Annotated in this window: 32 protein-coding genes; 10 read left to right on the forward strand and 22 right to left on the reverse strand. The window is 69.9% G+C overall.

The window, feature by feature from the left end; translation table 11 throughout:
• Positions 1 to 213 precede the first annotated feature (213 nt).
• The 3 genes from AMK31_RS40820 to AMK31_RS37710 form a co-directional block, all read right to left on the reverse strand.
• Positions 214 to 573: a hypothetical protein gene (locus AMK31_RS40820; RefSeq protein WP_158074576.1), complete on the reverse strand. Its 360-nt coding sequence runs from the start codon at positions 571 to 573 to the stop codon at positions 214 to 216.
• A gap of 551 nt (positions 574 to 1,124) precedes the next feature.
• Entirely contained in the window at positions 1,125 to 2,018 is an 894-nt protein-coding gene (locus AMK31_RS42350; RefSeq protein WP_338013071.1) for a hypothetical protein, read from the reverse strand.
• A gap of 1,095 nt (positions 2,019 to 3,113) precedes the next feature.
• Complete coding sequence (locus AMK31_RS37710) at positions 3,114 to 5,825, reverse strand: ATP-binding protein (RefSeq protein ID WP_143204306.1); 2,712 nt, start codon at positions 5,823 to 5,825, stop codon at positions 3,114 to 3,116.
• 347 nt (positions 5,826 to 6,172) lie between these two features.
• Between AMK31_RS37710 and AMK31_RS37715 the strand changes: the two genes are divergently transcribed.
• Genes AMK31_RS37715 through AMK31_RS37725 form a run of 3 tightly spaced genes read left to right on the forward strand, consistent with a single transcriptional unit; the run spans position 6,173 to position 11,132 of the window.
• A complete protein-coding gene (locus AMK31_RS37715; RefSeq protein ID WP_241842863.1) occupies positions 6,173 to 7,501 on the forward strand; it encodes a hypothetical protein in 1,329 nt (442 codons plus the stop codon).
• The gene (locus AMK31_RS37720) at positions 7,498 to 10,050 is read left to right on the forward strand and encodes a ThiF family adenylyltransferase (protein WP_073945273.1); all 2,553 of its coding nucleotides are present in this window, start codon (positions 7,498 to 7,500) and stop codon (positions 10,048 to 10,050) included. Before AMK31_RS37715 ends, AMK31_RS37720 begins: the two co-directional genes overlap by 4 nt.
• Positions 10,047 to 11,132 carry a patatin-like phospholipase family protein gene (locus AMK31_RS37725; RefSeq protein ID WP_073945274.1) on the forward strand — a complete coding sequence of 362 codons (1,086 nt, stop codon included), beginning with the start codon at positions 10,047 to 10,049 and terminating at the stop codon, positions 11,130 to 11,132. Before AMK31_RS37720 ends, AMK31_RS37725 begins: the two co-directional genes overlap by 4 nt.
• Before the next feature lie 39 nt (positions 11,133 to 11,171).
• Here the strand turns inward: AMK31_RS37725 and AMK31_RS37730 are convergent, their stop codons facing one another.
• From AMK31_RS37730 to AMK31_RS37745, 4 genes are all read right to left on the reverse strand, one after another.
• Positions 11,172 to 12,266 carry a hypothetical protein gene (locus tag AMK31_RS37730; protein ID WP_143204307.1) on the reverse strand — a complete coding sequence of 365 codons (1,095 nt, stop codon included), beginning with the start codon at positions 12,264 to 12,266 and terminating at the stop codon, positions 11,172 to 11,174.
• Positions 12,263 to 14,485: a DDE-type integrase/transposase/recombinase gene (locus tag AMK31_RS37735; protein WP_107468845.1), complete on the reverse strand. Its 2,223-nt coding sequence runs from the start codon at positions 14,483 to 14,485 to the stop codon at positions 12,263 to 12,265. Before AMK31_RS37735 ends, AMK31_RS37730 begins: the two co-directional genes overlap by 4 nt.
• 215 nt (positions 14,486 to 14,700) lie before the next feature.
• Positions 14,701 to 15,441, reverse strand: a complete 741-nt coding sequence (locus AMK31_RS40270; protein WP_143204308.1) for a hypothetical protein — start codon at positions 15,439 to 15,441, stop codon at positions 14,701 to 14,703.
• A 158-nt stretch (positions 15,442 to 15,599) separates the two neighbouring features.
• On the reverse strand, positions 15,600 to 16,583 hold the full coding sequence (locus tag AMK31_RS37745) for a TniQ family protein (RefSeq protein ID WP_073945277.1): 984 nt from the start codon (positions 16,581 to 16,583) through the stop codon (positions 15,600 to 15,602).
• 358 nt (positions 16,584 to 16,941) lie between these two features.
• On the opposite strand from AMK31_RS37745, the gene AMK31_RS37750 reads away from it, so the two are divergent.
• Positions 16,942 to 20,556, forward strand: a complete 3,615-nt coding sequence (locus AMK31_RS37750; protein WP_073945278.1) for a DEAD/DEAH box helicase — start codon at positions 16,942 to 16,944, stop codon at positions 20,554 to 20,556.
• Between the two features lie 225 nt (positions 20,557 to 20,781).
• Here AMK31_RS37750 and AMK31_RS37755 read toward each other — a convergent pair whose 3' ends face one another.
• From AMK31_RS37755 to AMK31_RS37765, 3 genes are all read right to left on the reverse strand, one after another.
• Positions 20,782 to 22,239, reverse strand: coding sequence for a UvrD-helicase domain-containing protein (locus AMK31_RS37755; RefSeq protein WP_073945279.1), 1,458 nt, complete (start codon positions 22,237 to 22,239; stop codon positions 20,782 to 20,784).
• Positions 22,240 to 22,394: 155 nt separating this feature from the next.
• The gene (locus AMK31_RS37760; RefSeq protein WP_079187109.1) at positions 22,395 to 23,279 is read right to left on the reverse strand and encodes a DUF6083 domain-containing protein; all 885 of its coding nucleotides are present in this window, start codon (positions 23,277 to 23,279) and stop codon (positions 22,395 to 22,397) included.
• A gap of 159 nt (positions 23,280 to 23,438) precedes the next feature.
• Entirely contained in the window at positions 23,439 to 23,702 is a 264-nt protein-coding gene (locus AMK31_RS37765) for a helix-turn-helix transcriptional regulator (RefSeq protein ID WP_073945280.1), read from the reverse strand.
• 628 nt (positions 23,703 to 24,330) lie between these two features.
• Between AMK31_RS37765 and AMK31_RS41930 the strand changes: the two genes are divergently transcribed.
• The 3 genes from AMK31_RS41930 to AMK31_RS37780 all read left to right on the forward strand — a co-directional run bounded on the left by AMK31_RS41930 (position 24,331) and on the right by AMK31_RS37780 (position 26,269).
• Positions 24,331 to 24,921, forward strand: a complete 591-nt coding sequence (locus AMK31_RS41930) for a hypothetical protein (protein WP_241842864.1) — start codon at positions 24,331 to 24,333, stop codon at positions 24,919 to 24,921.
• Between the two features lie 401 nt (positions 24,922 to 25,322).
• Entirely contained in the window at positions 25,323 to 25,586 is a 264-nt protein-coding gene (locus tag AMK31_RS37775; RefSeq protein ID WP_241842865.1) for a hypothetical protein, read from the forward strand.
• Positions 25,583 to 26,269 carry a restriction endonuclease gene (locus AMK31_RS37780; RefSeq protein WP_073945282.1) on the forward strand — a complete coding sequence of 229 codons (687 nt, stop codon included), beginning with the start codon at positions 25,583 to 25,585 and terminating at the stop codon, positions 26,267 to 26,269. Before AMK31_RS37775 ends, AMK31_RS37780 begins: the two co-directional genes overlap by 4 nt.
• A 642-nt stretch (positions 26,270 to 26,911) precedes the next feature.
• Here the strand turns inward: AMK31_RS37780 and AMK31_RS37790 are convergent.
• From AMK31_RS37790 to AMK31_RS37795, 3 genes are all read right to left on the reverse strand, one after another.
• A complete protein-coding gene (locus tag AMK31_RS37790) occupies positions 26,912 to 28,192 on the reverse strand; it encodes a helix-turn-helix domain-containing protein (protein ID WP_073945284.1) in 1,281 nt (426 codons plus the stop codon).
• Positions 28,193 to 28,509: 317 nt separating this feature from the next.
• Positions 28,510 to 28,632, reverse strand: coding sequence for a hypothetical protein (locus AMK31_RS42240; RefSeq protein ID WP_274535998.1), 123 nt, complete (start codon positions 28,630 to 28,632; stop codon positions 28,510 to 28,512).
• A 794-nt stretch (positions 28,633 to 29,426) separates the two neighbouring features.
• Positions 29,427 to 30,089 (reverse strand): HNH endonuclease family protein, encoded by a 663-nt coding sequence (locus AMK31_RS37795; protein ID WP_073945285.1) that lies wholly within the window; start codon positions 30,087 to 30,089, stop codon positions 29,427 to 29,429.
• A gap of 185 nt (positions 30,090 to 30,274) precedes the next feature.
• Between AMK31_RS37795 and AMK31_RS37800 the strand changes: the two genes are divergently transcribed.
• Both AMK31_RS37800 and AMK31_RS42250 read left to right on the forward strand, forming a co-directional pair.
• Positions 30,275 to 30,490: a hypothetical protein gene (locus AMK31_RS37800; protein WP_073945286.1), complete on the forward strand. Its 216-nt coding sequence runs from the start codon at positions 30,275 to 30,277 to the stop codon at positions 30,488 to 30,490.
• A 204-nt stretch (positions 30,491 to 30,694) separates the two neighbouring features.
• Complete coding sequence (locus AMK31_RS42250) at positions 30,695 to 30,919, forward strand: DUF6417 family protein (RefSeq protein WP_073945287.1); 225 nt, start codon at positions 30,695 to 30,697, stop codon at positions 30,917 to 30,919.
• On the opposite strand, the gene AMK31_RS37810 is transcribed toward AMK31_RS42250, so the two are convergent.
• The 5 genes from AMK31_RS37810 to AMK31_RS37830 form a co-directional block, all read right to left on the reverse strand.
• On the reverse strand, positions 30,897 to 32,390 hold the full coding sequence (locus tag AMK31_RS37810; RefSeq protein WP_073945288.1) for a helix-turn-helix domain-containing protein: 1,494 nt from the start codon (positions 32,388 to 32,390) through the stop codon (positions 30,897 to 30,899). The two genes, AMK31_RS42250 and AMK31_RS37810, sit on opposite strands and share 23 nt — an antisense overlap.
• Before the next feature lie 197 nt (positions 32,391 to 32,587).
• A complete protein-coding gene (locus AMK31_RS40275) occupies positions 32,588 to 32,863 on the reverse strand; it encodes a hypothetical protein (protein ID WP_143204309.1) in 276 nt (91 codons plus the stop codon).
• 983 nt (positions 32,864 to 33,846) lie between these two features.
• Positions 33,847 to 35,700, reverse strand: a complete 1,854-nt coding sequence (locus tag AMK31_RS37820; RefSeq protein ID WP_241842867.1) for a hypothetical protein — start codon at positions 35,698 to 35,700, stop codon at positions 33,847 to 33,849.
• The gene (locus AMK31_RS37825; protein WP_073945290.1) at positions 35,684 to 36,145 is read right to left on the reverse strand and encodes an ABC-three component system middle component 2; all 462 of its coding nucleotides are present in this window, start codon (positions 36,143 to 36,145) and stop codon (positions 35,684 to 35,686) included. The genes AMK31_RS37820 and AMK31_RS37825 overlap by 17 nt, the downstream gene beginning before the upstream one ends.
• Positions 36,142 to 37,164, reverse strand: coding sequence for an ABC-three component system protein (locus AMK31_RS37830; RefSeq protein ID WP_241842868.1), 1,023 nt, complete (start codon positions 37,162 to 37,164; stop codon positions 36,142 to 36,144). Before AMK31_RS37830 ends, AMK31_RS37825 begins: the two co-directional genes overlap by 4 nt.
• 280 nt (positions 37,165 to 37,444) lie before the next feature.
• On the opposite strand from AMK31_RS37830, the gene AMK31_RS37835 reads away from it, so the two are divergent.
• Positions 37,445 to 37,681: a hypothetical protein gene (locus AMK31_RS37835; RefSeq protein ID WP_073945300.1), complete on the forward strand. Its 237-nt coding sequence runs from the start codon at positions 37,445 to 37,447 to the stop codon at positions 37,679 to 37,681.
• A gap of 17 nt (positions 37,682 to 37,698) precedes the next feature.
• Here AMK31_RS37835 and AMK31_RS37840 read toward each other — a convergent pair whose 3' ends face one another.
• The 4 genes from AMK31_RS37840 to AMK31_RS37855 all read right to left on the reverse strand — a co-directional run bounded on the left by AMK31_RS37840 (position 37,699) and on the right by AMK31_RS37855 (position 47,189).
• Positions 37,699 to 38,901 carry an IS110 family transposase gene (locus AMK31_RS37840; protein WP_073945292.1) on the reverse strand — a complete coding sequence of 401 codons (1,203 nt, stop codon included), beginning with the start codon at positions 38,899 to 38,901 and terminating at the stop codon, positions 37,699 to 37,701.
• Positions 38,902 to 39,362: 461 nt separating this feature from the next.
• A complete protein-coding gene (locus AMK31_RS37845) occupies positions 39,363 to 41,735 on the reverse strand; it encodes a hypothetical protein (protein ID WP_143204310.1) in 2,373 nt (790 codons plus the stop codon).
• A 326-nt stretch (positions 41,736 to 42,061) separates the two neighbouring features.
• Positions 42,062 to 43,909 carry a hypothetical protein gene (locus AMK31_RS37850; RefSeq protein ID WP_241842869.1) on the reverse strand — a complete coding sequence of 616 codons (1,848 nt, stop codon included), beginning with the start codon at positions 43,907 to 43,909 and terminating at the stop codon, positions 42,062 to 42,064.
• A 607-nt stretch (positions 43,910 to 44,516) separates the two neighbouring features.
• Entirely contained in the window at positions 44,517 to 47,189 is a 2,673-nt protein-coding gene (locus AMK31_RS37855; RefSeq protein ID WP_073945294.1) for a DEAD/DEAH box helicase, read from the reverse strand.
• Positions 47,190 to 48,321 lie beyond the last annotated feature (1,132 nt).

The raw sequence follows: 48,321 nt of genomic DNA on the forward strand, positions 1-48,321 counted from the left end.
TGTGCGTTCTCATTCTTGTTGCGGTAGGGGGAATGCTCTGACCTGTGAGGCTGCAGATCGTTGAGAGAGACTTCGGTGTGCTTTCTGCGTGTGGAACGGGACCTTGAACTGCGATACCGCAGGCTTGATGAGAATCCCGCAGATGTATTGAGAATTCTGGTAGTGGCAAGGGATGTCTGCGTGCCTTCGACCGGGGGCGGGCTGGCCCGGTGATCAGCCGGCCGTGCACCTCAAGGGGGCGTCTTGCGGCCACGCGGCTCGGGCTCGTACGCCTGCTGCCCGCAGGCCACCCTGATCTGCCTCGCCGACGATGTCGATCCTGGACGGGAAACCCTGCTCCGAGATCACCGGCCGTAATCTACTGCCGATCATTTCGTTGCTGTTGCTGGACCTCGACAACACCCGGTCGACCGCGATGTCGCCTTCCGCGACGCCGTCACCGCATTCCTCACCGAGCACCGCCTGCCCGAAACCGGTCTCACATGGGTGGTGACTGTCGACGCCAACGGCTATACCGCCCGACACGATGTCGCCGCGGCCATGACTGACCGATACAAGTTGCTCAATCCGCACACTTCGCAGGACACCACTGAAATCTCCGCCTGTGGCGCCGAAAGACGCGTGTGCGGCACGAACAAGCGCTGCTGTGCCTCAGGCTGGGAGACCGGCCACCGCACCGCCCCACCCCACTACGGGCCCCGTGCTGGCCCGAAGGCCCGCCCGCAGCTGCGACGCGGTCATGCGGGCGGCGCCGGCGTACCGCTGCGAGGTCGGCCGCCAGATCAAGGACCTCTTCTTGCACAGTCGTCGGCGGTGTGGCCGCCGGGCCTCTCAAGCCGGTCCCGCCGACCGGTCGCAGTGCCGTCCCCTTCTGGCCGAGAACGGCTGACGCGGAGCGGGGCGGGCGCGGTGGTCAACGCCCCCGCGCTCCCGCTGGGGTGCGGTGGGACGATCTCGCTGTGGCAGCGTCGGACACGTCCGCACCACACCCGTCCGCCGGCCTGCCGAAGAGGGACTGCATGGTCTCCCTGCAACTGTCGATCAGCACCCGGGCGCTTACCGCGCCCACCGGGGCCGCATGCGTTCCGGCACGGTGACGACCGCCACCGCAGCGGCCGAGTCCTTCACAGACGGCTTCTTCTCAGGCCTGCTTCCTCTGCTGCGCATGTTCGGGGCCTTCGGAAGATAAAATGCACGGCGCTGTTGGAGTCCCAGTACGGCATGCCACCCTCGACGCGGTCGGGAGGAGGGAGCAGCCCGAACTTGCGGTAGACCCTCACAATGTCTGATCGAAGCCCGAAGTGCAATGCGATGTCGTCGTAGGTCCACAAGGATCCCAGGACTGCTGGACGGGAACTTCGTGGACCGGTCCCGAGGAGGACGCGGCGTGTTGAAGCGACAGGGGTGACGCCTGCTTCCAGGGTCTGTTCGGCCGTGGGGGTGTGGATGCGGTGCCAGGCGTTGCGCCAGGGGCTGAGAGCGCGTTCGTCGATGCCGCAGCCGGTCAGGAACGCCTCGTACTGCTGCTGGTTGGTGGGCAGCCGCTGCCGGTTGACGATGCGAGAAGCATTGGCGAGCGGGAGGAGGGCTACGTCGTTTCCAGCGGTACCGGCACGTCGTTGGAGGGTCCGCAGCGGCGGGGCACCGGCACGCTCGTAGGCGGCGGCGAGTGCGGCGAGGAGGTCTGCCTCGTTGCGGACGTATGCAGGCGCGGGCGCGTTGAGCTGGCGCAGGAGACCGCGTTCCTCGATCCGGGCCCGGCGCCAGAGCTCCACCGCCTTCAGGACAGCCCTCGTGGCCGCCCGGGTGTCGCTCGAGGCTAGGGCGCGGACGTACGCGATCACGTTGCCTTCGGGCGGCACAGATCCCGTGACACGGGTGGTGCGCTGGAGAGTGGAGATCGACAAGCCGGTCCGCGAGGCGAGTTCAGTCAGAGTCGGACGACCACCGCCCCAGTACAGCTCCCGGAGAAAACCGGCGAGGGCGAGCCTCTCCCGCCGGGGCGCGCGGGGGGTCACGACCGCGGCTCCTGCGTCGCGCGGGCAATGGCTGCGGTGAGCGCGCCGACGAGGCGGCCATCTGCGAACCTGAGACAAGCGGCCCCGATCGCGCCACAGCCGCCGACGAGGGCCAGTACATCACCGACAGAATGACCGCTCGCGGCCAGAGCCCCGCCGATGACGGGAAAGGCGACGACGCCCAGGACGGGAGCCGAGCCGGGACGGGAGGAACGCTTGGGCGGGGAAGGGGGGAAAGCCTGGGGCATGACAGCACTCCTGGAACTGGGCCGGCCCGCCCCCACGCGAAGCGGGCGGCTGATGGCCATAGACACGGGTCGCAATCCGCCGGATGTCGCTAGCAGTTGACGCTGCTCGACGCGGCCCGGCGAGGGCCTCAGCATGCCACGGCGCCGCCACACACTGCCTCGGCAGAATGTCCGTAATGCCCCCCGTGAGGTCGGCGGTGTTCCAGCAACCGTCGTCACTCGGTGACACTCATTCGCGGGCCCCCGGGGGCAGCCACTCGTTCGCATACGGCCTGACCAGCATCAGAGGCCACCATCTGGATGCCACCAGGCCACACTCTGTGATGTCCGTGGTCACGAGCGTTCCAGCTCCGCTTGCCCAATTGAGAAGACCACGGCCATGATGCGACCCATCGGCGCCAGCTCCCCGGAGCGGGCAGCCGCTCCTGAGCTCACGGGTCGCAATCCGCTGCGTCAGGACATCTGCAGGGCCTGTTGACGCACGCCCTGCCGCATCAGCCCGGGCACACCTGTGTGTCCGGGCCGATGCGCGTCCGGACCACCGGCCGCCACACGCCGAGACCAGCGCCCTGTTGACCGACACGCCCGGACGCCCCCTTACCGAGGCCGCACCCGGGTGCGGCGGCGGATCAGGTGCATGCCGAGGACGAACAGCAGCTGTTGCCCGGCCTGTTCGAACTGTTGCTGCAGGCTGCCGCCCCGGCAGTCGTGGTCACCTCAAGGAACCCCCGCCGGCGTCGGCTGGCGCGCGGCCGTGTGTGAGGTCTCATCGGCGCTGCGGCAGCGCTCCGGCCTTGACCTGTGGCCCAGCAGATGTGATGTGCGGCGGAGTGGGGGGAGGGGGGTGTCACGATCCAGGCGTCGGCGGGTGGACGGCGAGTCTTTCCACCACGCGCCGTTGGTGCTGGATGTCGTATGCCTGGTCGGGGGTGACCTCGTAGTGGTCAAGGGCGTCGAGTTCGGCGCGGGCGGCGGCGATGTCTCCAAGGTAGGCCAGTACAACGGCGCGCTGGGAGCGCAGTCCGACCATGTCCTCCGGCAGGTTGTAGTCGTTGGCCACCGGGATGAGCTGACGGTCGAGGAGGTCCAGGGCTGCGCGGGTCTCGCCGACTTGCATCAGGGTCTCGACAGCGTCCTGGCCCAGGTCGACGGCAGAGCGCCAGGCGGCGGTGAACAGGTACAGCTTCATGGCGGGGAACGCCGCGAGACCGTAGCCGATACCGAGTTTGCGGCACGATTTCACGAACAGGGCGTAGCAGTCGGCGAGGCGCTTGTAGTCGTCGGGACTCTCGCTGGACTCGAATGCTTGGCGCAGGGCGGTCGTGTCGCCGAAGAGGTGGGCGTTCTCGAGGTGGAGGTGGCTGCGATAGTCGTCGGCGAGTTCGGCCGCGGCGCCCCCTGCGGCCTGGTACTTGCCGGCGAAGTAGAGGCCTTGCGCGTAGGAGTAGCGCAGGGCTCGCTCGTAGGATGAGGGGGCCGGGATCGAGGCCAGCGCGGTCTCGAAGGCGGCGTGTAGGGCGTCGACGTCCTCGGCCAGCCCATACAGGAGGAGTTGCCGGGTAGCCAGCAGGACTCGTTCCCGGGGGCCGATCGTGTCACCGGTCGCGACGAGGTCTTCCATGGCGTGCACATGCCGTGCGCAGGTGTCCCAGTCGGCCTCTACGTAGGCCCAGGTGGCCAGCGCATTGTGTGCTTCCAGACGGCTGATGGTGTCGCGGTCGGCGTCGTCCGCCAGATCCGCCATCACTGCACGGAGCTCGCGGGGGTATCCGCCCTCGTAGAAGCTTTCGAGATTGGTGAGTTCGAGAAGTACGTCGGTCTGTCCGGTTTCGGCGAGCAGGCGCATCCACCGGGCCAGGCGGGCAATGCCTCGGTGGCCTTCGAGTAGGCGGCTGAGGGTGTGCGCGATGTTCTGGGCGGTCTGCGCGGGGAGGTCTTCGGCTGCCTGGGCGGCCAGGGGACGCAAGGCGTCGTGGAGGGCAGTGTGCCCGTGGGTGAAGGACTGTGTCAGACCGCGGCCGGCGAGTTCACGCACGGCCCGGGCGGTGACGGTGGGACGTGTGATGCCTGCAGCCGTAGCGAGCTGCTGGAGTTCGCCGCCGCTCAAGGGGACCTCGGCGATCGCCAGGAGGGCGGCGACAGTCCGCGCGTGTTCCGAGAGCTGCTCGAAGGTCTGATCGAGGATGAGTTCCTGGGCGGTGGGGGTGAGGTGGGTCTGCGCCTGAACGGCGTCGCAGAACGCGGCCGTATCTCCTGAGTGGACGGTACGGGTCAACAGGGCGGAATTGAGCACGTACAGGGGCAGGCCGGCCGTCATGGCGAGAACGCGCTGCGCGGTGGGGTAGTCCAGGGCGCACTCTTCGGCGGCGAATGCCGTCGCGATGGTGTCCGTGGTCCACCCCGGCAGCGACTCGGCGGTGATTCCGAGCTGTACGGCGAGGGGAATCAGCTGCGGCAGGGGTTGGCCCAGCAGCGTGATCCTGGCCGTCGGCAGGGCGCGGACTAGCAGGTGTACGTCCTCGGACGGAAGGTGGTGCATGTTGTCGACGACCACCGCGATGACCCTGTCGTCGCGGGCGAGACGGCTGTGCACTGCCCTCAGTACGTCGATGCCGGCCCCGTTCGGTAGGCCGGCGGCGTCGGACCCGCTGAGGTGGCGGGCGGCGATCTCCCGGGCCAGCGCCCCGGGAACCGCCGCGGGTGGCAACTGGGCGGCATCGAAGTAGGTGACCGGGAACGGGCAGCGGGCGGCGGCGTGCGCCGCCCAGGTGGTCTTGCCGGACCCGGAGAACCCTGTGACCAGCCGCACACGCTGCTCGCCGGTCAGTTCCGGCTCGTCGCCGTGCGGCCGGTAGACCTCGGGCGCCTCGGGGAAGGCCTGCAGTTCCTCGACGAACTGTTCGTACAGGTCAGCCAGTTCACTGGCGTGGAAGAGCTGTCCGTGGGCTCCGGTGGACGCGTACTGCATGCGCGCGGCCAGCTTCCACACCAGCGTCTGCGGGTGCAGGGATCCGAACGGGACCTGCGCGGCCTGCTCGGTGCACCAGCGCAGGAGGCCATCGAGATCCGCAGCTGCTGGCGGCAGCCACATCTCGTCCGGATGCGGATGGCCGGGCCATAGCAAAGACACGTCTGCCGGCCAGTCCGGCTGCCGAGTCATCTGCAGCAGTTCGGGGCCCGGGACGGTGTTCGTGACCACGATCAGCTTGGGCGTGCCGGTGCGCCGACCTGCCGTGTGCTCGGCGCGCAGAGCCGCGAACCGTTCGACCGACCCCTTGACGGCGCCCCACGTCAGGGTGCCCTGCCGGGTCTTGACCTGCAGATACAGGTGCCGGCCGGGAAGGGTTACCTCCACGTCCTCGTCCTTCTCCACCAGGAGCGTGCGCCCACAGGCGTCCCGAAGCCGCAGCAAGCAGCCCACGGCGTACAGGTTCTGGTAGGTGAACCCTCGATGCAGGGAAGTGATGCGTCGCAACTGGTCCGTATCGAGCGGGGCGGATGGCTCTGAGGCGGTGTCCGAGCTGGTCCCGGTGTCCCGGGGCGACTTGCTGTCCTGCACGCCGTCAGGGTACCGGCCGGCCACACGTCGAGCACGGGCCCGCCGGGGCGACGGTCGGCCGAGGGAGAGCAGGCGCCGGGCCCCTCGGCGGCAGGCGCCCGGTGCCGGTCCGCTGCCCCGGCGCGCTGGTCGGGCGCCACCGCTCGGGCCGGACGGACCCTCGCGGCGGGCCGGTCCGATGCAGGGGCCCGGCTACCTGCACAAGGCGGCCGAGGGCGCTCCGTCGTGCCACGGCATCGCGCCCCCCGGCTGGTGAAACGCCGGGTGAGAGTGCGTTGTCAGTGGGGCGTGATAGATCTGGGAGTGGCTGAACTTATGGGGTTTTCCCGCTAGTTGATTTTCATCACGTGAAGAGGCAGGACATGGTCGAGACGGAACTTCCCGAGCAGGGGGTGGTGTTCTGGCCGGTCGGCACGGGCGACTCCACCACCATCGTCCTCGGCGGTGAGCTGGTCCTGCAGGTCGATCTGCGCGACATGAAGGCCGCCGACGAGGAGAACGCGGTGGTCGCCGCGGTCATCGACCGTCTGGCAGAGACCCTCCCGTGCCCCGACCGGTTCGGCGGCGAGACCCCCTACCTGGCCGTATTCGCCCTCACCCACGCCGACTCCGACCACTGCTGCGGCTTCGGCGACCTGCTGGACAGCGACATCCTGATCGGGGAGATATGGGCCACCCCGCGGCTGTGGCGGGAGATCTCCGAGGACCAGACCATGTGCAACGACGCCCGCCTCTTCCAGGACGAGGTCGAGCGCCGTGTCGCAGCCACCCTCGAGGCCCTCGAGAACGGCGAGGAGCCCGCAAGCGGCAACCGTGTGCGCATCATCGGCTACGACGACGACCGCGACCAGCACTCCTACAGCCAACTGCCCGACAAGTACTTCACCTTCCCCGGACAGACGATCACCACGATCGACGGCACTGACCTGTCGGAGACGTTCGAGGCGTTCGTACACGCCCCGTTCAAGGGAGACTGCGCCGGCGAGCGCAACGAGACCTCCCTCGCCCTACAGATCCGCATGCACACCGGCGACGGCACGACGGGCCGGCTGCTGCTCCTGGGTGACCTCGCCTACCCCACGATCAAGAAGATCTTCGACAACAGCGAGTACTTCGGCAACACCGACCGGGTGGAGTGGGACGTGCTGCTCTCCCCGCACCACTGCTCCAAGAAAGTCATGTACGCCAAGGGCGACGACGGTGAGGAGGAGCTGAAGCAGGACATCCTCGACCAGTTCGAAACCTACGCCAGTGCGGACGCGCGGGTGATCGCAAGCTCGCGGCCGTTCCGGGACCAGGACGAGAAGGGGCACAATCCGCCCCATCTGCTGGCCCGGGACGCCTACGAGAAGGTCACCGCACTGCCAGTGTTGTGCACGGGGGAGTACCCCACCAAGGACGAGCCGCGGCCGGTGGTGTTCGCTCTGGAGCCCTTCCTGGGCTTCGAACTCGTCGACGTCAGCGAGCTGGAGAGCAAGTCTCTAGTGATGAAGGCCGCCGGCGGTGGCCGCAGGATCCTGGCCGGGCTGGGCACTGCCCGCTTCCCGGCCGCATCCTTCACCGGCACGGCCGCTCTACCCTCGCCGCGCGGAGCCGAAGCCGCCCGCAGCGCCGTCGAGCAGGCTCGCGGAGACAAAGCAGCCCCCGCTACTTCCCTCGGCTTCGGTGACGCGTGAGCGACCCCGTCTCCACGGCCGTCACGGCCGGCCAGCACCTCGCCCTTGACCAGCTCCGTCAGATTGCCGGATCGAGGCACGGAGGCGTCTTCCTCACCCATGTCGACACGGCACCCGCCCACGCCCCTGCGGGCTGCGTCGAGGCCCGCATCAGCGTGGGCTGCGCCGGCCTGCCCCGCGCCGAGAACGGGCTGCGGCTGCGCAGCGAGGAGCCCGTCACGCTGTACATCCCGCGCGATTTCCCCTTCGAAGTCCCGTGGGTGTACACCCGGCACCGCCGCTTCGCCGGGGCCCCGCATGTCGTCTGGGCCCGCTACCCGTGCCTGTACCGCTCCACGGCCACAGAATGGGACCCCGCCGACGGCATGTACGGGTTCATCACCCGCCTACTGGACTGGTTCCGGGCCGCCGCTGCAGGTGAACTGGACGCGCCCGGCGAGCCGCTGCATCCACCGCACGCCGTGGGCGACTACGCAGACGGCCTGCTCGTCGTCCGCCGCAACGCGCCCGTTGCCGAGGGCGACGGGCCGTGGCTGGGCGCGGCAATCCTGCACCGCGTCTCAGCCAGCCGAAGCGACGTGACCGGCTGGCTGCGCTTCGACGGGCCGTGGCCCGCCACCCCCGCCGAGGCCCGTGCCGCGGCCCGGCTCCCTGACGACGCCGAAGTCCTCCTCGCCCCGGCCGTGATCACCGCCGAGCATCTGACCTTCGAATACCCGGCCACCGCCCGGGCGCTCATCAAAGCCCTGGCCCCCGGCCACATCACCGCACGCATGCTCCTCGGCCTGATCGGCCTGACCGCCGTCCACAACCGCCTCCTGCACACCCCGGCCGGCCAGAGCCCAGCAGACGGCGAACCGCATCCGCCCACCCCGGTCCACCTCCTGCTCGGCACCCCCTCCAGGGGTACCACGGGCCACACCGCACGACGCACCCACCTGGTGGCATGGAACCTGCCCCACTTCGCCGACCAGCTCACCCGCCACGCCATCACTGCCTACACCGACCGTGGACTGCCCGAACTCGGCGACGAACTCATGCAGATCGGCGAAGAGTGGCTCGACACCCTGACCACCGAGTGGCTCCGCCTCGACGAGGCCCGCCCCGAAGTCACCGTCCGCCGCGACCACCACACCCCGGCGGCCTGGCTGTACGGCAAACGCATCCTCGTCCTGGGCGCCGGCGCTCTCGGCGCCCCCACCGCTGACATCTGCGCCCGTGCCGGTGCCACCCACATCACCCTCGTCGACTCCGCGAACGTCCATCCCGGCATCCAGGCCCGCCAGCCTTACACCGATGCCGACACCGGCCACCCCAAGGCCGACGTCCTCGCCGCCCGCCTCAACCAGATCGCCCCGCACACCACCCGCGTCGAACCCGTCACGGCCGACATCACCCGCGCCCTTCCCGACCTCGACGTGCACTCCTTCGACCTGATCCTGGACTGCACCGCCAACCGCGTCGTGCGGGCCTACCTCGAACGCGCCCGCCGCACCGACCCCGCACCCTGGCCCCACCTCGCCACCGTGATGATCGGCCACCAGGCCACCCGCGGCATCGCCGCGCTCTCACTTCGAGGCGCCACCGGCGGCGGTACCGACGTGCTGCGCCGCACCACCCTGGCTGCCCGCACCGACCCCACCGGTGCCCTCGCAGACCTGGCCGAGGACTTCTTCCCCACCGAACCCCGCACCGAGCTCTTCCAGCCCGAACCCGGCTGCTCGGACGCCACCTTCACCGGCTCGGCCGCCGATGTCGCCGCCCTAAGCGGACAGCTCATGACCGGCATTCTCCATGCCCTGAACACCCCCAAACGCCGGTACACCATGGCCGCCCTAGCCGTCCGCGCACCAGGCGGCCCCACCGACACCCAGCCCGCCGGACCGCGCTGGCTGACCTGGCCCAACGACACGACCATCACCGACGACGCCACCGGCTACGACGTCCGCATCGCCCCCGCCGCCCTCGCCGAGATGCGCACCGAAGCCCGACGCGGCGCCCGCGTCCGCGGACCCCGCGTCGAAACCGGCGGCATGCTCCTGGGCGCCATCGACGACTCCACCGGCATCATCTACGTCGACGAGGCCACCGGACCGCCCCCGGACTCCCTGCTGACCGACACCTACTTCCAGCACGGCCTGGACGGCGTGACCCGCCACCTCGCCGCCCGCCGACAAGCGACCGGCAACACCAGCCGCTTCCTCGGCCTGTGGCACACCCATCCCCACTCCGCAGCCCTGCCCAGTGCCACCGACCGCACGGCCATGGAACAACTCACCCTGCCCCTCGACGACGCCCCCGCCCGCGCCCTCGTCCTGATCGCCGGAGGGCCCCAGCCCGTCTGGCACACGTGGCTCACCACCGCAGACGCGCCCGACCTCTACGCCCGCCTCGCCACCCGCACCACCACAGCCACCACCACACCGGCCGCACTATCACCTGCACACCCTGCCTCCGCGATCTGGTGGCCCGGCGGCTACGCGACCTGCCCCATCACCGCCGAAGGCCTCCTGCCCACCCCGCGCCGAACGGACGACGCCCACCGATGACCCGCACCCTCGGCCTCGCCCTGTCCGGCGGAGGATCCCGCGCAGCCGCCTTCCACCTCGGCTGCCTGCGCGCCCTGCACGACCGCGACCTCCTCGATCGCATCCGTGTCGTCTCCGGCATCTCCGGCGGCTCCCTCCTTGCCGCCCTGTGGGCCTACGGCCCGCCAGATTTCAACGACTTCGATGCCCGCACCACCGATCTCCTGCGCTCCGGCATGCAAATGGACATCGCACGCCGGGCGTTCAAGCCCTCCGCAGTTACCCGCAACCTCACCGGGGCCGCCCGCGCAGGCGCCCGCCAGCTCATCACCCGCGGCACCGACGTCAGCGTCGCCCGACCCGCCAACCGCACCGACGCCCTGGCCGGCCTCCTCACGGACAAGGCCTTCGGCACCAAGACCATGGCCGACGTCACCCATCCCGGCCTCGACGTCGTCCTCACCGCCACTGACCTGGCCACCACCAACGCCGTCCGCTTCGGCAGCGCCCGCAGCGGCTGCTCCCGCTATGGCACCATCACCGAACCGATCCACATCGCCACCGCCGTGGCTGCCTCCGCCGCCTACCCCGCCCTCCTCCCGGCTCTGGAACGCACCTTCACCTTCCAGCACCGCGACGGACACCACGAGGAGCACACCGTGCTGCTCACCGACGGCGGCGTCTACGACAACCTCGGCCTGTCCGTACTCGAACCCGGCCGCTCACCGCACCACACGCAGCACGTCTACGACGTGCCATTCATCATCTCCTGCGACGCAGGACAGGGAGAACTTGCCCTCAAGGCACCGCACTTCATGTTCGGCCGTCTCAGCCGCTCCTTCGTCACCGTTCACCGCAAGGCGCAGGATTCCGCCCGGTCCCGTCTGCACGAATGGGCGGCCAGCGGGCGAATAGACGGCTTCGCCCTGGCCTACCTCGGCATGAAGGACGAACGACTTCCCGCGCCCGCCGACCTCGTTCCCCGCAGCGCGGTCGCTTCCTACCCGACCAACTTTGCGGCCATGAGCAGAAGTGACTTCGAGGCCATCACCACACGTGGCGAGCAACTCATGCGCACGGTGCTGTCGATGTCACTCCGATGAACCCGGGCCACCGCTCGCCGAGCAGCGCATACGACGTGATCACCACGTCTGGTCGTCCTGACCTGTCGTGGGCAGGTCGAGGTAGCGGGCGGCGTCGTGCAGGACGTCGCGGGTGAGGGCTTCGGTGCCGTCGAGGATGGCGATTTGGGCGGCCATGCCGATGAGCGGGGTGAGGTGTTCCATGAGGCCGTCGGTGACGCGGTAGAGCTCCTTTTCGTGTTCCAGGAGGCTGCCGGGTTTGTGGTGCCGCAGGCTCAGCCGGCCGTCGAGGGTGGCCAGGGTGCTGACCCATTCGTCGGGGTGTTCCTTGCAGCGGGGCGGCAGCCGGTTGACCCAGAGGGTGGGGACCGAGCGCTGCCGGATGGGAGCGGTCGCCTCGGTGGGCGGGCGCAGGGCGGGGAAGCGGGCGGCGCGGGCTTCGCGGAGGATGTCGCTGGAGCCGATGCCGCTCCAGAAGACGGTCAAATCCAGTTCGTCGGCGAGGTAGTCGAAGAAGTCGAACGTGGGCTGCAGGTCCTCGGACCTGAGCCGGTCGATGCCGTCGACCAGGCAGACCTCGATGCGGGCACGGCGCAGGATGTGCACGGCGGGGCCGGTGAAGTCCTTCATGCGCTGGACGGGCCGTTGTTCGGTGTCGGGCCGGTACAGGTCCCAGCCGATGAACACTGCCAGGGCCGCGGACCAGTCGGCGGGGGTGCCCTGTTCGGGAGGGGCGTTGACACAGACCACCGGGATGCGGTCGTCGTCGATGCCGTGAAGCTTCTCTCGGCGTCCCTGGTGGGCCAGCCCGATGTGGTGCAGCAGGGTGCGTTTGCCGGTGCCGCGGCAGTCGCTGTCGATGGCGATGTGCTGGCAGGGGTGGCGGCGTTCGCCGTTGAGACGCAGCAGCCGCCGTGCGGTTTTCAGCCCTGTGGCGATGTCGGTGGTTTCGACGAGGCCGAGATGGGCGTGGTAGCGCACCCGGGGATCGTCCTCGTCGGGGATAGGGTCGTCGGCCTGCGGGACCGGGGGAGGGGAGGGCTGCTGGCGCACGCGGGCGCGCCAGCCGTCCAGGGTGGTCGGTGGCCCCGGTGCCAGGACTGGTGCCGGGGCGGGAGGCGGGGTGCTTCGAGGGCCGCGTACGGAGGTTCTCACTGGCCGTCTCCTTGCCGTGCACGGTCCGGTTCCTCGCCGGGCAGGCCGCCGGGCGGGGGAGAGGCGGAGCCGCTGTCGGCCCGGCAGGTGTCCTGTGGATGCGGCCTGCCGTCGGTGTCGCCCCCGGACCCGGGGGCGCGGCCGGACGGGTGCAGGCCGGGCAGGGAGGCCAGGAAAGCCTCAAGGCTCTGACCCGCACCCCGCGCGCGCTCGGGTGTGTCGAAGAGATCCCCCGCCGGGCGGTCGAGGGAGCGGAACGGGCGGACGGAGTCCGGGTCCAGCGGCGGCATGTCGTTGTCGTAGGGCTGGGCCGGCGCCGGCAAAACCGGGCGGGGCGCCACAGTGACGCGGGGAGTCGGCTTGCTTGCTGGGGCTGTGGCCTGGGGGCCGGCAGCGGCGTCGCGCAGCAGTTGGGCGGTGGCTCGGGTGATGGCGGCCTCGTCGCGGCGGCTGCCGCCTGCCGCGAGGTGGATGTGCAGGGCCTCGGCCCAGCTCTCCTCGGTCCAGCGGTCGCGCAGCAGCCGGCGGTGGATGAAGGGCACCTCGATCCACGGGTTGGTGCCCGGTTCGGCCCGGTGGTTGAACAGCCAGGCGACCTCGGGGTGATCGGGGGAGTAGTGGACTTCCCAGCGGCCCTGCTGGGCTGTGATTCCGGAAGACCCGCGGAAGGGGTCCAGCTTGCCCTGGCCGAGGTTGTAGGTGCGGTTGTTGATCTGGAAGCCCTTGCGGCTGACCCGCACCCACACGGCCGGCAGGAGTTTGCGGTTCTCCTGCTCGGTCAGGGCAGTGGAGCGGTAGCCGCGCAGGGACACCAGCGCGGCGTACATCTGGTTGGGGGTGAGGCGCAGGCCGGGGGTGAAGGGGGAGCGGAGCGCTGCGTGGGGGGTTTGCTGCCAGTGCAGGACCACCCACTGCTCGAACAGTTCCTGCAGCTCGCTGATGGTCCACAGCGGCTGTTTGCGCACGCGTTTGCCGCGCAGGTCCAGGCGGTGGTGGGTGTAGGAGGCGAGGTGCTGGCTGAAGCCGGTCTTCACCGCGCGCATGGCGCGCTCGACGATGGCCTTGTCGGGGGCGGTGCGCAGGCGTGCCTCGCGAACCTCGATGCCCAGCGAGTGGCAGGCGCGGGCGAAATCCGCCGAGATGAACGGCGAGCCGTGGTCGACGACGAGGGTTTCCGGCTTGATGACGGGCCGGGCGGCGGCGCCGGCGAATCGGGGGTCGGCTGCCAGGAGGTCCTCAAAGGGCAGGTCGGAGCCTTCCGCGAAGGTTTCCGGCGCCCAGCCCGGCCGCGCGGGCAGCGGAGCCGTGGTCTGGGCAACGACCTGCATGGTGTCGAAGGAACGAGTGGCTCGCCCGGCGAGCCACCGTCCGCTCCCGCCGTTGCGGCCGGTCCGTTTGGGCACGATCAGGGAGCCGACGATGCTGCGGGTGGCCACGTCGATGGCGATGGTGAGCTCCACGGAGATGACCCGTGCGTCGTCGCCGAGGACGAGGACGTCCAGTCCGGTGGTGTCGATCTGCACCAGTTCCCCGGGCCAGCGGGCCCAGGTCGCCCGCCGGGCGCTGCCGGGCCGTTCTGCGGAGGTGGCAGGTCCGGCCGCGTGGCGGGCCGCTGCCTCGTGCGCGTTGTGCGCGGTGATCCCGAGGCGCTCCAGCAGCCGGTAGTACGTCGCGGTGCTGAGCACCAGTCCGCGGGCGGTCTTGGGGTCGGCCAGCAGATGCGCGTAGCGGGCCCGGACCGTCTGCTGCACCCGGCTGATCAGCCGGGAGAGGGTTCCCGGCGAGACGCCTTTGTCGCGCTCGTCGTCCAGGATCTCCCACACGATGCCGACCACGCGCGGATCGACGCGCCCGTGCGGGGCCGCGGTGCGCAGGTGCCGTTTGTCGACCAGGCCCATGAGGCCGTCCTTGCGCCAGGCCGCGCATTTTCGTTCGACAGTGGCCGCGGACACCGGCATTCCGGCCTGGGTGAGCTGGTCGGCCTTGGCCTGGTACCGCTGACGCAGGGTACGGAGCCTGGGGTCGAAGGCCGGCTTGGGCGGGGCGGTGGCGGCCACGTTCGGGGCCTGCTGGTGCAGCACTTCCTTGACGTGCCGCTCCCACAAGAGGGCGGCCTTGCGCACGTCGCCCGGCAGCGCACGGAACTCGCCGAGGCGGGCGGGCAGCGCACTGCGCGGCGCCGCCCGGTTCAGCACGGCGAAGTCGCGGGCCGAGGTCACGGCTGCCTGCAGGATGATCAGGGGCTCCGCCGGCTCTACCGGTTCGGCTGGCTCTGCAGGCTGTGCCGGCTCCGCTGGTTCTGCGGCGTCGAGGAAGAGACGCGGCCCGTGAAAGGCGGTGACCACCCAGAGGCCGCCGCGGAAGCGGATGATGTCCCCCAGCGCAAGGGTGTCAGCGGCGGCGGGCGCCACGGCGCCGGCGGCCTGCCGCGCCATCACGTGACCTCCCCCGGCCGGAGCCACGCCGTCGACGACGGGGTGAGGGGGACACTCATGTCGGTGTGCAGCCGCTGCGCCCAGATCAGGTGGTAGGCCAGATCCACCCCCGCGTACGGGGGCAGGGCGGCGGCACGCACCCCTGAGCGGATGGTCCGCGGCGAGGTGAACTGGCGCGCCAGCAACCTGTCCTGCCCGGCCGTGAGCCACCGCGGGCTGCGGGCGGCATACAGGAGCTGGAGGTTGTCCAGTTCCACCCCGGCGGGAGGCTCCATCACCCGGACCTGCCAGCTTGCTGCTGCCGCAGCCACCGCCAGCACCTCCTGCTCGCAGTGCCACCGGCCGGTCAGTTCCTCCGGCTGCACGCAGATCACCTCGCGCCGCCCCGCCCGCAGGGCGACGAACGCCGGCCGCAGACGGTGACGGCGCCCCTGACGGCTCCAGCGCAGCTCCATGGGCCCCGCGCTGCGCAGCCCGACCGCCGGGTCGCGGTCCAGGAGCATGCTGCACCTTTGCTGCCGCAGCGAACCGCAGGCCAGTAACTGTCCGGTGGCCGAGGCCCACGCGTTGGTGACGAACGACTGCCGCCCCGGGTAGGGCACGGGCCGCTCCAGCGGCGCCAGTTCCTCGAACGGCACCTCGCCGACCTCGGTCACCGGGCGCTCGCGCTGCCGCCCGAACCGGTCGAGGTAGCAGACGGCGATCTCGCATGCACGGACCGGGCCCCCTGCCACTGCCACGTCCGTCCCCCTCGGTCTCAGCGGCGGGCCGTGCCGCACGCGCCCCCGCTCCAGCATCCGGGCCACCCACACAGCGGCGCAGCCGCAACCGCCCTGACCCTCCGAACGAGGGAACGGTGCGCACGCGTGTACGGATCTCGGGTGCATCGGGCGGGGGTTCAGACGGCGGCGAAGGGATCGCTCCAGTCCCAGGGCAGGCAGCAGCAGCTCTCCAGCGAGGCCTCGCGCTCGTCGTCGCGGTGGACCAGCGCCGTCACCGGACGCCGGCGGGCGCTGCCGCCCGCGTCGCCCCCCGGCACCGGCGCACACTGCCGGTGCCGAGCGAGCCACTCCGTCACCGGGACCTGCCACCGGCCCGCCGGCAGTGCGAGCGCATCCGCCAGCCGGGACACCTCGGCCACCAGCCGGGACTCGGCCGCAGCCCAGGGCCCGCCGGGCAGGGCAGCGCGCTGCTGCTCGTAGCGCAGCAGCGCCCGGGCCACTTCCAGCGCCTCCGGATACACCAGCAGCCATGCCGTCTCGATGTCCCCGGGCTGCAGCCCGGCCCGGCCCGCCCGTTCCACCCAGCAACGAGTAAGCGGGGTGCGGCGCCACCACCATCCGGTCACGGCGAAAGCGTCCGCGACCACAACCGCCCCGGCCGGCCCGAACCGCCGCTCGAGCCGGCCCCGTCTGCGGTGCGCATCCACGGCTTCCGGCAGCCGCGCCAGATCGACTCCTCCCGCCCCGGCCTGCCGCACGTGCGTGAACCGGTCGTGCCGCTCGCAGATCCTCCACCGCTGCGGCCACACCAGCCACACCTCACCCCCGGTTGCGCCCCGGGCCGCCGCGCACAGTCCGCAGGCCGGCACCAGACAGTGGGGCAGCGGTTGCCACGGCCACTCCCACCGCGCCTGATCGCCCGGCAGAAGGTGGGATTCCCGCAGGTGCGGCAGGGCCCACCGCAGCCGCGGGGACGGCACGCCGAGCATCTGCGCGAGCCGGTCCGCCGCCGCACGGCTGAAGAACACCTCCGCCAGATGCGGCCGCAGGGCCTGCTGCCGAGCCGGCCCCTCACCCAGCTCGGCGAGCAGGAAACCGACGTCCACCCCCTGCGCCCCGGCCACCCGCCACAAGAACGAGCAGTTCGACTCATCGGCCACAAAACGAACCGGCCGCTGCGCCAGGCTCCCCGCCCGCACCGCACTCCCCAACGTCCCGCCCCCTAACGCTGGGCCCGGCAGCCGCCCGGTCACGGCACCGCGTGCTCCCACCGCACCGACCGCGTCCGGTCTCGTCGCCCGCCCGCCCGCCCGGCCGTCCGTCCGGCGATGCCGCGCGGCCGTCCCGGCGAGGAAGCCGCCGAGGCCTGTGAGCAGCTCTCTACCACGGGGGCACTCCTGCACGCCCGGACGATTCACTCCCAGGAGTGAGCGGGGTCCATTGACCGTCCAGTACCGCGAAGTTGGCTCGCATCCTGCCCCTTGAAGCCGTCACCAGCCTGGTCCGGGGGAGCCGTCTGTGCTGCACGATCTGCCCGCCCAACGCCTGCCCAGCGAGCTGTGGAGGCGCCAGCGCGCCGCGGCGGACTGTGTTCTCAACGACTTCGCCATGGGCCGCGCGCGGGTGCAGGTCATCATGCCGTGCGGCACGGGAAAGACCCACCTCGCCGTCCACATCGCCCACGAAGTCGCCCCCGACAGCCGCAGCCTGACCGTGATGCCGACCCTGGACCTGCTCAACCAGACCGCCCGCGTCTGGCACACCTCCGGCCGGCCCGGCCACTACTTCGGTGTGTGCTCCGACAAGCAGACCAGCGAACCCTTGCTGAGCGGCGTGCTCACCATGACCAGCGATCCCGCCCACCTGGCCGCCGCCGTACGCGCCGCCGACGGGCCCGTCAGCATCTTCGCCACCTACGCCTCACTGCCTAAACTCGTCGAGGCCCACCGGCGCCACCTGCTGCCCCGATGGGACATCGCAGTCGTCGACGAAGCGCACCGCACCGCCGGCTCCCGCGCCAAACCGTGGGCTGTCATCCACGACAACGAGGCCATCCCCGCCCGCCATCGCCTCTACCTCACCGCCACGCCCCGCATCTGGGACGTCAACCGCGGCATCACCACCGAGCCGATCGCCTCCATGGACGACACCGGCCTCTACGGCCACGTCGCCTACCGCTACTCGCTGGCCGAGGCCATCCACGAGGGACGGCTCGCCGACTACCGCATCGCCGCCCCCGAAATCCACGACCCGCACCTGCACGCTTTCCTGGCCGGGCGCCAGCGCGACGGCGCCCACCGCACCCCCCAGGCCGACGCCATGCGCGTGGCAGCAGCCCAACTGGCCCTGCTCAAAGCACGCGAAGAACACGACATCCGCCGCGCGGTCGTCTTCAGCCGCAGCATCGTCCAAAGCGAAGCCTTCGCCGAAACGCTGCCCGAAACCGCCGCCGCCGTCCCCGGCGGCCACGCAGACAATCTGTGGGTCGCCAGCGTCCACTCCCGTAACAGCCGCACCGCACGGCGAGAGCGCCTGGCACGATTCGCCCAGCCCCCGCAACAGACACGCAACGGCCGGCTGGCGGAGCTGAGCGTGCTGTGCAATGTCCGCCTGTGCGTCGAAGGCGTCGACTTCCCGCTGGCCGACTCCGTGCTCTTCGCCGACCCCAAACAAAGCACCATCGACATCGTCCAGGCGATCGGCCGCGCGCTGCGCATCGGCCCCGGCATGAACAAGATCTCCACACTGGTCATCCCGGTGCTTTTCGGGCCCGGGCAGCGAGCTGAGGACGCCACGTTCGGCACCCCGTACCACCTGCTGCACCAAGTCATGATCGCTCTTAAGGCGTACGACGAGCACTACTTCCGTCGCCTGCCAGTAAGCGGCACCCGCTTGCAGTTGCCCGCCCCCGCTTTCGCCATCCGGCCTGCACGTGCCCCCGAGATTGCCCCGCACCTGATGCTGCGGATCATGGAACCCGAGCCCGACGTCTGGGAGACCGGGATGGCCTGTGCCCAAGACTTCTTCGACGCTCACGGCCACCTGAGCGTCCCCAGCAACCACATCACCGAGGACGGCTTCCACCTTGGCTGCTGGCTCGGCTACCAGCGCGCCCTCAAGGCCGCCGGCAACCTCTCCCCAGTCCGCGTCGCCGCGCTGGCCTCCTACAACATGCCCTGGGCACACCCCAAGGACAGCACGGAGACCTTCCTGGGCGTCGCGCAGGCCTACGCCCGCGAGCACGGCCACCTGCTGCCCGAACCGACACAGATCTACCAGGGCCGCCCTCTGGGCGAGTGGCTGGCCGAGCAGCGCCGCCAGGCAGGCGACGGCACCCTGCCCGCCCCCTACCAGCGCGCCCTGAAGGACATTGACCCCTGGTGGAACCCCGCCTGGCCCGAGGAGTGGCAGCGCATGTGCACCCGCGCCCGCACCCACGGCAAGCCCCTGGCCCTCTGGGCGGGCCCACTGCCGACCGACGCCGACACCCTCACCCGCTGGCTGGACGAACAGTTCGACGCCTTCCCCGCTCTCGCCAAGGGCCAGCAGACGCAACTGGCCGCACTGCCTCTGCAGGACGACCCCCTCGCCCTCGCTCTGCGCCGCCCCCTCGGCAGCCAGGCCGCCTTCCACGCCCGCGGCTTGCGCGCCGCCCGGCGCTTCTACCGCACCCACCAACACCTGCGCGTACCCGCCGATTACCTCGACGACACCAACCCGCGCTTCCCACTGGGCCAGTGGATCAGCGACCTGCGCACACTCGCTGGCGCAGGACTCCTCAGCTGTGAAGAGACCGCCTCAGTAGAAGCCCTGGCCATGGAATGGGTCCCCGGCCTCCGGTACGACAGAACCCTAGCCACACCTCCCGCAACCGCCACGGACACCACCGGCGAGCACCCCCCTGCCCAGCAGCCGCAGCCGACGACGCAGGGCGCCGCCAACCCGCATGAACCCAGCCAGGAGTTCTGGATCACGGGCCGCGAACCGTCACCTCCCATGCTGCCCGACGTCATCCTCAACGGCGGCCGCCGCATGCTGCTCAGCATGCCGTCCGGGGGAGGCAAGACCATGACAGCAGCGACCGCTGTCCACGAAGTCGCGGGCCGCGCCTGCCTGGTACTCGGGCCGGACCAGACCTACCTCCACCACGTGGCCAAGACCTGGCGCATGGTCAGCCAGGGACCGCTCGCGGGCATCAACACCCGTCCCACCCACAGTGGCAAGGCGGGCGACAAGCTGACCACCGCAGGCCAACTGGCCGACTGGATGGCACAGCAGCCGCCGGGAGCCCTTGTCCTGGCCCGCTTCAGCGATGCCGGGCTCATCGCCGAAAGCCACCGAGACCACCATCTGCCGCCCTGGGACCACCTCGTCGTCGAGGAAGCCCACCGTACCTACGAAGGGATCACCAGTTCGGACCATCCGCACGCCGTGATCCACTACGACGACGGCATCCTCGCCTACAACCGCCTCTACCTGACGGCCACACCCCGCATCCCCGGCGAACCGCCCAGCCGCCCTGGCGACAGCCGAACCGAGATGAACTGGGCCGTGGACATGCCCGACCAGCCGATCTTCGGCACCCACCACTCCATCGTCGACCGCGAACAACTCCTGGACAAAAGACTACTCAGTCCCTACCAGCTGATGCGGATCCAAGTACCCGACCTGCCCGGATTCCCCGCCTGGCGCGCACAGGCCATAGGAGCAGCACAACTCATCGAGCAGCACCGACTGCGCCGCGTGGTGGCTGTCCTGAAAGACCACAAGCAGGCCGAAGCCTTCGCCTGCCAACTCGCCGTCCAGATGCTCGACGCCGAGATCCTCATTCCCCGCGAGAAAGCCGTGCCCTACCCGCACAACCAGCCGGTCATCCGCTGCCAGCGCGCCACCGACCCCGCACCCTCCGACATCGACGCCCTCGTGCTTCCCTCCAGCGCCTACACCACGCTGGAACTGGTCGACATCCTCTCGCCCCTGCTGGGCCAGCACCCTGAACGTGCCGCGCAGACAGCGATCATCGTCCCCGAGCTCGTCATCCCCCACGGCGAAGCATCACCTGCGGAGCCGTCTGCTTTCCTGCGCCGCATCGCAGCGGCACTGTGGGCACATGATCCCACCGGCACCCGTTGAGCGCCGCTCCCCGCCCCAGCGCTGCCGCGCGGAGACAGACCCTCCTCGCACCCAACTTGAGCAGAAGACGGCGGATGGTGCCGACACCACCCCAATCCCTGGGCGCACCGACGGAGCTCACCCAGACCTGGCCCCGGGCTGACCGCTGCTGCCACTCAAGGGCAGCAGACGCCCAGTAACACGCCTCCGCCGAGGGCACGGAGGATGCCCGTCAGGATATTTCGTTCAGGACGGGGGGTGGTTGTTGATCCAGGACAGGCCGCCGAGGTCGAGGTGGTGGCGGGCGCGGGTGACGGCGACGTAGGCGAGGCGGGCGTCGGTGTCACCGATCTGCTCGGGGATGAGGCGTCCTTGGTGGTCGCGCTGGTCGCTGTCTTTGGGCGGGGGGAAGTCGTCGGCGATCTTGACGGTTGGCCATTCGCGGCCTTTGGCGGTGTGGGCGGTGCAGACGGTCACGTCGGCGTGGTCTTCGTCGGTGAGCTGGTCGACAGCGGTGAGGATGGCGTCGTGGCCGTGGGTGTCGACGAGGTCCACGAAGGGCTGGACGTCGCGGCCGGCGGGGTCGTGGGCGGCGTAGTCCTGCAGTTCGCCCCAGGAGGCGAAGAGCACGAGTTCGGGATGACAGGTGCGGCGGCCGTCCTTGAGGTCGCGGGCGGCCAGCGCCAGCGCTGCCAGTTGCTGCCTTCCCCGGGTGAGCGCGACTTGGCGACCGGCGGTGAGCAGGTTCATGACCTCGGTCATGGCGCCGATGTTGGTGCGGCACAGCACTGCGTCGGGGCGGCTGAGGTGGCCGACCTCGGTGGCAATGGTGTGGGTGCCGGTCAGGCGGATGGGGGCCTGTGCGAGGGCCAGCCACCGGTTGGCCTCGTCGGCGAGGGTTGGGCCGAAACGAAAGGAGCGGGTCAGTGCGAGGGGTACGGCGTCGAAGCCGGTCATGACGTCCCGGGCGCCGCGCCAGCCGTAGATGGCCTGGGCGGAGTCACCGACCATGACGAGCTGGGCGTGGTTGCGCTGGGCTGCGAAGACCTCCTCCAGGACGGGGTTGGTGTCCTGGGCCTCGTCCAGGAAGAGGAAGTCCGTTTCGATCTTCGGTTCGGTCAGGGCCCACATCTTCAGGTAGTGGTCGTGCTCGAAACGGACCACTCCACGGTCGGGGTGCTGCAGGTCGGCCCATGCCTTGGTTGCGAACGGCATGACGAGGTCTGCCAGGTGGGCGTGCTCGTCGGGTGTGTCCAGTCGGCGCAGGCGAGGGACGTGGTGGTCGGCCAGGGCGCGGTCGGAGGAGTAGCAGTAGCGGGTCACGGTGCGCAGCACGGTGTGGGAGAGCGTGCGGGGGCTGATCTCATGCTCGCCGATGCGCGCTGGCCGGGTGATGCCGAGTGCCTGGCAGGTCTTCCAGGCGGGTTGGCGGGGGCTGTTGAGGCGGCTTTGGTAGCGGTGGCCGAGCGCGGCGTAGGCCGTGGCGTGGGCGGTCTTGCACACCACGGTGCGGGGGAAGCGGGCGGCAGCGTCCCGGGCGATGTCCTTGTTGAAGGCGAGGTAGCGTCCGCGGCTGAGGGTGCTGGCGGCGAGCAGGCCAAGCGTGCTGGTCTTGCCGGTCCCGGCTCCGGCCTGCAGGACCAGATGGTGACCGGAGCGGAAGGACTCTACGGCGTGGGCCTGTTCGTCGGTGGGCGTGTGCAACGCATGCTCCGCAAGAATGAAGAGAAGAAGGCAGGGCGGGGGCGGGGTGAGGACCGGGCCGCTGGGAACGCTGCCCGGGGGATTTATGGCTGCTTCGGCCCCCTCTGAAGGCCGGGAGGCCGGGCAAGGGCCGACCCCGGTCACGGGGTGCGCTGTCACGGCCGGGCAGCCTGTCGCGTGCCGCTCGCGGAACCGGGCCGTCGGATGTGTCCGGGCAGGCGGGGATGGACGTGCTCGTGATGGCGAAGCGGATCGAAGGGCTCCCAGTCGGCCACTGCCAGATCGGCGGCCGTGGGAGTGGCTGCGTGCCGCGTGCAGCGCTGAGCGCGCCAGCGCAGCTGTTCGCTGTAGGGCAGGCGTGTGAGGTCGTAGACGGCCATGACGTCGGCGGGCAGCGCGAGCTGGCCGCCTTGTGCGACGGCCGGCAGCAGTCTCCAGGTGCCGGCCGGGGCGTTTGGGGTGAGCAGCGGGCTGGTGCAGCGCTCGCGGCGCCGGGTCTGTGCGACACACTGGATCTCATCGACCGGCCGGGCGGCGAGGTAGCGGACATACAGAAGCTGCACGATGGGCCTGGCCGGACGGCACCGGACCTGCTGCAAGGCCGCCGCGGGCTCCGCTGGGGGAGGGGTGAAGGCGCCGGTGTCGATCAGTCGGCGGGAGTTCACGGCGAGCTCGCGGCGCAGCTGCTCCAGCACAGGAGACGGGCAAGGGGAGTCTCGGGCAGGACACAGGACGGCATGGGCAAGACGGCACCATCTGCTGTCGTCTCCGGCCGGGTGGGCGATGCCGCAGCTGACATGCCAGCGGCACCCGGCAGGCACCGGGGCGGCGGGCAGTTCACGCGGGTGCAAGGGGACGGGCCGCTGGTCGCTGCGGTGGTACCACTCGATCCGGTTGCCGCAGTCACGGCACCGGCCGCTCTGGCCGCAGCGCAGCAACCGGCTGCCACCGTCCGGCGAGACCTGCAGGCAGCGGCGCGCGCGGGGGGCGACAGCCAGGCTGCCGTCCCAGCGCCGGGTCGTAGGAGGTGATGTGCGCATGCGGGCGAACCTGCCAGCCGACACACCGGATACCGTGCACCCACCTCACGGGATCACCCGGTCGGCCCCATCGCATGCGCCATGTGTGCGGGTTATCGAGTGCGTGTTCTGTCCGGCCTCGCTGATTCGGGTGGTCTGCCCTGTCCGCTCGGGCAGGCGCTACTTCCCGTTCGGCCCAGGCAGGTCGTGACCGCGGCACAGTGCGCTGAACAGCTCGTCAAGCGGGGTGTCCAGGGCGTGGGCGAGAGCGTGCCAGGTCCTCAGCGTGCCGATGGTCCGGCCCTGCTCGATCTCGATGACGGTGCGCCGCGCCAGCCCGCTGCGGGAGGCAAGCTCGTCATAGCTCCATCGGCGCACGGCCCGCAGACGCGCGAGCTCCAACCGCAGCGCGTCGAGATCCGGATCGGGCGGCAAGATCGTCACCCGTCAATCCGACGGTGCAGACCCCTGCCCTGTCAGTGCAGACCTCTGCCCTATTTACCGAGCCGACGACGCACTGCGGCAGGGCAGATGTCTGCACTACGGTGGGCGCCCGCCCCACACCCGACAGGGACCGGCGCGCACACGACAGGAGGACCCCGCGCCCATGAGGCTGCGCACACCCTGCCCGGCAACGCCACGCTCTTGGACCGTGGAACTGCGCTCGCACCCCAGCGGGCTCACCCTCGTATGCCGGCAATGCCCCCACGGCAACGGACAGGTCACGGCCGCCTCCGCCCGCTCGGCAGCACTCGCCCACCTCGCCCGACACGCCCGAAACGACCTGCGCCCCCCGCACTTGCGCATCTGCCACTGCCACGAACGCGGCTGCCGCTGGCACCCCCGACACCGCGGCTGCACCGGCCCCATCCGCCTCCTCCTCGCATGTGAACGCGGCGGACGCCTCTGGCGACTCACCGACGCCTGCAGCAGCTGCGCCGCAGCAACAGCCCAGGCCGCCGTCGTACCCGACACCATGCTCGCCCGCACCATCCCCGAAAAGCCCCCCGCCCCCCATCGACGCTCCGCCAGACAGCCCAAGGGCCCCGGCGAACAGACCCGCGTACGCGACATGCTCAGCTACCTGGCCGCAGCCCTCCCCGCAAACACCTCTGCCGCCGCCCGTCTGATCGCCCTGCAGTGCGCATTGCGCATGAACCGCAGCAGGCAAGTCCAGCTGCCCAAGGGCCTGCTGCGCAGCATGCGCCTCGACACCCACCGCCCCTGGCACGAGCTGCAACAGGCACGATGGCTGCACCTCCTCCCCGAACGCACAGCCAACGAGGCCGCGGCCGAACTCCTGGACGTCACACTGCTCGAGCAGGCCCCAGCGCGCCCCGACCGCAGATGCGCTGCGCAATGGGCCCTGCGGGCCAGCTCCCGGGCAAGGGCAAACGGAGCACTGCCCCAGCTGGCAAGCCTCTACCTCGCAGCACACACCTCCGCCGAGGAGGGCACCGGCCACAGCGAAGCCGACACGATGGCGCGTGCGTGCGGCACTGACCCCGCCACTCTGCCCCACGTGCTGATGAGCCTCGCCGCAACCGGACTGCTCAGGTCGTGGCGCGCATGCCAGGACTCCGGAGATCTGCACTGGACCTGGCGTGACGATGACGAGCTCGGCATGCGAACCGCCCCACCAGAGCCGCCGCCGGGGAATTGACCGGATCCAGCTTCCGAACGCTTGCTCGCACGGCGTCCAGTCGCCGTGCTCCAGGTCCGCCGCGCAGAACCCCGGCACGCCCGAATGCCCAGGTGACGCCATTGTCGGCGTCCTCGCGCAGGGAGGCCGCAGACAGGGCGCGGCCTATCGCCCAGGGCACGGAGACGAGACCACAGACAGAGACACACCTGTCCCCTGATGTCCTGAACTATGCGCGCAGCACGGCAAGTTGGCGGCTCCGTCGTGATCCGTTGTCAGTGCCCGCCCTCAGCATGTGGGTGATGGCGGGGAAGACACGATCAGTGGGGGAGGACCACATGCCGCTTGTCCGGCCGTACGTGCGCTCCGACGGGACGCCAGTACGCGGACACTCCCGATGGGCACCGGGCGCCCGCAGGGAGATGACCATCTTCGCGCTGTTCGGCCTGGCCGTGCTCGGCTTCGGCCACACGTCGCCGACCAATGCCTCGAGCACCGAGCCCGGGCCGTCGGCGACCTACCCCATCCGCTTCGACCACCACGCCGGCACGACCTCAAGGAGCACAGTGCCGCGACCCACCGCGTCATACCCGATCAAGTTCGATACCCCCGAGCGGAGGAAGCCGGCACCCCGGCCGGCAGTCTCGTACCCGATCGACTTCTCCACCCTCGGAGCTGAGCGATGACCCGGCGCCCACCCGCCAGACGGCGCACCGGCAACCGTCGGCGCCGTCAACAGGACACGCAAGCCGACCTGCTGGCCGTTGGTGCAGCGATCACGTTCGCGGTGGTGGTGGTCAACTGGCTTCTCGCGCACTGGTGGCTGCTGCTCGCGGCGGCCGTCCTCGCGGGCGTCGGCGGATTTTGGTGGTGGCAGCAGCGGGCCGAGCGTGCGCAGCGGGAACGGGCACGCTCCCAGGCCCTGCGCTATCAGCTGGCGCAGTTGGATGCCCTGTCCCACCGGCAGTTCGAGCATGCCGTGCGTGACCTGATGTACCGCGACGGCTGCAGCGATGCCGTCCAGGTCGGCGGACGGGGCGACCTGGGGGCGGATGTGAAGGCCACCGACCCTCTGGGGCGGCGCTGGGTGATTCAGTGCAAGCACCGCCGTGACGGCGACCGGGGCGCGCCCGTGGGCACCCCGGAACTGCAGGTGCTCAACGGCACAGGCCGCCCCGTCCACAAGGGCGATGTCGTAGTGATGGTGACCAACGGAAGGATCACCCAGCCGGGTCGCGTCTTCGCCCGGCAGCAGCGCCTGCACCTTGTCGACCGCCGTGTGCTGGCATCGTGGGCGGCGGGTTCGAGGCCCCTGTGGGAGCTGTTGCCGGCTGTGCCGGCACCTCGCAAACCGTCGCAGCTCTCGTGAGCTATGCCCTGATACGTATAGGATCCGCGGCCGGGCAAAAGCGGGAACCTGCCGCAGCCCGCCCCCGGCTTCGACTCTGTAACGGCTCGGCGAGGGTGGGGCGCAGCGTTGGCTCCGCGCTGAGGGCCTTGGTCGGCCGCTCCGTTTCGGCGGCCGTGGGCGCCCCGGCCTGCTTGCTGTCGTCGCCGGCCAACCAGCCGATGCTCTCTTGCGGGAACAGTGCTGCCGGGACCAGAGCGAGGGCCGCGATCATCCCCGTCACATACCGACCGGTCCGGCGCCGAGGTACGGCCGACGTGTAGGTGCGCCCACGGCGGAGGCAGCACCGGTAGACCGGCCAGCGGCGGTGCTGCCTGGACGCGCGGCGTCAAGCTCCCAGAAAGACAGGGTGGTTGCTGGAGACATACGCGCACCTGCCCGCCCGTGCGGGTCACCAAGGGAGCCCTCGACGAGGGGCACAGCTCACCGGGCGGGCGTAGTACATACGGAGGTAGCAGATGGCCAATGCCGACAGCCACCGGGGCGGACGTAGCCCCGGCCTGGTAGTGGACGAGGAGGTCTTGGCCGGTCTGGCCGGCGGTTGGACTCCGCCCGAACCGGCACTCCTGTCCGGCCAGCCCGTGCCCGGCAGGGCGGAGGGCGTCAGGGGGCCGGGACCTCGAAGTCGAGCAGCAGTTCTCGTGTCGTGGCGGACAGGGACTGTGTTCCGATGTTGAGGTCGTAGGAGGGACTGAGCCGCACGGGAAGAGCGACTTTGCGCCCCGCTGCGGCGATCCGTGCGCTCTCCAGGAACGGGTCTGGCACGACGAGTTGTTCACCGTGCTGGGGAAGCGTGAAGCTTTCTTGTATGACGCGGCTTCTGCCCCTCGAGGGCCGGACAGGCCTGCGCACGCCGGGGAACAGGTGCGTGTACAGCCCGGTGAAGGCGTAGACATGGGCGACGCCCTGGACGGTCAGCCGGCACACGGCTACGTCGTCGATGCTGCGGTGCTGCACCATGTGCCGGGGCAGCACGCCGGGGTCATTGCACAGCAGCTTGGTGACGGCCCAGTTGCCGGTGTCGGGGCGGTAGGTGGCATCGACGTTGAAGAGGTCGACCAGCAGCTGCCAGACGTCCGAGGGCTGGGCGGAGCGGTGGAATCGCTCCAGGCGTTGCGGTATCTGGGCGAGATCCTTCGCGGTGACCTCGTGCCAGTGCAGCACCGCTTCCCGTGCTCGCATCTGGCGCACGCGGTCGGTGTCGAACCTCGCGATGACGTTCTCGCGCTGGGCCCGCACGTGGGCCTGCCGCAGCTCGCCCAGCTCGTAGGTGAGCACCCGCCGTATGCGCTGGATGGGGCGGCCGAAGGCGGTGGCCAGCTCGATCAGGGCAGGGTCGTCGGCCGAGGGGCCCCGCCAAGGCCCGGCTTGGGGCACGTAGGTGCGCGCCATAGCTTCGATGAGTTCGGCGGTGCGCTCCTTGCGGCGCTGCACGGCCGGCGTGTGGTTCATGGCGTTCTCCACCATGCGGCGGCTCACGTGCAGGACGTCGGCGACGTCGTCCACGAACCTCGGGCTGCGGCTGGGAACGATCCCCTCCGCTTCGAAGCGCCGGTAGTTCTTGGCCGAGACATTGAGGCGCTTGGTGATGTCTTCGGCGCGCAGGCAGCACGCCCTGCGCAGGTCCGCGAGCGCCCAGGTCTGCTGCTTCGCCCGGTCCATCAGTTCGAAGGGATGCACCCCCAGGGCGCCGGCGATAGCGCGGACACGGGGAGGTTCTGGCACCCGGTGCCCGTTCTCATAGGCCAGGATCTGCGCCTTCGTCGCCCCAACAGCGCGTGCCAGTTCCTCGGCTGTCATCGCACCTCTGCCCGAACGCCCGTTGGACTCGGTGCGCAGTCTGCGCAGCGCAGAGGGACTGAAGGGGACCAGACCTCGTGCCATCCGTGTCGTCTTCCTCGTCGCCGGGACCACTTTAGGGGTACCATTCCAAGGCCACGTGCGGGTTGCCTTCCGCACCGCATCCAGGGCATCACCTGGGCTGCCGTGCTTTTTAGCGGCAGAACTGGTGGCTGCTTCCTCGGATATGCGCGACGTTAGACGCCGATGGCCGCACTGTTTAGGGAAAGCGGTCCTCGTATATCGGTTATGAAAGAGGCCCTGTACCTCCACGGTTCATGACGCCGTTGGCGGGGGCACAGGGCCAGCGCTGGGAGCGTGCTCCCGGAAGGCCCTCTGTTGCCGCAGGGGGCCTTAGCCGTCTACAGGCACTTGTCGATCAGATGACGCAGCAAGGCACCGAGTGCCTGAAGCGCCAGCCAGCCGACCGCCTTCTTGACGACCTTCCGGTTGTTCCGCTCCCCGCCTTCGGGCGGGTTTTCCATGCGCTACCCCTCCTCTCTATGGGCAGAGCCGCTCGGCTCCGATCGGCAACCGACCGGCACGTCACGCCCTGAGAGGAGGTGTGCCTAAAAGCCTACCGGTAGCAGTGACCGGCGGGAGTCCCGGAACTTCCGCCCTGCTGGGTAACTCCCCTCGTAAATCGCTTTTTGACGCATGGTCAATTACGGAGGGCCTGATTCCGACCCGCCTTGAAACCCGAACACCCGGGCGAGTAAATCCTGTTGAGGGCCTGAATGTCGTGGGGTGGACGCAGAGTTAAGGTGCAGGCCAGGGAAGGCGCCTGTGCCGCACGATCACGTGCAGCGAAACGCTGGCCAACGAATCTCGCGCAATGTGGCGTTTATCACTTTCCGTTAGGGCCTTGGCAAAGCCCCGCAAATCGCCTCGCACCCCGGCGGCCCCCATCCTTCACGCAGGACCCACGCACGCGGGCAGCCGGTCGCTGCGGGGCGTCACCCAACCACGAGCCCGAGCCGTTCTTCTCGCGATGCCGGCCCCGGCCGCCAAGGCCGACAGCTGATCACCTTCCTCGCAGCCGTCTGGGGCCAGCCAAGGCCCCCAGGCGGGCCACCCCGGCTAGCCCCGTGAGCTCATGACGCTCCAAGGCCCTGCCCCGGCAGCTCAGCAGTGCTGCCGGGGCAGGGCCATGGTGTGGACTCGTGCTCGCGGGGTCGAATCATCGATTCCGGCCCTCGTCGAGCGCAGGGACGGCACCCGTCGCGGCCTCGAGGCCACCTCGCCGGAGAACATCGCCTCGAAGGACTCTGGGACTCTCCTAAGGGGCAGCGGGCTCGTACGTCACCGTCCGCTCCGGGCAGGCCTCGGCGACCTCGCTCAGGGCGGCCAGCTCGCTGTCGTCGGCGGTGAGGTTCCAGCGGAGCTTGGTGCCCACCCATTCGGCGACGTACCGGCAGTGGGCGTCGGTGGCGGGCGGCAGCCATTGGGCGGGGTCCTGGTCGGCTTTGCTGCGGTTGGAGCGGGCGGTGACCGCGACCAGGCTGGTCTTCGCTTCCTGGTCGTTGGCGTAGGCCTCGCGGCGGGCGGGGGTCCAGGCGGAGGCGCCGCTGTCCCAGGCCTCGGCGAGCGGGACCATGTGGTCGATGTCCAGGCCGGAGGCGGAGGTCACCCAGGTCGCGTCGTAGTACGACCACCACCGGCCGCCGGTCAGGCGGCACCCGGGTCCCACGGTCGGCGGTTCGACGGCTTCGTTGAGGAGGACTTCGGCGCGGGTGTTGCAGCCGTCGGTCGGGTCCAGGCCGGTGTTCCAGTGCTTGAAGGCGTCGCGGGTGTAGCCGTCGCGGGACTCGGTGGCCGACTGCAGGCGGGCGACGGCGTCGGCAAGGGGCAGGGTGTCGGCAGCGTGTGCCGGCGCGGGAGCGGTGAGGGGGAGCAGAGCGAGGGCGGCGGCGGCGAGGCCACGCATCACGGCTTTGATCATGCACTGGTGATAGCGGCCCTGGTGGGGGCGCTATCCGGGCTTTGGGCTGTGCGCCGCCCGTGTGGGGGGATTGGTCGTACCGGAGAAACGAAACACCGACCGCGCACGTGGCCCACCGCGGGGCTGGTGTCTGCCGGGCCGCGTCCCCGGCCTGGGTCGTTACCGCGGTAGGGAGGGACGTGCGTATGGGCAGGGCAGTGGTGCATGAGGCGCTGGCGGCGTTGTGGGAGCGGCAGCAGGCATCCGAGCACGGCTGGGTCCTGGAGGGCCCGGAGCGCATCTCGCAGCGTGAAGGTGTGGCAGCGCTGGAGCGCGCCGGTCTGGCGGAGCTGGCCGGGCGGGAGGTACGGCGGAGCTGTCGGCGTGGGAGGGCCGCCCGGTGCGATCGGCGGCACGCCTGACCGGCCACGGCCACGACGTCCTGGCCTACCACCGCCACGGCCCGGCCACCACACGCCCGGAGCCCGGGCCCGGCCAGAAGCTGGTGCAGCTGCGGCCGGCGCAGATGGACGCGGTGCGCGTGTTCGTGAGCCTCACCGCCGACCACCTGTACTTCGCGCCCGCCGCAGGGCTCGAGGAACAGATCCGCGCTGCCGTCCACGACCGTGCGCCGGGCCGCTGGGCTGCTGTGCCTGACACAGGACCAGATGGAGTCCCGGGCCTACGGGTTGTGGCTCCATGCGGTGACCCGCTCGGCGGCCGAGGCGAACCGGTTCGGCCGCGAGTACGGCATCGTCTACCGGCCCGCCCCGACGAGGCACGCTCGCCCACCGAAGACGTCGGCTGAGGCCTTGCGGCTGCGGAGTCTCAGGTTGCCCAGATGGGTGTGATGGCGGTGGGCGGGCGCCTGCGCTTGCGCAGGGCGTCGGTGAGTGTGGTGGGCCGGCGGCGGTCGCTGTCGGGGTGGGGGCTTTCCTCGGCGAGTTTGTGCAGGAGGCGGGCGCGGCCGTCTTCGACGGTGTGTTCTTCGGTGAGGACCTTGCTGAAGGTTTTCATCACGGTGTCCGGGCCGGTGGGGCGGCGGGGCTTGAGCGTGGGTGGGGCGGGGGCGCTGTGCCGGGGGAGGGCGGGCGTGTGGTCGGGCGGGGCGGGGGCCTGTAGGAGGGGGGTGTTGCGGGCGGCTTCGCGATGGGCGTTGTCCAGGAGCTCGGTGAAGTGGTCGACGTCGCCGCCCAGGAGGAGCACGAAGTTCTGCAGGAGATCGCGTGGCGGCAGGACGGTGCATTCGAGAAGCGAGGCGATGGTGCTGGCGGTCAGGAGCCAGCGGCTGGCGACGGCGATGTCGCTGGGGGCGGGGCGTCCAGCGCGCAGGTGCAGGGTGTGGATGGCAGCGCGCAGCTGCTCGGCGGCCGGCAGGGGCGGGGCGTCAGGGTCGCGGTCAGGCAGGAGGGTTCGGTCGCTGAGCTTTTCGGACTCCCACACGGTGCGCAGGACGTCGGGGTCGGCGCCGCACACGTGGGCGAACTTGCGGGTCAGCTCCCAGGTGGGGACGCGCTCGCCGGACAGGATCCGCGACAGGTAGGAGGCGGAGCAGCCGATGCGGCTGCTGACTTCCTTGTTGGTGAGCTGGGCGGAGCGCACGAGCATGGACAGGATCGGTGCGAGCCGGTTGTAGGCGGCGGGTGCCGGCTCGTACTGGGTGGACTGCTCGGGTGCGTCGGGGCCGTCGCTATGTTCGCCGCCCGCGTCGCCGCTCTCGCCGCCGGCGGGGGTGTCACCGGGCGGGTCGTGGGGCGGTGGGGTGAACAGGCCGGCCAGTGAGGTGAGGGGTGTCTCGGAGCGGTTGAAGCGGGCGAGGCGGCGCAGGATGTAGCGGTCGGTGTAGCGGTGGCGGGCGGTGTCCTCGCTGATGCCCAGGACGGAGCTGATGGCCGCCCAGGTCATGCGGCGGTAGCGGGCGCGGCCGACGGCCGCCGCGGTCAGGCCGTCCAGCTGCTCCTGCAGCTGGACGATGCGCTGCAGGGGCTCCTCGCCGTTGAGGGAGGGCAGGAGCCGCGCGAGGTCGCGGGCACCGTCCTGGATGTCCCGCGCGATCTCGCAGAGGAGTTCCTCGCCGGACGTGGAAGCCTGCCCGGCCGTGCGGGAAGGCGGCGCGGTCCGCGGGGCGGTTGTAGTGGGCGCCTCGAGAGCCGGAGCGGGGGCCTCGGGCTCAGGTGCCGAGACGGGGGCTGCGGCGTCGGCACCGAGGCGCCGCTGTCGGTGGGCGGCCTGACGGCAGGGATCCCCGCAGTACTTGCGCGGGCGGCCCTTGCCGGGGCTTGCGACCAGAAGGGATCCGCAGTACTCACATACGTCACTCACGGTAGCTTCCGTCCCGTAACGAAAAGGGTTCATTCAGGGCTGATGCAGGGTTGCCCGAAGCTGATTCACCCGAAGTTCTCCGGGTTTCGTGACGCACCGCATGCCTGTCGGTGCGGGCAGACCGGGTTGCCTGGCAGGCGGTGCGCGAGGCGGGCGGGGGAGAACGGCAGACGCCGGCCTCCCTCGCCCGCCGCCCTTCAGCGCCGGTAGCGGCGGGTCCGGAGCTGGCGGAACGCGGCTGCCGAGAGCATGCCGCCCAGCATCAGGACGGTCTCCGGGGAGACCGTCACCTGTACAGGCGGGCGGTAAACGAGCAGGTAACCCGTGAACGGGACAGCGAGAAAGGCGCCCACGACGCTCTTGCCAAACAGGTTCACGTAACGGAAGTTTTCGTTACGGCCATTACGCTTACTCTCAGCGAAGCGGCCGGAAGGTTGTTTCGCCCGGCGGCGCCGGGGGGTAGATCGCCCCATAGGGCAACTCCTTGGGTTGTCGGAATGAGCGTGCGGGACTTCGAACAGGGTTTGGACGACGTTGTGCGAGGTCCCGCACGCACCTGAGGGTGAAGCTACCGACACACAGTGCGATAAGCGAATCTGACCAAATGCCGCATCGAGGCGCATTCTGATGGTTGCCCCAGGACGACGGATTTTCGTTGCGGCTACAGCCGAAATCTCCCCGGATTCCGTAGCGCCGCGTGTTGGCCATGGCCGATTCCATCCCGTGTGCTCAATCTGTCAATTCCGGTCACGGAATCCATCTGAACCGATCGCTTGATTCATCGCTAAGGATGCGCACTGACGTAATCCGATCAAAATGGGGGCTGAGGCGGGCTTGGTGCACCCCTAGCATGATTCAAAAGGTGCAATTGCACGATCACGGGCACACCGGCCGCGCGCGGCACCGCTCCACGGCCTACCGCCCCGTTCAGCGGTGCGGTGCCCTGCCGAATCGAACCCCCACCCGTCAGCCCACACCTCGGCAGGAACGTCTCCTGCTCCGCGGCCCGCCCCCAAGCGCGCACCTCTGCAGCAGGCTTCCCGCGGTCGAGGCCCGCCGGCCGCTGTCGGGCAGCCCTCACGGCAGCGGCCGGGGCCTGGAACTCCACCGTCCGACTGCCCCAGCCAGCAGCGCCCAGCCGAGGAAACCGCATCACACGGTTTCCCGCCCCCCTTCGGCCTCCGCGGGCGGGCTCGGACTGCGGGAGTCACCTTGCTGCTCGCTCCCCTACCGCCCGTGTGTACCCCATGGCGGGGGCCGTGCCGACTGCGTTCGGCACGGCCCCCGGCCCGTCCGTGCGGGAGGTGCCGCACGGTCCCGGTCCGCGCCGACTGGCTCAACGAGGCGGATCCCGGCAGCGTCGCTCCACCGGAGTCGTGGGCGAAGCATCCGCTGCTGGGAGAACTGCGCGTCCGTCGGCGCACCCGCCCGGCCGACGCCGCGCCCTGCAGCCCTGCTAGCTGTCTGTGGCAGAGACGGGGAAGAAGCCGTGCCGGCCTGGGCCGGTGCCGGTGAACCGGTAGCTGCGGGCTTCGGAGAGCACGTCGATGGGCGGGTCGCCGTTCTCGATGATGACCGCCTGTCCGGGAAAGTCGAGCATGTCCCGGTAGAAGTGGTCCACCACGTGCGAGGTCAGGTCGACGTCCTCGCCAACGGGGTCGTCGGCAATGGGGTCCCGGTAGGTCACCACGGGCGAGTCGAGGACGATGAAGCCGGGGTGCGGCCTGTCGTTACCGAGGCAGAACTGGGCCAGCGCGGTGGTGAACGCCGAGTGCAGGACCGAGCGGACGCCCTTGCCCCGGCTGGCTCGGGGACGGCCCCCCGCACGGACGTCCATGGCGTACTGGTCGTACTCCGCGAACTCCACCGAGGGGACCTTCCACGCTTCCAGCGTGCGCCGGAGCATGTCGTCGAAAGACGACAGGATCCGGTTGGGAACGTACTCGGCGGGCCGCTGGCCCGATACGACGGTTTCGCCGTCCAGCCGTGAGCGCCGCTCCTCCAGTTCGTCGATCCGCACGTGGAGTTCCAGGTTCCGCTCGATCTCCGAACGGACCTGCAGGTGCTCCTCCATGCGCTCCCGCAGCGGCACCAGCTCGCCATCCGTCGCGCGGATCTCCGCATCCATGCGGGCCGTCTCCTGCAACAAGGCCGTCCGCCGCGCGCCGAGCGTGGCGAACTGGGCACGCAGGTCTTCGATCGTGGGAAGCAGATCGGCCAGCAGGGCACTGGTCTTCACGGTCTCGTTCTGCACCGCGAGGTGCAACTGAGTCGTCTCGTGCTCCCCGTGCCCGGGATGTTGGTGTTCGGGCTCGGCGCCGCAGAAGACACACGTGCCCACACGGAAGTAGCCCAGAAGGCTGCCCGCCTCGGTCACCATCTCCAGGCGGGCAAGGTCGGAGCGGTACTGCTCCTCCAGCAGCCCGAACCGGGAGACCAGGTCACCCACTTCCGCCAGGCGCGACTCCACCGCGGACAGCTCCTCCGCCGCCCTCATCCGGGCGGTGACCGCAGCGAGGTGACGGTCGGTGATCACCCGCAGGGTGGTGGAGTGCTCGTCGATGGACGCCTGCAGACGTGCCTGACGGTCCCGCAGGTCCCTCACGTTCTCGTTCGTGGTCAGCTTGCTCTGCAGATCGAGGATGATCTGATCGAGCAGGGCGATCTTCCCCTTGTTGACGCGGCGCTGCCCGGCGTTGAGGCCGGTGTCGATGTCCGGGTCGCTGCCCCCGGTTAACAGAAGCCGCATGACCGAGGCAGCCACGGTCTTCCCGCTCGCGGCGGACGAGTGCAGGACCGGGGACAAGGGGTCGACCATGCGTGTCTCGGGAATCACGCAGAGGTGCACGAGATCGCGCAGGGCCAGGCCGCGGCTGCCGCCCGCCTCGTTCTTGCGGATCCTGAAATCCGCCAGCCCTAGTTCGCCCAGCAGGAACAGCGACAGGCTGTTCTTGCTGCGTGCCGTGTGAGCCGCGGTCACCTGCGTATCGGCGAGACCAGTGACCAGATCCCTCAAGTCGTCCCGGTAGATGTGGATGGTGTTGCTGCCAGGTGCGCGCATCAGGGTCAGCGCAGCTCCGCCCGGAAGCCGCAGTCCCAGCAGGATCTGGCTGTAGCCCTCGGCCTCGGGGACCTCGGGCGTTCGGGTGCCCCCGAGCATGTAGTCGATGGACTCGACGATGAACGACTTGCCGGTGTCCGAGGCCCCGTAGATCACCGTCAGTGCCGGATCGAACTCCACGCTCGCGACGGGTTTGCCCATGCCCGCGTAGGTGAGATGCACCAGTCGCAGATCATCCACGGTCGGCACCGCCCCGTGCGAGTCCGTCGAACGCGCGGTTGACGATCCCCTGTGTCGCAGCGCGGGAGTCCGACCGGGCCGCGAACTGATGGACCGCCCACTCGGCGCGCTCCCGCAGCGACTCGACGTAGGGCGCCTCCAGGACGTCGACGAAGACCGGCCCCCGGTCGGTGGCCGCGTACATCAAGCCCTCGCTGCGGTCCACGATGCCAGCAAGGCCAGCCCTGATCAGCACCAGGAGCGCCTCTTCCAGCACGGCTCGCTTCATCCCGAGCTCTCCCGCGCGTCCCGGCAGGTCGGGATGAAGACTGGGAGGACCGTCGTATTCACCGCTGTGCAGCAGCACGTGGTCCAAAGCGACCAGCTGCGCAAGATCCATCGGTTCGGGATGGCTCTCCGCCAGGAGCACGAGGGCGCGTACGCCGACCTCAAGAGGGCTGTTGAGCGGGGTCACTTCTCTCCCTCCCTGCACCACGTCAGACGCTCCTCGTTCGCCAAGTGATGGCATACCCCTTTTCGGGCCTTCGGCTCCACGAAGGGAACCAGGGCCGTCGGGGTCAGCTGGACGGTTCCGGCAGCCTCCATGACGGCACCATGCCGCTCCCAGCCGTCCGGATACGAGCGGGCGGCCACCTCGACGACGATGTCGTACACGTCCTGCTTCACCCGCTCGAAGTAGGCCGGCTTGGTGGCGTCGCGTGCGAACACGCGCAGCGCTTCGGCAGCGTAGAAGGCCACGCGCTGCCGCTTGAGGTGCTCGTCCGCCTCTTGGACGCTCGGCACGTGCTCCAGGCTGTCGATCGTGCCGGGATATCGCTCGCGGTAGACGTCGACCAATCGCTCGACGTAGCGGGTTTCGTCCGCGCTGTACTGGGGCGGCGGAACCATCTCCATGGGTCCCTGATCGAACGGGGCAAAGGGAAAGCGGTCCGCCCAGTGCGGGGTCGTCTTGTGGAGCTCAAGCATCTCGTCCAGGTCGACGCACTCGAACATGGCGAAGTCCGTAGCCGCAGCCAGATCCCGGACGGCACTCCGCTGGTCATCGGTGAGGCGTGTCACGAGCTTGTCCTTGGTCGTTGCCAGCTCCTGCAGGAACTTGGCCCGGCACTCGATCGGCTTCGCGAACTGGCGGGGCAGGCTGCGCGAGATGATCGGCGCGACGAACACATACCGGGTGGGGACGGTGAACTCGCCGGCCGCGGCCGCCACGAACATCTTGCGCATCTCCTGAGCCGCGGTCGCCCAGGTCACGGCAGCTGCGTACCGCTTGCACTGATAGTTGTGCCACGGCCCCTCCAGCCTCTCCCGCGATAGGTAGCCGGCCACGTCGATACCGTGGTCTCCAGAGCCGCCATGCCGTTCGACCAGCACGTACTTGGCGTCCAGAGCCGGCACCCACTCCTTGACGAACTCTTCGAACTGGTCCGGGTCGTAGAAGGTGACCATCTGTTTGGGCGACGGCATCGGCGCCATACGCAGCGTAGGGGGCAGCACTGTCAGCGGTGGCGGCTGTGCGCCCTTTGGCCCCTCGTTGCGTGAATCCGACACCCCGCCATCCCCCCGTTCCCCAGGCGACATCGACCACTATCACTCCTGAGCAGACGCGATTCATACCCGTGGCCCCTGTGCACAAACGACTGGGAAGGACGCTGTCGTAAAGCGGGCTCCGGGGGGGTGCCCCTATGTGTTTGGTCAAGGCCGAGGGCCAGTAGGTTCGTGTGGTCGAGGACGGGGTCGAGCCGTAGGGGTGTGCATGGGTGATAGCCAGGTCACGATCAAGCTCACGAGTGACGAGGCGCTGGTTTTGTCGGACTGGCTGGAGAAGTTGCAGATGACGGACCTGAGCCGGGTTGTCGACGATCCGGCGGTCTGGGCGCCGATCCATCGCATCGCCGGGACGCTGGACAAGTCACTTGCTGGGCTGTTCGCGCCTGACTATGACCAGCGGCTTGAGGCCGCTCGCCGACGGCTTCGGCCGGAGGAGGACTGACCGGTGAGTCTGAATCGTCACCTGGCCCCTGCGGGTTGGGGTTCGTAGAAGGTTCCGTCGCGGAGCATCGCGAAGAGGACGTCGGCCCTGCGGCGGGCGAGGCAGAGCAGGGCCTGGGTGTGGTGCTTGCCCTGGGCGATCTTCTTGTCGTAGTAGGCCCGTGAGGCCGGGTCGCCCAGGGCGGCGAACGCGGAGAGGAAGAAGGCCCGTTTGAGCTGCTTGTTTCCTCTCCTGGAGGGCTGTTCGCCGCGGATCGATGAGCCCGAGCTCCGGGTCGCGGGTGCGAGTCCTGCGTAGGCGGCGAGGTGGCCGGCGGTCGGGAAGGTGCTGCCGTCGCCGACCTCGATCAGGATCCTGGCTCCGGTCCTGACGCCGACCCCCGGCATCGAGGTCAGGACCTTCGAAAGAGGGTGGTCCTCCAGCAGTTCCTCGATCCGCCCGGCCAGCAGTTTCCGCTGGTCGAGCACGGCCGTCAGCGAAGCGGCCAGACTGGGGACGATCAGCGCGGCCGCCTCGGTCCCCGGGACGGTGACGGTCTGCTCGTTCAGGGCGGCGAAGATCTCCTCGACCAGCCGTTCGGCCATCCTCGGTGCCTTCGGCCGCAGCAGGGTGACCAGGCGCCGCCTGCCGGCCTTGCGGATCTGGGCCGGTGATCCGAACCGTTCCAGCAGGGTGAGGACGGCAGGGTGCTGCAACCGCGGTCCCAGGACCCGTTCCAGCGATGGATGGATCTGGGTCAGCAGGCCGTGCAGCCGGTTGACGACGCGGGTGGCCTCGCCAGCCAGGTCGTCGTCGAAGCCGACGATCATCTCCAGCTCGGCGATCGTCTCGTCCTCGCCGTCGATCGCCCGCAGCGTGTGCGGCATCGCCCGAGCCGCGTCGGCGATGATGAACGCGTCCTTGGCATCGGTCTTGGCCTCGCCCGGGTAGAGGCCGGCGATCCGCCGCATCGTCAGCCCCGGCAGGTAGGCGACCGGGCAGCCCATGCCCCTCGCAACGGCCAACGGCAGGGCTCCGATCGAGGCCGGCTGGTCGACCACGACCAGCACCGTTCCGTGCTTGGCCTGGAGTTTCGTGAACAGCTCGCGGAGCTTGGGCTCGGTGTTGGGCAGCCGCTTGTCGAAGGCTTTCTTGCCGGCCGGGGTGACGGCGGTGGCGTGGTGTTCGCCCTTGCCGACGTCCAGGCCGAGGAAGACGTCGATGCCGCCGGTGTCGATCACGTGCAGGCCCCTCCATCACGCTTTCGTTCGGCCTTGCCTCGGCACCGAGCTGCCACATCCACGTTACGGAGAGCTCTTCCGGCTCGGGTGAAGCCGGTGCTCAAGCCCCTCATCAGCGGTCCGTCGATGCCTCCGGACCCGGTGACACCACCCCCGGATCATGAACAACAAGGGGGGAAGTCATGCCGGACCCGAAGGCCGGAGGCCCCATTGCGGAGCCACGAAAAAGGTAACGGGGGGAGCCGGACAAGGGTGAGCTCGGGTGGAGGACCGGCTCTGCTGCCAGGAACGTCTCGTTTCCGTGGGTCGCCTAGTGCGGTCCCCGGCGGCAGGACCGGTCTGTCCGTCTGCCCTGCCTGTTGCTGCCGCTGAGCACCGGATACGGCGCTTTGACGGCGGGCGCTGGAGCACGGCGTCCCGGAGGCGCGGAGCGCGACATCATGCTGCAGCGGCGCTGGGTATCATCGCAGGTTGGTCAGCCAGGTGACCTTGGCTGCCGGCGCAATCTTCTCGTTCACCAGGGTCTCGGTCCGCCGGTCCCACGCGCGCCCGGTAGTGGCCATGACGAATTCGTCCGCGCTGAGATCGTCGATCAGGCCCTTGAGGGCGGCGCAACGCCGCGCTTCCTCGCGTTTCGTCGGCTCGAGACGATCGCTGGTCTTGGCCTCGCCGATGACGATCCGGCCGTCGACGATGGCCCAGAGGTCGACCTCCAGGTCCGGGTAGCCGTCCCGGCGGACGACCGCCTCGGGCATGTGCTGGAAAGAGCGGGCCGGCTCCGCGAGCGCCGCGAGAGCGAGGATCGGCACATGAATGTTGGAGCGCAGGCCCTGGTAGGCGACCTCGTCGAGGCCGTAGTACCACTGCGGTTCCAACTCCTGCCCCTTCCAGGCCGACCGGACGATTGGGTTGTGCTGCCGGCAGCGCTGGCAGCGGAAACGCGCTCCGATGTCCTCCAGCCGGTAGAAGGCCGTGCCGACACACTGCCCGCAGGTCAACAGCAGGCCCCGCGTCGCGATGGACCGCTGCAGGTAGCCATCCAGCATCTGCCGGGCACTTTCCTCGCTCCCGCCGGTGATCGTGCGGACGTCGGCGAGCGTGAGGTATTTGCGGTCCTGGTAGACGCGCCCGGGCTCCTTCCCGGCGGAGATCCACCCGGACAGCAGGTTCGCAGCAGGACCCTCCTTGAGATCGGCGGCCAGGGCCGCGAAGTCTCCCCACAGTTCGATCATGCGCCGGGTGTAACGGCCCTTGTCGGACTCCTCCAGGGTGACGCCCGCCCCTGCAAGGAGGGTGCTGAACACCTGACGGGCTGTCGGAAAGCGCAGCCGTACCTGGACCAGAAGTTGGGCCAGGGAGGTGCCAGTGACGGTGAAGATCCGGCCGTGGGAGTCGATGCTGATACCGGATGTGCTGGAGCGGACTCCCCACGAGGTGCCGTCGGCGGTGATCACGTCGTTCAGGGCCCACCGGGCGGGAAGGACGACTTTGGGGTCCAGGACGTCCACCTGCCACCGGCAGGAGTCCGGCTGGACCCCGGCCGCCTCACTGGGCACTGGAATCTCGACGTTCCGTGCCTGGTCGGTCCCCAGGAACGGCTCGTGCAAGGTGTCGCCGACGTACGCCTTGTCGAGAAGGTGGAGACGGCGGCGCACCGGCAGATCCGACGGGGCACAGACACGCACGTCCAAACGGCCTGGGGAGCCGGAGGCGGCCATCCGGCCCCACGGCGTGGCCAGCAGCCGGTTACGGACTTCCAGCAGCTGACCCTCATCAAGGGTCAGCGACGACAGCAGGACCGGACGGGCGGAGACCGACGGCACCGCAAAGTCGTACAGGAGCCGCATCAACTCGGTGTACAGCTCCCGGCTGAGGCCATCGGTGTCCGGACCGACCGGCAGCCAGTGCGCATCCCCCACCACACGCTGGCGGGTGTAGGCATAGCAGAAGTCCTCGGCGCTGTCCCCGCACACGACCACCAACGGCTCTCTGTCCGCGTCCGCGTCGAACGTGGTGAACCAGGAGCAGCCCAGCCGGGACTGCGCCAGCGGCAGGTCGTCCAGGAACTCCTGCTCGGTGAAACCGACACCGGTCTCAGGCCGGCCCGTCCACGCGTACCGCAGCACCTGGGCCAGATGCGACCGGTCCACCGGGACGGTGACGTGACCCACCTCGCCGCGCTCCCGCAGCCGCGCCAGATGCCCCGGCGCCATTAGGCCGGTGCGCGCGGCAACGAGCAGCTGCACCGCAGGTGGCAACCCGTCCACGTCGAGGCCGGTGATGCGCTCGGGCTGATACGTCAGCCCGCACATGTCGACCAGCCGGTGCGGCGGCGCCTCGTCCGCCCGGAACTCTGCTGTTACCGCTACCTGCGCCGACGCCAGCGGAGCCATGCGCCGTCGGATACGGTCCCCCAGCTCCTGCGGCGCCACCACCCCCGCGCCCCCGGCAGACAGGAGCTGAGGCTCGAGTATCCTCCGGGCCTGGGCTTCGTCAACGTCGCTCTCCCGAGCCCACCCTTCCACGTACGAGGCGAGCTGCGCCTCGTACGCCTGAGGGTCCGCCATCTGCAGGCCGCGCCCTGTCCGGGCGAACACCGCCCAGTGATCCGCGTCGAAAGCCTCCGCGAGCCGCCAGAACGGCTCCGCGATCTCCCACGCAGGCGAACAAGCGATCAGACCGTGGCCGTCACCACCCCACGTGCGCGCATAACACTCCAGCATCCGCAGCACGTCCGCCCGCCAGCCCCCGCCAGAACGCACCAGGGTCATGGCACGCGGGGGCCGCACATTCCGCTGCACCAACCGATAGCCCAACGCGTTCGCTTCAGCCATCCCCGCCCCATGTACCGCCCGTGATCACGTCGAACTGACGCAGATCGACGTGGCATCTCCACACCCCTAGCGCCCCGGAAATGCGCAAATTCAACCTATCAGCGGTCATGGCACGGGCCCTTGCTGGTGAGCCGAGTCCGCCTGGACGAACCTGCGGACGCGATCGCAGTGCCCTCGAACTTCGACGCCCAGCCGAAAGGATCAAGCCGTCCGGCACAACTTGGCTCGGGCCGGGGCGGGCTGCACGATGGTGAGCAGCGGGCGCAGGTCGCCAACCGGAAACGACGCGGCAGCAACGGCGGCCGCCCTCCCCGCAGAGAGACGCCCTAGACCGTGCTGGTCTCACGCGGGGGAAGGCCAGGGATCACGCCATCGGTCAGATTGGTGCGGATCTCCCTGACGGCCGGCCCCGGGGTGCCGCGGAGTTCGTTGCAGGCGATGATGACCTGTCCTCCAGCACCCGAGGGATCTTCGAAGGTGGCGAGGTCGGTGAGGCCATCGAGGAGCGCGTTGGCGCTGCGCTGGTCCTCCGGGCCGTCACCCAGGCCGGTGAACGGGCCGTCCACGATCAGGAACTGGGGGACCGGCATCGCCGGCACCTCCCGGGCAGTATCGCGCAGCGCCAGCAGGACGCTGATGTTCGCGCGGGTCATCCCGTGCCCGGCGACGACCCGGGAGTCGAACGACTTTCCGTTGATGGTGACGGAGAAATCTTCCGGGCTGATGGAGACCGTGTTGACCTCGGGGTCACACGCCTGCAGCCGGCGCAGCGCATGACGCGACCACCGGTCGGTCGCCTGCTTGACCATCAGATCGGTGTCCTGCCGGGCAGCGGTGTATGCGGCTTTCGCGACCTCCGCAGCCTTCTCCAGCTCAGGCAGCCGCTCGCGTAGTTCCGTCAGCTCCGCGACCTCACGCAGGTGTTCCGCGTTCTGCTCCAGCCGCGCGGCCAGCTCCCGTGCCGCCGCTTCGGCCTCCACCACGACCTGCTGCTGCGGCGCGATCACCTCCTGCGTGAACGCCCGCACCGCGGCCGTCGCCTCCACCACAAGCCGGTCGGCGTCAGCGACCCGTCCACGAGCCTCTTCCGCCGCCTGCACCGCACGCCGGGCCGCCTCACGTGCCTGCTCAGCGGCCTGCTGCGCCTTAGACATCCGCCGCGTGAACTCCTCGGAGCGCTGGCGGCGCTCAGGGTCGAAACGCCGGCACACGGGACAGTCGTCCTCCGACAGTCCCGTCAGATCCAGTGCCCGCACACACGCGGGGCACAGGCTCGGGTCGGTGGCTGCCTCCCGCAACCCGGCCAGACGTCCCCTCGCCTCGCCTGCGGCCGTATCCAGAAGCCGCGCCGTACGCTGACGGTCCTCGGCCGCCGCGCCTGCGGCCCGCCGGGCCTCCTGCGCCGCGGCCACCTTCTGCTCCAGCGCGGCGAGCTGGCTTTGCAGCCGGCTCAGCTCCGCTGCGGCCTTCTGTGCCTTCAACGCCTCCTGCTGGTGCTGCGCGGTCCACTGCTCACCGCGGCGCTGCAGGTCCTCGACGGACGGCAGGTCACGCTCCTGCCGCTCGCGCAGAATTCGTTTGATGCGGTTCTTCGCCGACCGCCACTCCTTCGTCCTGGCGTCGTCCTCTTGGTGCAGCGCGTCGACCTTCTCGTCGTCGGCCCCCAGCAGCACACGTCCCACCGCCTTGCGCTCTTCCTTGCCCTGCCCGCCGAGGTAGACGTTCGGGAGGGCGCGCTGGCCCGCGTAGAGCCACGGCACGAGCCTGTCCAGTGTCACGCGCGTACGTCCCGTGCCCAGCCGGGGGATCCCACACAGATCTTGGAAGACATCGGCCGCCGACCGCCGGGAGTCACTGCGCTTGACCGGATGACGCTCCGGGATGCCCAACGTGCCGCGCGTGAAGACCACGTCCTCCTTCAAGTTTTCCGGGCTGCGGATGACCTCCCACCGCTCCCCACCGATCCGGGCGACGAACCCCACACGGCTGCACATCGACACGGCGTCCATCACCTTGGCATGCTCCACCCCCAGCACCCACCACACCGATTCCAGCACTGTGCTCTTGCCCGACAAGGTCACTCCCGTCAGCGCGGGCAGCGGGGCGTCGAGCCTCACCTCGTGCTTCACCCCATCGACCTCGAACAACAAGCACTCGATGCTGAGCGTGACCACCCGGTACCTCCCGCGACTCGGCAGCGCTTGAGCGCTCGTAGCGGGTAACGACACGCGGCCGCCCGGGTGACGTGCCGCCCCAGACCGGCGCCAACAGACCGACGCCGATGTGCAACCGGCCGGAATGCGAAGCCCGTCTAGGTCGACTTGCGGCGCTCCTCAGCCTCACGCGTGATCTTGTTGACAAGATCCCAGAACTGACCTGCCGGGCCCGCACCAGCAGCGGACCCAGGCCGGGGCGCGGCACCGACACCAAAAATCTGACCGATGCGGGCCTCCCAGCACCTCCGGCACTGACAGTCCCCTGCTGTATGAGTCGGACAGACTCGGTCAGCCGTCTCACAGACCAGCACGGCCAATGCCTCCGCCCGCCCCTTCCACCGCGCCTCGCCCGAACGAGCCGCCGACGCTTCCCGCTCCGCCCGCCGCCGCGCGCCGATCATCGCCCAGTCAGGGCCACCTCCGCCGTAGTAACCCACCGCTCGCTCCCGCTCGTCCCGACGCCATGTCCCTCACAGGACAACGCCCCCACCAGCAGCAAGACACGCCACATCACACAGGAGGCCCTGCCACCGCCCGCTTTCGCTCTGACGCCCGCGCGCCTGTGTCACGCCCACTGCACACCCAGCTCCCGCAGCGCGTCCCGCTGCTCCTGGGTGAGCTTGCCGCGCCTGGACTTGGTGTTCGACACCCATACGCCCAGCTTCACAACCACCGGCTCCCTCTCGCCGTCGACCGCGATCTCCTCGGCGTGGCCGCGCGGCACGGGTCGGCCGGCGCCCTCCCGCTCAACCCACTGGGCGAGAGCCGTCAGGCCACGCTGGAACGCTTGCTGCGCCCTGCTCGGGCCCTTCGTCGCGCGCCTGGCCGCCGCGGCGGGAGACGGCTCCTCAAGCGGCTTGATGCCCAGCACGGACAGCCGCTCCTGCTGCTCGGGCAGGAGCCGCGCCCAGATTGCCGGCTTTTTCTGCTGCTGGAGCCACTTGCCGATGTCGTCGCCGTCCATGAGCACGCCGGGTGTGATGTCGGGCAGGCTGCCGTCGGCTTCAACCAGGTCCGCCAGGACCCGGTAGTGGCGCTGCCAGTCCAGCGGCCACGGGCAGTCCCAGTCCGGGTCGATCGCGGCCAGTTGCGCCGCACGCTGCTGCGCCCGCTGGGAGTCTTTGCCCAGGCCGTTCTTGGCGCCCTTGCGCCGGAGGTTGGCCATGTGCTGCCCGATGGGCACCATCGCCTCGCCCTCGCCCCACACGGCGTCCTGGCGGGGTGCGAGGTGTCCGGTGGCCCGCCGGTAGGAGCGGAGCGCGGCGAGCTTCCGCTCCCAGGCTTCCTCGCCGGGCTCCCACACCATCCCGGCCTCGGGCGCGTCCAGCAGCTCCTTGCGGTGCGGATCGAGTTCCCCGGCGCGCAACACCTTCCGCTGCTGGTGCACCCACCGCCCCAGCGGGAAGTCCTTGGTCACGCCGACCTCGACCTCCGTGTCGTAGGAGACGGCGTACAGGCCCGTGATCCCGTTATCCCTGCGCCACCGCAGCAGCGCCTCATATCCCTCCAGCCACGCCAGAGACTCCGGCCGGTAGACGCGGGTACGCAGGAAGGCCGCGATGGTGGTGGCGTCGCGCGGGCTGGAGAAGTGCAGCAGCGCGGACTCGGCAGCGCCGTCGGCGCCGTCCTGCTCCTTGTCCTCGCCGTCCCCTTCGCCGCCGGCCCCGATGATCCGCCCGTTTTCGTCGCGCCGGAGGTGGATTTTGTGCTGGCCGTGGGTGAGGGCGCGGGAGGCGAGCTGCTCGACCAGGCGCTCATCATGCGAGCGCAGGCCCTGGAGCACGGCTACGAGGGGTCGGAACGAGGCAGAGGCGACCATGTCCTGTGGGTCCTCGCCGGGCTGGAGGAAGACCGGCACGATGATGCGGGCGACCTTCGTGCTGCCGTCCTTGTTGAGCCGGAGCGCGCGGCCGATGTTCTGCACGATCTCCACCTGCGAGCCGCGGGTGTCGGCAAAGCAGATCGCCTCCACACCGCGCTCGCCGGTGATGTCCACGCCTTCCCCGAGCACCCGCACCGAGGCGAGGAACGCCCGGTGCACCCGCCGGTTGCTAGCGTCGATGCCGTTGGCGAACTGGCGCAGGACTTCGCGTCGCTCGGTGACGAGGTGGTCGCCGCACAGCCATGCCGACCACACGCGGTCCGGGGGGACGTGGCGGCCGGCCTCCAGCTCGTAGAACTCCGCATCGATCGATGACGCGGGGATCTTGTCCGCGGCGGCCAGGTCGGCGTCGGAGACGTCGTTGACATACAGCTCGGCCGCCGTCTCCGGCAGCTTCTCCGCGAACGACGCTGCCTCCTCCACCCGCTGATGGAAGGTCATCACGGTGCGCAGGTTCCACCTGGCGGCGTGCTCCAGGAGCGCGGTCTGCAGGAGCGCCATGCGCCGACCGCGCAGCGCCTCGTCCGATTCCCCGTAGACGGGGGAGGGGTCGCGGATTTCCAGGACGTCGATCTCGAAGCCGGCGAGGATGCCCCGCTCGATTGCCTCCGAGAGTCCCAGCTCGGCGATCCACGGCCCGTACGTCTCGGAGTCCTGGCCCATCGACGCGAGCACCGGCTCCTCGCCGTCCGCCCTCCTGCGGGGCTGGGGAGCCGCCAGGATGCGCGGGGTGGCGGTGAGGTAGAGCCGGAAGTCGGCCGGGATGCGGGCGTTGTCGTGAATTGCCGCCCACGGACGACCAAGATCACCGGCGGTGCCGTGTGCCTCGTCCACGATCGCGAGGTCGAAGCCCGCCATCTGCTGCCCGTACAGCCGCTCTCCGCCCGCCAGAGCGGCCTCCAGCGGCCCGCGAACCTTCCGCCGACCCGCCGGGTCCTCCGGATCCTCGCGGTCCACGAGGGAGGCGTACGTGGCGAACACGACGACTGGTCCCGCCCCGGCCCACAGGGCGAGCTGGATCGGATTCGTGGTGGTGCGCACCCCCAGTTCGTTCAGCACCGGGTCGTTCTCCAGCGAGCACACCCCAACCATGGGGGAGCGGTGGCCCACCAGGCGCCAGGCCTGGGCGGTCTGCACGAGCAGGTCCAGGGTCGGCACCGTCACGAGGATCCGGCCCTCCCGGAAGCATTCCAGCGCGCCCGCGGCAGCCGTGATCGTCTTGCCCGATCCGGTGGCTGACACGATCGTGGCACGGGCACCCTGCCGTGGTACCGATGACCTTGCAGGGAATCCAACCCACTTTCGGAAAGCCGCCTTCTGGACGACCTGGTGTCTCTTGAGCTGGATCGTAAACATTCTCTTCCCTCCCCGGTGCCTTATTCCGGCAGTTATTCAGACGGCTGCCTTCGGGTGTGAGCACGGGGCTGCGCCGTCCCAGATCGACGTGTTGCGAGGTACCAACCGCCGGGGACCCCGTCCGACTTCCCGCGCTTGAACCCCGCACGTCGCCCGGGCAGTGCCCGGCCTCGCGCGTGCGCCGAATGACGTCACCGCCGGACACCTCCACCGTCCGTGCCGTGCACAGACCGCCGGCCCCGCCCAGCGCCTCCAGCACCCGCGCCGCACCGTGGTGCTCGAGTGCGTACACGGCAGCACGACCTCCTGCACGAACCTCTCCAGCCGCACGAGGTCCACCCGTTCAAACCGCCTGACGTCCGCGATATGTACGGTCAACTCAGCAGCCCCAACCGACCAGCCGCCACGCTGCGCCCAGTCCCTGTCTGCGATGCTGCCCCAGCCGTCCGCGAACCGTGCGCCCCGAGATGCTGGCGTTATCCCGTCCAGCTCGACGACCTCACTGCGCCCCGGCCCTCCAGGTCGTCAGCCTCGGCCGAGGGCACGCCCTGGGCCTGGAGGGGGCGAACAGCGTCAACCGGGCCTTGACGGCAGCAGCCTGATACTGGCTCACTCGGCTTACGGAAGCGCTGCTCACGGCGGGGGCTGGTCCGGTAGGTTCGTGGTGACCGGTCATCCGTGTCCGTTTCTCTCGAAACTGCGGGAGGGTTCCGGGCAGGTTGGGGGTGTCCGTTGTTTCCGCCAACGGTACATGTCGCATCGACCTGATGCGCGCGCTACACTGAAACCCGACACGAACGAGCGACCCTCCCTCCCTCGCTCTGCAGCCAGCCCGGCCCGCGACAGCGGGCTCAACGGCCCTGGAGGCGCAGCCGGAAGGACCGTTGAGCGGGGGAGCGTAGCGGACCCGCCAACCAGGCTGGAGCGAAGCGGAAGCCTGGCAACGGGGCGGAAGCCCCGTCAGTCCGGGAGCGAAGCGGACGGACTGACAACCTCGGCGCGCAGTGCCGAGGTTGTGCGGGGGTGGCGCAGCCACCCCCGCTTGCGCTCCCGCGGAGCGGGAGCGCAACACCCGCGCGCAGCGCGGGTGTTCGCTTGCCCATCGCGCAGCGATGGGGTACCCGCTCCGCGG

Origin of the sequence: Streptomyces sp. TSRI0107 (genome assembly GCF_001905845.1) — a bacterium.
In the GTDB taxonomy this organism is placed as follows: domain Bacteria; phylum Actinomycetota; class Actinomycetes; order Streptomycetales; family Streptomycetaceae; genus Streptomyces.

Bases quoted from the DNA above. Each gene is read 5' to 3' on its own strand.
- AMK31_RS37725 (WP_073945274.1), top strand. From the start codon at position 10,047: ATGACCCGCACCCTCGGCCTCGCCCTGTCCGGCGGAGGATCCCGCGCA.
- AMK31_RS37760 (WP_079187109.1), bottom strand. From the start codon at position 23,279: ATGCGCACATCACCTCCTACGACCCGGCGCTGGGACGGCAGCCTGGCT.
- AMK31_RS41930 (WP_241842864.1), top strand. From the start codon at position 24,331: ATGCTCAGCTACCTGGCCGCAGCCCTCCCCGCAAACACCTCTGCCGCC.
- AMK31_RS37775 (WP_241842865.1), top strand. From the start codon at position 25,323: ATGACCATCTTCGCGCTGTTCGGCCTGGCCGTGCTCGGCTTCGGCCAC.
- AMK31_RS37780 (WP_073945282.1), top strand. From the start codon at position 25,583: ATGACCCGGCGCCCACCCGCCAGACGGCGCACCGGCAACCGTCGGCGC.
- AMK31_RS37790 (WP_073945284.1), bottom strand. From the start codon at position 28,192: ATGGCACGAGGTCTGGTCCCCTTCAGTCCCTCTGCGCTGCGCAGACTG.
- AMK31_RS42240 (WP_274535998.1), bottom strand. From the start codon at position 28,632: ATGGAAAACCCGCCCGAAGGCGGGGAGCGGAACAACCGGAAGGTCGTC.
- AMK31_RS37795 (WP_073945285.1), bottom strand. From the start codon at position 30,089: ATGATCAAAGCCGTGATGCGTGGCCTCGCCGCCGCCGCCCTCGCTCTG.
- AMK31_RS37800 (WP_073945286.1), top strand. From the start codon at position 30,275: ATGGGCAGGGCAGTGGTGCATGAGGCGCTGGCGGCGTTGTGGGAGCGG.
- AMK31_RS40275 (WP_143204309.1), bottom strand. From the start codon at position 32,863: ATGGGGCGATCTACCCCCCGGCGCCGCCGGGCGAAACAACCTTCCGGC.
- AMK31_RS37830 (WP_241842868.1), bottom strand. From the start codon at position 37,164: ATGGCGCCGATGCCGTCGCCCAAACAGATGGTCACCTTCTACGACCCG.
- AMK31_RS37835 (WP_073945300.1), top strand. From the start codon at position 37,445: ATGGGTGATAGCCAGGTCACGATCAAGCTCACGAGTGACGAGGCGCTG.
- AMK31_RS37845 (WP_143204310.1), bottom strand. From the start codon at position 41,735: ATGGCTGAAGCGAACGCGTTGGGCTATCGGTTGGTGCAGCGGAATGTG.
- AMK31_RS37855 (WP_073945294.1), bottom strand. From the start codon at position 47,189: ATGTTTACGATCCAGCTCAAGAGACACCAGGTCGTCCAGAAGGCGGCT.